The sequence below is a fragment of the Blautia argi genome (genome assembly GCF_003287895.1).
GTDB classification, from domain to species: domain Bacteria; phylum Bacillota; class Clostridia; order Lachnospirales; family Lachnospiraceae; genus Blautia; species Blautia argi.
This window is the reverse complement of the sequence record NZ_CP030280.1, coordinates 554,280-611,950: the sequence shown is the minus strand read 5'-3', so window position 1 is coordinate 611,950 and position 57,671 is coordinate 554,280. Positions and strand designations below refer to the sequence as shown.

46 protein-coding genes and 2 pseudogenes (2 of these 48 cut by a window edge) are annotated in these 57,671 nt (G+C 43.4%); 8 read left to right on the top strand and 40 right to left on the bottom strand.

Annotation, left to right across the window (positions count from 1 at the left end):
• The 3 genes from hprK to ftsH all read right to left on the bottom strand — a co-directional run.
• Nucleotides 1-191, bottom strand: partial view of an HPr(Ser) kinase/phosphatase gene (hprK, locus tag DQQ01_RS03130; protein ID WP_111918347.1) — the beginning only. 751 nt of this gene lie to the left of the window's left edge; the window shows 191 of its 942 coding nt (coding positions 1-191); its start codon is at nucleotides 189-191; its stop codon lies beyond the left edge, outside the window.
• 87 nt (nucleotides 192-278) lie between these two features.
• Nucleotides 279-2,144 (bottom strand): excinuclease ABC subunit UvrC, encoded by a 1,866-nt coding sequence (gene uvrC, locus DQQ01_RS03125; RefSeq protein WP_111920809.1) that lies wholly within the window; start codon nucleotides 2,142-2,144, stop codon nucleotides 279-281.
• A 136-nt stretch (nucleotides 2,145-2,280) separates the two neighbouring features.
• Nucleotides 2,281-4,296 carry an ATP-dependent zinc metalloprotease FtsH gene (ftsH, locus tag DQQ01_RS03120; protein ID WP_111918345.1) on the bottom strand — a complete coding sequence of 672 codons (2,016 nt, stop codon included), beginning with the start codon at nucleotides 4,294-4,296 and terminating at the stop codon, nucleotides 2,281-2,283.
• Between the two features lie 211 nt (nucleotides 4,297-4,507).
• Here ftsH and DQQ01_RS03115 point away from each other — a divergent pair, with 211 nt between their 5' ends.
• On the top strand, nucleotides 4,508-5,983 hold the full coding sequence (locus DQQ01_RS03115; protein WP_111918343.1) for a DUF1846 domain-containing protein: 1,476 nt from the start codon (nucleotides 4,508-4,510) through the stop codon (nucleotides 5,981-5,983).
• 174 nt (nucleotides 5,984-6,157) lie between these two features.
• Here the strand turns inward: DQQ01_RS03115 and galE are convergent, their stop codons facing one another.
• The 4 genes from galE to DQQ01_RS03095 all read right to left on the bottom strand — a co-directional run bounded on the left by galE (nucleotide 6,158) and on the right by DQQ01_RS03095 (nucleotide 10,506).
• A complete protein-coding gene (gene galE / locus DQQ01_RS03110) occupies nucleotides 6,158-7,174 on the bottom strand; it encodes a UDP-glucose 4-epimerase GalE (RefSeq protein WP_111918341.1) in 1,017 nt (338 codons plus the stop codon).
• 109 nt (nucleotides 7,175-7,283) lie between these two features.
• Nucleotides 7,284-8,381 (bottom strand): phosphotransferase enzyme family protein, encoded by a 1,098-nt coding sequence (locus DQQ01_RS03105; RefSeq protein WP_111918339.1) that lies wholly within the window; start codon nucleotides 8,379-8,381, stop codon nucleotides 7,284-7,286.
• Nucleotides 8,382-8,384: 3 nt separating this feature from the next.
• Nucleotides 8,385-9,311: a nucleotidyltransferase family protein gene (locus DQQ01_RS03100; protein WP_111918337.1), complete on the bottom strand. Its 927-nt coding sequence runs from the start codon at nucleotides 9,309-9,311 to the stop codon at nucleotides 8,385-8,387.
• Between the two features lie 100 nt (nucleotides 9,312-9,411).
• Nucleotides 9,412-10,506, bottom strand: a complete 1,095-nt coding sequence (locus tag DQQ01_RS03095; protein ID WP_111918335.1) for an anaerobic sulfatase maturase — start codon at nucleotides 10,504-10,506, stop codon at nucleotides 9,412-9,414.
• A gap of 149 nt (nucleotides 10,507-10,655) precedes the next feature.
• Here DQQ01_RS03095 and DQQ01_RS03090 point away from each other — a divergent pair, with 149 nt between their 5' ends.
• A complete protein-coding gene (locus DQQ01_RS03090; protein ID WP_111918333.1) occupies nucleotides 10,656-11,549 on the top strand; it encodes an AraC family transcriptional regulator in 894 nt (297 codons plus the stop codon).
• A gap of 121 nt (nucleotides 11,550-11,670) precedes the next feature.
• Entirely contained in the window at nucleotides 11,671-12,399 is a 729-nt protein-coding gene (nagB, locus tag DQQ01_RS03085; RefSeq protein ID WP_111918331.1) for a glucosamine-6-phosphate deaminase, read from the top strand.
• 164 nt (nucleotides 12,400-12,563) lie between these two features.
• Here the strand turns inward: nagB and DQQ01_RS03080 are convergent, their stop codons facing one another.
• The 8 genes from DQQ01_RS03080 to DQQ01_RS03045 form a co-directional block, all read right to left on the bottom strand.
• A complete protein-coding gene (locus tag DQQ01_RS03080) occupies nucleotides 12,564-13,004 on the bottom strand; it encodes a DUF3169 family protein (RefSeq protein WP_162624231.1) in 441 nt (146 codons plus the stop codon).
• A complete protein-coding gene (locus tag DQQ01_RS03075; RefSeq protein WP_111918327.1) occupies nucleotides 12,991-13,212 on the bottom strand; it encodes a helix-turn-helix transcriptional regulator in 222 nt (73 codons plus the stop codon). The genes DQQ01_RS03080 and DQQ01_RS03075 overlap by 14 nt, the downstream gene beginning before the upstream one ends.
• A 194-nt stretch (nucleotides 13,213-13,406) precedes the next feature.
• Nucleotides 13,407-14,288, bottom strand: coding sequence for a carbohydrate ABC transporter permease (locus DQQ01_RS03070; protein WP_111918325.1), 882 nt, complete (start codon nucleotides 14,286-14,288; stop codon nucleotides 13,407-13,409).
• Between the two features lie 17 nt (nucleotides 14,289-14,305).
• Nucleotides 14,306-15,211, bottom strand: a complete 906-nt coding sequence (locus tag DQQ01_RS03065) for a carbohydrate ABC transporter permease (protein ID WP_111918323.1) — start codon at nucleotides 15,209-15,211, stop codon at nucleotides 14,306-14,308.
• A gap of 106 nt (nucleotides 15,212-15,317) precedes the next feature.
• On the bottom strand, nucleotides 15,318-16,643 hold the full coding sequence (locus tag DQQ01_RS03060; protein ID WP_111918321.1) for an ABC transporter substrate-binding protein: 1,326 nt from the start codon (nucleotides 16,641-16,643) through the stop codon (nucleotides 15,318-15,320).
• A 155-nt stretch (nucleotides 16,644-16,798) separates the two neighbouring features.
• Nucleotides 16,799-17,569, bottom strand: coding sequence for a CPBP family intramembrane glutamic endopeptidase (locus tag DQQ01_RS03055; protein WP_111918319.1), 771 nt, complete (start codon nucleotides 17,567-17,569; stop codon nucleotides 16,799-16,801).
• Nucleotides 17,570-17,574: 5 nt separating this feature from the next.
• Nucleotides 17,575-18,861: a glutamate-5-semialdehyde dehydrogenase gene (locus DQQ01_RS03050; protein ID WP_111918317.1), complete on the bottom strand. Its 1,287-nt coding sequence runs from the start codon at nucleotides 18,859-18,861 to the stop codon at nucleotides 17,575-17,577.
• Nucleotides 18,862-18,945: 84 nt separating this feature from the next.
• Complete coding sequence (locus DQQ01_RS03045) at nucleotides 18,946-19,140, bottom strand: DUF6472 family protein (protein ID WP_111920808.1); 195 nt, start codon at nucleotides 19,138-19,140, stop codon at nucleotides 18,946-18,948.
• 201 nt (nucleotides 19,141-19,341) lie between these two features.
• On the opposite strand from DQQ01_RS03045, the gene trkA reads away from it, so the two are divergent.
• Both trkA and DQQ01_RS03035 read left to right on the top strand, forming a co-directional pair.
• Nucleotides 19,342-20,700: a Trk system potassium transporter TrkA gene (trkA, locus tag DQQ01_RS03040; RefSeq protein ID WP_111918315.1), complete on the top strand. Its 1,359-nt coding sequence runs from the start codon at nucleotides 19,342-19,344 to the stop codon at nucleotides 20,698-20,700.
• 13 nt (nucleotides 20,701-20,713) lie between these two features.
• Nucleotides 20,714-22,156, top strand: a complete 1,443-nt coding sequence (locus DQQ01_RS03035) for a TrkH family potassium uptake protein (protein ID WP_111918313.1) — start codon at nucleotides 20,714-20,716, stop codon at nucleotides 22,154-22,156.
• Between the two features lie 66 nt (nucleotides 22,157-22,222).
• Here DQQ01_RS03035 and DQQ01_RS03030 read toward each other — a convergent pair whose 3' ends face one another.
• From DQQ01_RS03030 to DQQ01_RS02985, 10 genes are all read right to left on the bottom strand, one after another.
• Nucleotides 22,223-23,554 carry a sensor histidine kinase gene (locus tag DQQ01_RS03030; protein ID WP_111918311.1) on the bottom strand — a complete coding sequence of 444 codons (1,332 nt, stop codon included), beginning with the start codon at nucleotides 23,552-23,554 and terminating at the stop codon, nucleotides 22,223-22,225.
• The gene (locus tag DQQ01_RS03025) at nucleotides 23,551-24,225 is read right to left on the bottom strand and encodes a response regulator transcription factor (protein WP_111918309.1); all 675 of its coding nucleotides are present in this window, start codon (nucleotides 24,223-24,225) and stop codon (nucleotides 23,551-23,553) included. Before DQQ01_RS03025 ends, DQQ01_RS03030 begins: the two co-directional genes overlap by 4 nt.
• Nucleotides 24,226-24,266: 41 nt before the next feature.
• The gene (locus DQQ01_RS03020; protein ID WP_111918307.1) at nucleotides 24,267-26,027 is read right to left on the bottom strand and encodes a Na/Pi cotransporter family protein; all 1,761 of its coding nucleotides are present in this window, start codon (nucleotides 26,025-26,027) and stop codon (nucleotides 24,267-24,269) included.
• Nucleotides 26,028-26,125: 98 nt separating this feature from the next.
• The gene (locus tag DQQ01_RS03015; protein ID WP_111918305.1) at nucleotides 26,126-26,629 is read right to left on the bottom strand and encodes a GreA/GreB family elongation factor; all 504 of its coding nucleotides are present in this window, start codon (nucleotides 26,627-26,629) and stop codon (nucleotides 26,126-26,128) included.
• A 166-nt stretch (nucleotides 26,630-26,795) separates the two neighbouring features.
• Nucleotides 26,796-27,146 (bottom strand): winged helix-turn-helix domain-containing protein, encoded by a 351-nt coding sequence (locus DQQ01_RS03010; protein ID WP_111918303.1) that lies wholly within the window; start codon nucleotides 27,144-27,146, stop codon nucleotides 26,796-26,798.
• A 168-nt stretch (nucleotides 27,147-27,314) separates the two neighbouring features.
• Entirely contained in the window at nucleotides 27,315-29,846 is a 2,532-nt protein-coding gene (locus DQQ01_RS03005) for an FAD-dependent oxidoreductase (protein ID WP_111918301.1), read from the bottom strand.
• A gap of 238 nt (nucleotides 29,847-30,084) precedes the next feature.
• Nucleotides 30,085-30,723 carry a hypothetical protein gene (locus DQQ01_RS03000; RefSeq protein ID WP_111918299.1) on the bottom strand — a complete coding sequence of 213 codons (639 nt, stop codon included), beginning with the start codon at nucleotides 30,721-30,723 and terminating at the stop codon, nucleotides 30,085-30,087.
• 145 nt (nucleotides 30,724-30,868) lie between these two features.
• Nucleotides 30,869-32,251, bottom strand: coding sequence for a 23S rRNA (uracil(1939)-C(5))-methyltransferase RlmD (gene rlmD / locus DQQ01_RS02995; protein ID WP_111918297.1), 1,383 nt, complete (start codon nucleotides 32,249-32,251; stop codon nucleotides 30,869-30,871).
• Nucleotides 32,241-33,212, bottom strand: a complete 972-nt coding sequence (locus DQQ01_RS02990; protein ID WP_111918295.1) for a 3'-5' exoribonuclease YhaM family protein — start codon at nucleotides 33,210-33,212, stop codon at nucleotides 32,241-32,243. The genes rlmD and DQQ01_RS02990 overlap by 11 nt, the downstream gene beginning before the upstream one ends.
• 15 nt (nucleotides 33,213-33,227) lie before the next feature.
• On the bottom strand, nucleotides 33,228-34,583 hold the full coding sequence (locus DQQ01_RS02985; RefSeq protein WP_111918293.1) for a S1C family serine protease: 1,356 nt from the start codon (nucleotides 34,581-34,583) through the stop codon (nucleotides 33,228-33,230).
• Between the two features lie 185 nt (nucleotides 34,584-34,768).
• On the opposite strand from DQQ01_RS02985, the gene DQQ01_RS02980 reads away from it, so the two are divergent.
• The 3 genes and pseudogenes from DQQ01_RS02980 (at nucleotide 34,769) to DQQ01_RS02970 (ending at nucleotide 39,287) form a co-directional block, all read left to right on the top strand.
• Nucleotides 34,769-37,147, top strand: coding sequence for an endonuclease MutS2 (locus DQQ01_RS02980; protein ID WP_111918291.1), 2,379 nt, complete (start codon nucleotides 34,769-34,771; stop codon nucleotides 37,145-37,147).
• Between the two features lie 16 nt (nucleotides 37,148-37,163).
• The gene (locus tag DQQ01_RS02975) at nucleotides 37,164-37,868 is read left to right on the top strand and encodes a response regulator (RefSeq protein WP_111918289.1); all 705 of its coding nucleotides are present in this window, start codon (nucleotides 37,164-37,166) and stop codon (nucleotides 37,866-37,868) included.
• Nucleotides 37,865-39,287: pseudogene (locus tag DQQ01_RS02970) on the top strand (sensor histidine kinase). The gene DQQ01_RS02975 and the pseudogene DQQ01_RS02970 overlap by 4 nt, the downstream one beginning before the upstream one ends.
• A 48-nt stretch (nucleotides 39,288-39,335) precedes the next feature.
• Here the strand turns inward: DQQ01_RS02970 and DQQ01_RS02965 are convergent.
• The 15 genes and pseudogenes from DQQ01_RS02965 to DQQ01_RS02895 form a co-directional block, all read right to left on the bottom strand.
• A pseudogene (locus tag DQQ01_RS02965) lies at nucleotides 39,336-39,837 on the bottom strand (tRNA (cytidine(34)-2'-O)-methyltransferase).
• A gap of 11 nt (nucleotides 39,838-39,848) precedes the next feature.
• Nucleotides 39,849-40,841: an AIR synthase family protein gene (locus tag DQQ01_RS02960; protein ID WP_111918287.1), complete on the bottom strand. Its 993-nt coding sequence runs from the start codon at nucleotides 40,839-40,841 to the stop codon at nucleotides 39,849-39,851.
• Nucleotides 40,842-40,970: 129 nt separating this feature from the next.
• Complete coding sequence (locus DQQ01_RS02955) at nucleotides 40,971-41,681, bottom strand: 3'-5' exonuclease (protein ID WP_111918285.1); 711 nt, start codon at nucleotides 41,679-41,681, stop codon at nucleotides 40,971-40,973.
• Nucleotides 41,678-42,331, bottom strand: coding sequence for an endonuclease III (gene nth / locus DQQ01_RS02950; protein ID WP_111918283.1), 654 nt, complete (start codon nucleotides 42,329-42,331; stop codon nucleotides 41,678-41,680). Before nth ends, DQQ01_RS02955 begins: the two co-directional genes overlap by 4 nt.
• Nucleotides 42,328-44,151: a B12-binding domain-containing radical SAM protein gene (locus DQQ01_RS02945; protein ID WP_199797978.1), complete on the bottom strand. Its 1,824-nt coding sequence runs from the start codon at nucleotides 44,149-44,151 to the stop codon at nucleotides 42,328-42,330. The genes nth and DQQ01_RS02945 overlap by 4 nt, the downstream gene beginning before the upstream one ends.
• Nucleotides 44,148-44,303 (bottom strand): FeoB-associated Cys-rich membrane protein, encoded by a 156-nt coding sequence (locus tag DQQ01_RS02940; RefSeq protein WP_111918279.1) that lies wholly within the window; start codon nucleotides 44,301-44,303, stop codon nucleotides 44,148-44,150. The genes DQQ01_RS02945 and DQQ01_RS02940 overlap by 4 nt, the downstream gene beginning before the upstream one ends.
• A 62-nt stretch (nucleotides 44,304-44,365) precedes the next feature.
• Nucleotides 44,366-45,655, bottom strand: a complete 1,290-nt coding sequence (locus DQQ01_RS02935) for a cation:proton antiporter (protein ID WP_111918277.1) — start codon at nucleotides 45,653-45,655, stop codon at nucleotides 44,366-44,368.
• 147 nt (nucleotides 45,656-45,802) lie between these two features.
• The gene (gene nrdD, locus DQQ01_RS02930) at nucleotides 45,803-47,938 is read right to left on the bottom strand and encodes an anaerobic ribonucleoside-triphosphate reductase (RefSeq protein WP_111918275.1); all 2,136 of its coding nucleotides are present in this window, start codon (nucleotides 47,936-47,938) and stop codon (nucleotides 45,803-45,805) included.
• Nucleotides 47,939-48,278: 340 nt separating this feature from the next.
• Nucleotides 48,279-49,643: an MATE family efflux transporter gene (locus DQQ01_RS02925; RefSeq protein WP_111918273.1), complete on the bottom strand. Its 1,365-nt coding sequence runs from the start codon at nucleotides 49,641-49,643 to the stop codon at nucleotides 48,279-48,281.
• 38 nt (nucleotides 49,644-49,681) lie between these two features.
• A complete protein-coding gene (gene dapF, locus DQQ01_RS02920) occupies nucleotides 49,682-50,515 on the bottom strand; it encodes a diaminopimelate epimerase (protein WP_111918271.1) in 834 nt (277 codons plus the stop codon).
• A gap of 21 nt (nucleotides 50,516-50,536) precedes the next feature.
• Nucleotides 50,537-51,421, bottom strand: coding sequence for an aldose 1-epimerase family protein (locus DQQ01_RS02915; RefSeq protein WP_111918269.1), 885 nt, complete (start codon nucleotides 51,419-51,421; stop codon nucleotides 50,537-50,539).
• A gap of 183 nt (nucleotides 51,422-51,604) precedes the next feature.
• A complete protein-coding gene (gene rd / locus DQQ01_RS02910) occupies nucleotides 51,605-51,766 on the bottom strand; it encodes a rubredoxin (RefSeq protein WP_111918267.1) in 162 nt (53 codons plus the stop codon).
• Nucleotides 51,767-52,011: 245 nt separating this feature from the next.
• Nucleotides 52,012-53,337, bottom strand: coding sequence for a Na+/H+ antiporter family protein (locus DQQ01_RS02905; protein ID WP_111918265.1), 1,326 nt, complete (start codon nucleotides 53,335-53,337; stop codon nucleotides 52,012-52,014).
• 87 nt (nucleotides 53,338-53,424) lie between these two features.
• The gene (gene hutH, locus DQQ01_RS02900) at nucleotides 53,425-54,960 is read right to left on the bottom strand and encodes a histidine ammonia-lyase (RefSeq protein WP_111918263.1); all 1,536 of its coding nucleotides are present in this window, start codon (nucleotides 54,958-54,960) and stop codon (nucleotides 53,425-53,427) included.
• 146 nt (nucleotides 54,961-55,106) lie between these two features.
• Nucleotides 55,107-57,671, bottom strand: partial view of an ATP-binding protein gene (locus tag DQQ01_RS02895; RefSeq protein WP_111918261.1) — the 3' portion only. Its footprint extends 306 nt past the window's final position; the window shows 2,565 of its 2,871 coding nt (coding positions 307-2,871); its start codon lies off the right edge, out of view; its stop codon occupies nucleotides 55,107-55,109.

Sequence of the window (57,671 nt, the reverse complement as noted above, 5' to 3'; positions counted from 1 at the left end):
AGATATGTGTATTCTACATAACCGATAATCTGCACACGCTCATTTTCAAAATGCTCCAGATATCCGGTAAGCTGCAGCGCCGGACGGTTGATTTCCGGTGTGTTAATGCGCTTTCCTGAGGTGTCAATTTCCGGTGTTTTATTATACAGGTTTAATTCCTGTATCATTTTATTTAGTTCTACACCCTTCATGTCTTATTCTCCTTCTGTGTCTGTCTTTTGATTCTTTCTTTATTCTATCATATGGGACATACAAGTTCAACACGGGACTGTGCTTTCTCACGGCTTCTTATGAAAAAACTCATAAACCTGGAGGGCTGCCCTTTCATTCATGGATTCTACTTGGCTCAATTCCTCCACAGTTGCCTCCCGCAGCCCTTCCAGCCCCTTAAAGTGCTTCATCAGAGCCTTTCTTCTGGCAGGGCCGATACCTGGAATATCGTCCAGAACAGAATGTACCTGTCCCTTGCTTCTCAGAGAACGGTGATACTCAATGGCAAACCTGTGCGCCTCGTCCTGAATACGGGTAATCAGTTTAAAGCCCTCACTGTCCCGACTTATAGGAATTTCCTCGTTGTTAAAATAAAGCCCCCTGGTACGGTGCTTATCGTCCTTTACCATACCGCAGACAGGAATGGCAAGCTGCAGCTTTTCCAGTACAGCCAGGGCAATGTTCACCTGCCCTCTTCCACCGTCCATCATAAGTAAATCCGGAAATCTTGTAAAACTGCCATAAGCATTATCCAAATCCTCACTTTTTCGCTCCTCCTGTTCATTCATGCCATGAACAAAGCGTCTGGTCAATACTTCCTCCATACTGGCATAATCGTTTGGTCCTTCCACAGATTTAATTCGGAATTTCCGGTAATCGCTGCGTTTGGGTTTTCCCTTTTCATACACTACCATGGAACCAACAGACTGAAATCCGCTGATATTGGAAATATCAAAGGCTTCAATCCGGTTAATCTCCTGCATGCCCAGAAGTTCTGCAATCTCCTTTACAGCCCCAATGGTTCTTCCTTCCTCCCGCTTAATCCGTTCCTTATCCTGACGAAGTACCATTTTCGCATTCTGATAAGCCATTTCCACCAGTTTTTCCTTGGTTCCTTTTTTGGGAATGGAAATATGAACTCGTCTGCCCTTGCGGCTCTCCAGCCACTGTTCCAGAAGCTCCCGGTCCTCGATTTCTTCCTGCAGCATAATTTCCCTCGGAATAAAGGGTGTCCCTGCATAAAACTGCTTTAAAAAGCTGGACAGCATTCCGCTGCGGTTCTCTCCGGGCGCCGTTTTCATATAAAAATGATCTCTGCCAATGAGTTTCCCGTCCCGGACAAAAAACACCTGCACTACTGCATCATCATTTTCCATAGCCGCTGCAATAATATCCTTATCTTCTCCGGGGTGGTCGGTAATCTTCTGCCTTTCCCCTGTTTTCTCCACGCTCTGCATCAAGTCCCGGTACTGGGCTGCTTCCTCAAATTTCAGTTCTGCTGACGCCTGCAGCATTTTCTCTTCCAGCTCTTTTAAAATCGCCTTGTGATTGCCTCCAAGAAAATCAAGAAGAGCATCTACCTGCTTTCTGTACGCTTCCTTTGAAATATACCCCTGACAGGGCGCCTGGCACTGCTTAATATGATAGTAAAGGCAGGGTCTTTCTTTCCCTGTATCTCTGGGCAGATTCCGGGTACAGGTACGCAGGTGATACAGCTTTCTGGTAAGCTCAATCACGTCCTTTACTGCGCCGGCGCTGGTATAGGGGCCAAAGTACTTTGCCTTATCTTTCTTCATGCTTCTGGCTGTCATAATTCTGGGAAAATCCTCCCCCACTGTCACCTTGATAAAGGGATAGTTTTTATCGTCCTTGAGCATGGTGTTATACTTCGGCTTATGCTCCTTAATCAGATTGGATTCCAATACCAACGCCTCCAGCTCGGAATCTGTAACAATATATTCAAAACGTTCAATCTGTTCTACCATCTGCTCCTTCTTAATTCCCAGATTGCGGCTCTTCTGGAAATACTGCCTGACTCTGTTTTTCAAACTAATGGCTTTCCCCACATAAATAATGGTATCATTCCGGTCATGCATAATATAGACGCCCGGCAGTGCGGGAAGTTTTTTCAGTTCTTCCTCTATGTGAAACATGTCTTCCTCCTTTAAAAAGAATTTCGCGAAATAAAAAGAGCCGCAAGCTGCGTTTCTGCATTCCGGAAATATCTGCAATACTCCTGTATGCTGTATGATGCCGCAGCTCCGGCTCTCCTATTCAAATTCTATCCCGTTAAAATGATTCCTGCACAGATGCTTCTGATTCTTCTGAAGTTTCCAAATCCGGCTTCTCTTCCTTCGGTATCTCCCCATGCTCCGAGTCTGCCTGCAAAACCGGAACACTTTCTTCCGCGGTCTGCACTGCCAGTTTTTCTTCTACCCGGCTTTTCTCCTCCGGTTCTTTGATTCCCTTTGCCTCATGGAAAATTTTCATAAACTCCTTGCCGGTAATGGTTTCCTTCTGAATCAGGAATTCTGCAATTTTGTCCATAACGTCCCTATTTTCACTGAGCAGTCGTTTTGCTTCATCATAAGACTTTTTCAGAAGTTTCATAACCTCATGGTCAATCTCTGTTGCTGTGGAATCTCCGCAGTTTAACACAGCTCTGCCGTCCAGATATTGATTCTGAGATTCTGCCAGTCCCATAAGTCCAAAGCGATCTGACATACCGTACTGGGTAATCATAGCTCTTGCCACTTTTGTCGCCTGCTCAATGTCATTGGCAGCTCCTGTAGTTACGGTGTCAAACACCAACTCCTCTGCAGCACGTCCCCCCAGATAGCCCACCAGCATGGCCTCCAGCTCTTTTCTGGTATTTAAAAACTTCTCTTCCTCCGGAACATGCATAACATAGCCCAGAGCACCCATGGTTCTGGGGACAATGGTAATTTTCTGTACCGGCTCAGAGTCTTTTTGAAGGGCGCTTACCAGAGCATGTCCAACCTCATGGTAAGAAACGATTCTCCGCTCTTCTGAACTTAAAATCCTGTCTTTCTTTTCCTTACCAACCAATACCACTTCCACTGCTTCCAGCAAATCTTTCTGCGAAACTGCATTTCTTCCATTTTTAACTGCCAGAATCGCTGCCTCGTTCATCATATTTGCCAGGTCAGAGCCAACGGCTCCTGAAGTCGCCAGAGCAATGGCATCTAAATCGACCGTTTCATCTAAAGACACATTCTTTGCATGTACCTTTAAAATACTCACACGTCCCTTTAGATCCGGGCGGTCCACAATAACACGGCGGTCAAAACGTCCCGGACGCAGAAGAGCCGGGTCCAGAACCTCCGGACGGTTGGTTGCCGCCAGAATCAGAAGGCCCTTTGATGTATCAAAGCCGTCCATCTCTGCCAGAAGCTGATTTAAAGTCTGTTCCCGCTCATCATTGCCTCCGTAACGGGAATCACGGCTTTTCCCAATGGCGTCTACCTCGTCAATAAAAATAATGCAGGGAGCGTTCTTTTTGGCCTCCTCGAACAAATCCCGGACACGGGACGCACCTACACCGACAAACATTTCCACAAAGTCCGAACCAGACAGAGAGAAAAACGGCACCTGTGCCTCTCCTGCCACTGCCTTTGCCAGAAGGGTCTTTCCTGTTCCCGGAGGACCTACCAAAAGCGCACCTTTTGGCAGCTTTGCACCAATAGCTGTATATTTGCCCGGATTGTGGAGGAAATCCACCACCTCCTGGAGAGATTCCTTTGCCTCGTCCTGACCAGCCACATCTTTAAAGGTAATGCCGGTTTCCTTCTGCACATAGGCTTTTGCCTTGCTTTTTCCCACACCCATCATACCGCCGCCGCCATTCATGCGCTTAAATACCAGCGGAAACAGCATAATCATCAGCAGTATGGGCAGCACCAGTCCCAAAATACTCAAAACCGCTTCCATAACCGGATTAGGCTCTTCTCTCCGGAACTCAATATCTGTTTTTTCCAGACGCTTTGTCAGCTCGTCCAGGCTTTCTGCCAGGGCGGTGTAAACCTTTGCAGGCTGCCCCATTATGTTCTGCTCCTTTAAGGTAATTTCCAGTGTATTGGACTTAATCACAACCTTCTTCACGTCATTGTCTTCTACCATTTCAATAAACTCACTGTATGGTATTTTATTGCTCTGATTTCTTGTCATAAAACTAAACAGATTTATGAACAGCAATCCAAACATCAGACATATGACCAGAACCAGCAATGACTGTTTATTCTTAGGTCCGTCATTCTTGGGACCTTTATTCTGATTTTGCTCCATTTCTTTCCTCCTCATATAATCTCTTCTATTATAAAGATTACAGGATTATAAATCAACAGCAAGATTATGAAAAACCATGTACTTTTATTAAACTTTTGTAAATTTACACAAAATAAAAGATTTTCGCGGTTTTCACTGGAATCCCCCCACAAGTTGTAGTATACTAACGCAGTACTTGATACAAAATTAAGAGAAAAGGGGCAATTAAAACATGAAAATAGGATTTGATAATGACAAATATTTATCCATGCAGTCCGAACATATTAAAGAACGTATCAGCCAGTTTGACAACAAACTGTACTTGGAATTCGGCGGCAAGCTTTTTGACGATTACCATGCTTCCAGAGTTTTGCCGGGATTTGCCCCGGACAGTAAGCTGAAAATGCTGGAACAGCTTTCTGACCATGCGGAAATCGTTATTGTTATCAGCGCTGGTGATATAGAAAAAAATAAGGTCCGCGGAGATTTAGGAATCACCTATGACATTGATGTTCTGCGCCTGATTGATGCCTTCAAGGAAAGAGGCTTCTTTGTAGGCAGTGTTGTCATCACACAATATTCCGGACAGGCAGGCGCTATGGCATTTAAAGGCAAGCTGGAAAATCTGGGAATCAAAGTGTACCTTCACTACCCTATTGCCGGATATCCAAGCAATATTCCCTTCATTGTCAGCGATGAAGGCTATGGAAAAAATGAATATATTGAAACCACACGCCCACTGGTTATTGTGACAGCTCCGGGTCCGGGAAGTGGAAAAATGGCAACCTGTCTTTCTCAGCTTTATCACGAGCACAAGCGGGGAATACATGCAGGCTATGCCAAGTTTGAAACCTTCCCAATCTGGAATATTCCGCTGAAGCACCCGGTCAATCTTGCATATGAGGCCGCTACTGCGGACTTAAACGATGTCAACATGATTGACCCTTTCCACCTGGAAGCTTATGGAGAAACCACGGTAAACTACAACCGCGACGTGGAAATTTTCCCGGTACTCAGCGCTATCTTTGAACGTATCTTTGGTAAATGCCCATATCAGTCCCCTACAGACATGGGTGTCAACATGGCTGGAAACTGCATCATTGATGACGAGGTCTGCAGGGAAGCTTCCAGACAGGAAATTATCCGCAGATACTATCAGGCTCTTGAAAACCGCCTGGAAGAATCCAGCACGGATGAAGAAGTCTTCAAACTGGAACTTCTGATGAAGCAGGCAGGTGTTTCCACTGAAAACCGCCGCGTCACCACAGCGGCTTTAGAACGCGCAGAGGCTACCGGCGCTCCGGCGGCTGCCATTGAACTGGAAGACGGAAGAATTCTCACAGGAAAAACTTCAGACCTTTTAGGCGCTTCCGCTGCCCTTTTGTTAAACACCTTAAAGGAACTGGCAGGACTACCTCACAAGCTTCATGTGCTTTCTCCTTCTGCCATTGAGCCGATTCAGAAATTAAAAACGGATTATCTGGGAAGCAAAAACCCCAGACTGCACACAGATGAAGTACTCATCGCTCTTTCCAGCACCGCTGCTGCCAGTGATGTGGCAAAACTGGCTCTGGAACAACTTCCAAAGCTGAAGGGCTGTCAGGTTCATTCCTCTGTCATGCTCTCCACTGTGGACAAAAAAGTCTTCAAAAAGCTGGGCATACAGCTTACCTCAGAACCTGTGTATGAGCATAAGAAAATTTATTAATTACACAACCTATGCCAAGGGGCTGCGAAAACCAGCCCCTGTTTTTGCCCCCTATCTTTCTTAATATAGTAAAAAAGACTGATACAGGAAGCGCCTGACGGGAATAGAAATCTCTTCTATCCCCCCAACAGTGCTTGCATGTACCAGCTCTTTTTATATATTTTCCCTTATTTCTCAGTCTTCATATCCGTTTGGATTGTTAGACTGCCATCTCCAGGAATCTTCGCACATTTCTTTAATTCCGTTTTCCGCTTTCCATCCTAATTCCTTATAGGCCTTATCTGCGCTGGAATAGCAGGTTGCAATATCTCCTGCACGGCGTGGCTTAATCACATACGGAATTTTTACACCTGTAGCTTCTTCAAAATTTTTTACAATGTCCAGAACGCTGTATCCGTTTCCTGTGCCCAGGTTGTAAACAGACAGTCCTGAATTGTCTTCGATTTTCTTTAAAGCTTTTACATGACCTTTTGCCAGGTCTACTACATGGATATAATCTCTTACGCCTGTTCCGTCATGGGTATCATAATCATTCCCAAATACACCCAGCTCTTTTAATTTTCCTACAGCTACCTGTGTGATGTATGGCATTAAATTGTTTGGAATACCGTTTGGATTTTCTCCGATGGTACCGCTCTTATGTGCGCCAATTGGATTAAAGTATCTTAAAATAACCACATTCCATTCCGGATCTGCCTTCTGAATGTCAGTCAGAACCTGCTCTAACATGGATTTTGTCCAGCCGTACGGATTTGTGCAGGTTCCCTTCGGGCATTCCTCTGTAATAGGAATAAACGCCGGATCGCCGTATACGGTTGCTGAGGAAGAAAAGATAATGTTCTTTACTCCGTGCTTTCTCATCACATCAACCAGAGTCAGTGTACCTGCAATGTTGTTTTCATAGTATTCCCACGGTCTTTCTACAGACTCGCCTACAGCCTTTAATCCTGCAAAGTGAATACAGGAATCAATAGACTCTTTTTCAAAAATTTCATTTAAAGCCGCTCTGTCTAAGATATCAGCTTTATAAAATTTTACAGGCTTTCCTGTAATTTTTTCTACTCTTTCCAGGGATTTTTCACTGGAGTTGGAAAGGTTATCCACAACGACTACATCATATCCTGCACTCTGAAGCTCCACTACTGTATGGCTGCCAATATATCCGGCACCGCCTGTTACTAAAATTGCCATTCTTTTATTCCTCCTTTGAGAAATTGAATATTTTTCATGTTCCAAAACATTTTCTATGTTTGTTTCTATGCTACCACTTTCTTATGGAAAATTCAAGCAAACTTACAAACTATCTGTATTTGTTTACAATTTCATTCATCTGTTCCCATTTTTCTTCCATATCCCTTACCAGCTTGAACTGTGTTCTGCAGCGATCCAGATTATGTCCTTCTCTGTGTATCTTAAAGTAATGATCGCCTTCCAGATAGTCTGTCAGAAAACGCATACCGCATTCATAGGTCATCGTCATGGCGCCTACTGGAAGCATATCCAGTTCTTCTTTTGTCAGACTTCCCTTGCAGCCTTCCACAAAGCCCTTTGTATACAGTTCAAACAGCTCCATGCTGCAGGAAACCTTGGATAAATCCGGTTCATCCTCTGCACCTGTGCTGGCTCCAAAGCGAATAGAATCCCCAAAATCATTAACTGCCAGCCCCGGCATAACGGTATCCAGGTCAATGACGCAGATAGCCTTTCCTGTAGCATTGTCAATCATAATATTGTTCAGCTTGGTGTCATTATGTGTCACACGCAAAGGCAGCTTTCCTTCTGCCTGCATATCGCAGAGCTTATGTGCCAGAGGTTCTCTGTCCAGTACAAACCGAATTTCCTCCTGTACATCTGCCGCTCTTTTGCACACATCTGCTTCCACAGCCTTTTTAAAAGTATCCAGACGTTTCACCGTGTTGTGGAAATCCTGAATGGTTTCATGAAGCGTTTCTGCAGGATAATCTGCCAGAAGTCCCTGGAAATTTCCAAATGCCACAGCGCTCTCATAAAAGTCCTCTTTTTTCTCTACCAAATCATAAGTCATGGCATCTTCAATAAAAAGATAGGCTCTCCAGTAATCCCCGTCTGTATCTGCATAAAAGAATTTTCCCTGCTTTGTAGGCACCAGATTTAAGGTTTCTCTATCGGGATTTCCCCCTCTTTCTTCAATTTTCTTTCTCAGCCAGGAAGTAACACCCTCCACATTCTCCATAAGCTCTTCCGGGTGAAGGAAAATTTGGGTGTTCATTCTCTGGAGAATATATCTTTTCGTTTTCCCTTCCTCCTGAAAAGTCACACGAAAAGTATCATTAATATGTCCACTTCCGTAAGGAATACCTTCTGTATAAGTTCCCTCAAACTGAAACTGTTCAATTACTTCTCTTTTAATTTCTGCCATTTCCTATTTTTCCTCCCACAGTTTTTCCGGATATAAGCCGCTGTCTTTTAATGCCTGAATGGCAGCCACTACTACTGGTTTGTCCTCTTTGTAGGTAACACCGTACCATTTGTCCAGAGATTTCAGCACCTCTACCGTTGCTTTTCCCTCTCCCAAAAGTTCATCTACTACAAACGGAAGGAAATATTCGCATTTTAACGGATTTGCTTCCAGATTTTCGTCCAGGAATTTTGCAAAGCGGTCTTTTAATTCTTTTAAGATACTTTCTGAAAATCCCCACATATTCATGGAAACCACGCTGCCTTCAGGAATCACGGTCCATGTTTTTCCTTCATCTTCTGTATAAGCAGTTTCTGCTCCTCTCTTTTCAATGTGGGTTCTCTCATTGATTTTCTGCAGATAGCTGTTTTCGTCTGTCACACATACGCCTCTGGCAACGTGTCCGTTTTCTGTCAGAGTATTTTCCAGAACATATCCTACCATAGTATAACGATATTTCTCATCGTCCTCATGGGTTGTGAGATAATCATAAATCATCTGGAAAGCATGACTTCCATAGTAGTCGTCTGCATTGATCACTGCAAAAGGCGCGTCCACGGTTCCAATACAACTTAAAATTGCATGTCCGGTTCCCCATGGTTTTACTCTGCCTTCCGGAACCCCATATCCTTCCGGAAGATTGTTTAAATCCTGGAATACATATTCTACATCAATTACCTTGCTCAGTCTGTCCCCAATAGCAGCCTTAAAATCTGCCTCATTTTCTTTTTTGATAATAAAAACAACTTTTTCAAAACCTGCATTTACTGCATCATAGATAGAGAAATCCATAATGATATGCCCCTGCTTATCCACTGGGTCAATCTGTTTCAAACCGCCATAACGGCTTCCCATACCTGCTGCCATAACTACTAAAACTGGTTTTTTCATACATACCTTCTCCTTTGCTTGAGTTCTTGCTTCGTTTTAAGTTATCTTTATTCTATCAAAAAAAAAGCACAAATCCTTTGCACAAACTCATTTGTTTTTGTCACAAATGTGATGCCAGCCATTCCAGCCGGGAAATGGCGTAGCTGAAAAACTCTTTGTAGGATTCACAAAAATAATTTACCTGCTCCTGGGTATAATTTCTTCTGCATCCGCCTCGGCACAGAGGAAACCACTTACACGCCCTGCAGTTTTCTCCTCTTTTCTGTCCCTGAACAAAAAATTCCATTTCCGGCAAAATCCCCTGGAAGAACTGAAAATTTTCGTCCTGCACATTTGCAACTCGACAGTGATCCAACACATAAAAATCACAGGGATACACGCCTCCGTCTGCTTCTATGATATTCTGCATGGAACATCTCCCTGTCTGGGAACAGGCTTCCGGAGGCATTCCCTTTAACATGGACAGCCAGTTATCAAATTCCCGAATAGATACCATTGTGCCTTTCTGAATATCTTCAAACCACAAATCAAACAATTCCTTTAATGCCTCTGCATACACCTTTGGAGTCAAAGACCAGGGGCGCTGTCCTTCTTTTTCGCCCAGGGGATCCAGACACGGAATGTACTGCTGATAATAGAATCCCTCTTTTTTTAAATATCGGTACACAGAAGACACCTTTCTGGCACTCTGTTTTGTAAGGACACAGAGAATATTTACGTCAACATGATTTTCCTGCAGCTTTTTTGCATTTTTCAAAATCATCTGAAATGTCCCCTTGCCTCTTGCGTCCTGGCGATTCCGGTCATGAATTTCTTTTGTACCGTCCAGGGAAATTCCAACCAGAAAATGGTGTTCCTTCAAAAATTCCATCCACCTGTCATCTAACAGAGTTCCGTTTGTCTGCAGACAAAAATACAGCCTTGTCTTTGGCTTTTTATACTTTTCTGTAAACTCTATAAATTTCTCAAAAAATTCCAGACCTGCCAGGGTAGGCTCTCCTCCCTGAAAGCCAAAGGTACAGCTTAACTCCGCTGCTTCCAGTGCCTTTTTTACCACGGTTTCCAAAACATCTTCTTTCATAACGCCATAGGACGCGGTTTCCCGATTTTTACACTCATCTTCATAAAAACAATAAGCGCACCTGAGATTGCAGTTGGAAGACGCTGGTTTCATCATTAATTGTATATGTTTCATTTCCTGCCCCGCCTTTTCTCATTTTTCTTCATTTTATCATATCTCTGTTGTAAATTCATTGATTTTCCCGTCATTTCATGACAGCATATGGATTTTTTCTTTACAATCCAGTATAATAATACTATATTTTCCTATTCTGGAGGTTCAATATGTCATTTACAAGTCTGGAATTAAAACAAGACATTGAGATTAATAAAATTATAACCATTCACTATTTTGAATATATGAGTGATTACAATTTTCCCGGAGAACGGCACGATTTCTGGGAATTTCTTTGCGTAGATAAAGGAGAAGTAGAAGTCTGCGCCGGAAATACCCACCATACCTTAAAAAAAGGAGAGATTATTTTTCACAAGCCAGACGAATTTCACACCGTAAAGGCAAACGGAACCATTGCCCCCAATCTGGTGGTTATCTCCTTTGAGTGTCACTCTCCCTGCATGAAATATTTTGAGAATCTGCTGACCAGCATCGGAGAACAGGAGAGAAAGCTTCTGGCCCAGATTATTTATGAAGCAAAGCACTGTATTGCCACGCCTTTGGATGATCCGGCAACCACAGAAATGATTCGCTGCGAAGAAACCCCTTTTGGTTCAGAACAGTTAATTAAATTATATCTGGAAACACTTTTGATTTTTATGATTCGGCAAATGGACGAGGGAACATTTTCCTCTCCTGCAATCAAATCCATTAAACAGAAAAATGATTCCCTGATTTATAACCGGATTACCACTTATCTGGAGGAACATATCTGCGAACGATTGACCATTGAAACCATATGTCAGGATAACCTCATTGGCCGTTCTCAGCTCCAGAAGCTTTTCCGGGAACAGGCGCACTGCGGTGTTATTGATTATTTCTCTCATTTAAAGATTGAACTTGCCAAGCAACTTATCCGGGAAAATCATCACAATTTCACCCAGATATCCGAATTTATCGGTTATACGTCCATTCATTATTTCTCAAGACAGTTTAAAAAACTGACAGGAATGACACCTTCCGAGTACGCTTCTTCCATTAAAGTTCTGTCTGACAGAAAGTAACCGTAATACCGATACATAAGAATCTGATTCTACTTTCCGTTTTTTTACATTGTGTTTCAATTACTTTCATATTATAATGAAGATATTACGGGAGCAATCCCAGATTAAAGGAGAAGGTATCATGAAAATTTACAAAACAAAAGACTACGAAGAAATGAGCAAAAAAGCAGCCCACATTATTGCATCTCAGGTTATTTTACACCCTGACTGCGTGTTAGGTCTGGCAACCGGCTCTACTCCTGTAGGTACTTACAAAAATCTGGTAAAATGGTATGAAGAGGGTGATTTAGATTTTTCTCAGATTACCTCCTGCAACCTGGACGAGTACAGAGGCTTAAGCGGTGACAATGACCAGAGCTATCGTTATTTCATGAATCATAACCTGTTTGACTCTGTAAATATCCGCAAAGAATGTACTTATGTACCGGATGGTTTAAATGAAGACAGCGATGCAGCATGCAGAGAATACGAAGAAATTATTGCCCGTGCAGGCGGCATCGATTTACAACTTTTAGGTCTTGGACACAATGGACACATTGGATTCAACGAACCAGCAGAAGATTTTCCAAAGACCACACACTGCGTAGACTTAACGGAAAGCACTATTCAGGCAAATAAACGCTTCTTTGAAAACGAAGCTGATGTTCCGCGTCAGGCATATACCATGGGTATTGGAACCATTATGAATGCGAAAAAAATTCTGGTAGTTGTAAGTGGAGAGGACAAGGCAGAAATCCTCAATCAGGTTATCAACGGACCGATTACACCAAAGGTTCCTGCATCTATCTTACAGTTACACCCAGACGTGACTATCGTAGCAGATGAAGCCGCTCTTTCTAAAGTAAAATAATACCTTTCTGAAGGAAAACAAAGGTGCTGCATAACACTACAGAACAAATTCTTCCTATGGAGCTGTATATCAGCAATGGAGAATTTCAGGTATGTATTTATGCAGCGCCCTTTTTATCCTTATAAATGGGATTCTTTATTTCATCTTCTTGATATCCTTCCACTTCACTGTACTTCCGTAATGCATAACAGAAACGCTGTAAATCCGGGCAGATACATGGCAAGATCTGCCAGAGCGATTCCGCAGATACACATGGTTACATTCATGAAAATTGCCAGAAACATCTGCACTCTTTCCATATACTGCTGCAGCTTTTCTGCCTCCTCTTCCTCCTCCTGATGCCAATTATCCAGTCTTTCCTTTATGTTTCTTACACACAGAGGTGCTGCCACCATCAGAAACAAGCTCAGGAACATCAATACCCAGGAAGCTGCTCCAGTAAGATATTTGGACATCTGGCTCAGCATATGTCCTACATCTTCTCCCCAAAAAACAAAAATAATCGAACCTGTCCCTCCTATCACTGCACCAATCAACGCCATAATCACCAGCTGCATCACCGCTGTCTTTTTATCAGTTTCTTTTCTTACCTTATTCTTCTTCATTTTCTTCGTCCTCCTCATACTGAAATATATCCTCCACAGTTACGCAGCATTCCCTGGCAATTCGCAGAGCAAGTGTCACAGACGGAGAATAATCTCCTCTTTCAATTAAACTGATAGTCTGTCTGGAAGCACCAACCCGTTTTCCCAACTCCTGTTGGTTGATACCCAATCTTGCCCTGTATTCTTTCAAGCGATTGTATAGCGGCATTTTCCTGTTCTCCCTTTCCTTTTTTATAAAAGCATTTTATGACTTGTTTCCTTGTCATAATGACAACTTTTCTTGTCATCATCTTAACATATGACAAAGAAAGTTGTCAATACATTTTAAAAAAACGCCCCTTTGGCAACTTCTTCAAAGAAATTTGCCAAAGGGGCGTTCTCATATGAAAAATAAATTTTAAATCAGCCTTTAATACCGCCGGTAACACCGCCGATAATTTTCTCAGACAGGAAAATATACAGAATAAAGGTTGGCAGGAATACAATAACAACTGCTGCAAACATACCTGCCCAGTTTCCTGTATACTGCATGGACTGCAACATACCATACAGACCTACCGCTACAGGACGAAGTTCGTCGCTGTTTGCAAAAATTAATGACAGGAAATACTCATTCCAGATATTAATAAAGTTAAAAATAGTAACTGTTACAATACCGGACTGTGCCATGGGGAACATAATCTTCCAGAAAGTTTTTACCGGAGGACAGCCGTCAATGGCTGCTGCTTCCTCATAAGTTCTGGACAGGTTTGCAAAAAAGGTCAGGAGGAAAATCGTTGTATAAGGAATATTAATTCCAATATACAGGAAAATCAAAGTCACCTTACTTGCCGCCACATTGTTCAGAATTCCCATATTTGCTACCAGACAGAACAGTGGAAGCACAATCATAGTAATGGGAACGCCCATAGCAGAAACAAAACTTGTCTGAATAATCTTGTTTCCTAAAAAGGTAAATCTTGCCAACACATATGCTGCCGGTGCACAAATCAGAATCAATAATGTACAGGCTACTACAGAGTAAAGCAATGAATTCATAAAGAAGGTTGCCACACCGCCTGAACCCCATGCCTTTGCATAGTTTTCAAAGTGAAGACCTGTTGGGAACTTCAAAGCTTTTCCCGCAAAAATATCCGGGGTTGTAGATAAACTTGCTGCAATAATCCAGCCCAGAAGCATTAATGTAAATGCTACCCATAAAATAATGATAATATATCCGGGAGCAAGTTTTAATTCTTTTTTCCAGTTGATTTTATCTTTAACGACTTTCTTTTCTTTTGCCATAAAACTGTTCCTCCCTTCTAAAATTCCAAATCATCATCTTTGATGAACGCATTACAAATCGTAAAGATTAATACTACGCAGATACAAAGAATAATACCAATCGCTGCACCATATCCTGCATTACGTTCTGTTACCGCATTTCCTGCACCGAAAATCTGAGAATACATATACTGTACAGGAACAATGGTTGCTTTATTTGCCGTAACAGAGGAGAACAACTGTGACCATACAAAGAAGCCGGCTGTACTTACAGACCACATAGTAATATTTGTTTTAAACACACCTTTTAACAAAGGTAATGTCATGTAACGGAACTGGTTAAATTTGTTTGCACCGTCCAGAGTTGCCGCTTCGTAAAAATCAGGGCTGATTCGTTCAATGCCGCTCATCCAGATAAGCATATGATAACCAATCATTCCAAAACAATATGCAAACAATAATGCCCAGAATACATGATCCGGCGCTGTCCACTGCGTTTTCGCCAGTTCATGCAGCCCCAGCGCATCTAATACATTTTTCAGAAGACCAAATTTCGGGCTGTATACATACTGAAGCCACATAGTTGCAAGCGCGACTGCACTTACAATATTCGGTAAATAGATAATGGCACGGAAAACTTTTTTTCCTCTGATTCCGCTGGTCAAAATAACTGCAAAAAGCAAAGAAACTGTCATAACAACAATTCCGCCCAAAAGCCAAATCTTTCCAATATTAACCATAGAGGTTCTGAAAATATCTGTTGCAAATAATTTCTGATAGTTTTCAATGCCCACAAATTTCCATAAATCCATACTGTCTGTAACAGAGTCTATTTTAAAGAAACTCATGACAACTGTTCTGACAATAGGATAGAAGAATACAGCCAGGAAAATTAAAACTGCCGGCGTAAGAAAACCAATTATCATTCCTTTATTTTTTTTCATGAGGGTATCTCCTTAAATCAAAATATGGTGGCAGCGCGCTATACGCTCATGCCACCATATCTGCTATACTTCATTAACGTATCTACTTAGCTGTCAAAAGAATTATTTATTCTCCTGCTGCTGATTTACAGGATTTTACAAAGTCATCAGCAGACATGTCGCCAGCCATGAGTTTTACTGTATTTTCGTTTAATACAGGTGTGAGGTCACCATTGTTTTCAGCGCCTACAGCCCAGTCATAGAAAGTACCTGTTGCTTCAAATCCAGGTTTTACAGCTGCCAGTTCTTCCGGCCAAGCATCTGCATTTGCTTTATCAGCAGGAATGGACAGAGATTGTTCTGTCATCTTCTTATCAAAGTCGCCTGTTGTGATATAAGTAATTAATTCCATAGCTTCTTCTGCCATTTTGGAATCTTTATTGATTGCAAATACCTGGTTTGCAATGTTATTTGCTGTGTTGTCATCTGTTCCGTCTTTGACAGATGGATAATTGAAGTAACCCCATGTAAGGTCTTCTGCTGCTGAAGCTTTAATTTCGTTTGGCAGCCAGGAACCACAAATAATAATTGCTGCTTCTCCTGGTGCAAATTCCTGATTCTGTCCTGCAGGATATACGTTAGATGCAATGTTTTCTGAGAAGTAGCCCTTCTTTGCAAAGTCTTCGATATCTTTTGCCGCCTGTAATACTCTTGGGTCGTCCCAATTTACATCTTCTACTTCACCTGCATCTATTTTTTCCTGAATTGCCGGATCGTTTACTAATGCTTTTACACCGTCCTGTCCAAGATAACGTCCTAAATGATATCCCATGAAGGAAGTCATATATGTAGTATCACCTGTGATTGGTGTGATGCCTGCATCTTTTAATTTTCCACAAGCCGCATCGAATTCTTCCCATGTAGTAGGTGCAGCCTCGATTCCTGCTTTGTCAAATAATGTCTGATTGTAGAAGAAGCCAAAGATAGAAGGCTGATACGGAATGGATTTCAGTGTTCCACCACCTGCATTGCGGGCAATCTTGAACAGTGTTTCACTTCCATGTTCTGTTTCATAGTCTTTTGCCAGTTCTTCCAAATCCATCAGGTATTTGCCCCAGGAACCATTGACACGGTTTACGTCCTCATCAAACAGGTCGATGGTCTGTTTTGCATCAAGAGCCGGCTGTAAGCCTTCACGCTGACCATTACGTCCTTTAAACTGAACGTCAACTTTAACGCCTGTATCTTCTGTGTATTTGTCAACTGCCTCTTTGATTACCTTTGCCTGTGGTTCTTCTTCACTCCACATGGACCAGTAAACCAGTTCTTTTCCGCCTTCTTCTTTCTTTGCGCTGTCTGAACCACCGGAAGCAGCATTATCTCCACCGCCGCAGGCTGCCAGAGATCCAGCCATCATAACACAAAGAACCGCACTTAAAATTTTCTTTTTCATGAGAAATTCCTCCTATCGTTCATCGTTCTTTCTTGTGACTCTATAATAGTACAATTTTGCACAAATGTATTTATACTATCTGCTTGTTTGTTTGCACTATCAATGTTTTACTTGAATTTTTGCTGTTTTTCTATAGTTTTTTCACAGCATTTTTCCTAATAACGCTCCCTGTTTTTCGTTTTTTTTCCATCTACTGTGACAAAACCATACAATATGCACAAACTCACTGCCAGTAAAATACACATTCCGCATATGTCCAGATTTCCCACCAGCAGCCCTGAAGCGTTTACCGCCATGTGACACCAGATACCAGCCCACAACGTTCTGTATTTCTTTACAAGGTATCCCAGAAGCAGCCCTATAACAAAGGCATAAGAGGACTGCACTGCATTGCCGTGCATGAATGCAAAAAGAACCGCCTGAAAAACATTGGCCAGGGCAAAAGAAAACTCTTTCTCTAAAATTCCAAGGGTCAGTCCACGAAAGACTGCTTCCTCAGCCAAAGGCGCCAGAAGGGCTGTATAGAGAACAGAAAAAAAAGAGGGAGCCAGCATACCCAGGTTTTCAAGCACCTTTCCGTACTCCTCCATGGCTTTTGGAAACAGCATATCTGCCCCTGAAAGAAGCAGACTGAAAAAAAGCTGCAGCGTCAGACCTAAAAACAGCAGAGCTGCCATGGAAAAAGGGGTTATTTTCCCTTTCTCCTGCTTTTCTCTTTTTTGCAGCCAGATATATCCTGCTGCAAAAGTCACGGCATTTGCAAGAATGGATATCACATAGGGAAGTTCTCCTGTCAGAATCCAGGAGCTGTCCTTCCCCAAAATTGTCATTCCCATCAAAAGAAACAGGCTGGTGACAGTACTCTGAAGCCCCAGCCAGAAAAACATGGGAAGCAGACTTTTTAAGATACACCCGGCTTTTCTCATCTGTTTCACTCCTCGCTCAATTCCTGAAAATGGAAAGTTTTTCTCCCCTCTGCATAGTCTGCCACAATCTGCCCCTGTCCATAGAGTTTATACTTATAAGTCACCAGACCTTCCAGACCCACAGGACCTCTGGCATGAATTTTCCCTGTACTGATCCCAACTTCCGCGCCAAATCCATAGCGAAAGCCATCGGCAAATCTGGTGGAGCAGTTTTGGTAAACCCCTGCGGAATCTACAAGCTGCATAAATCTTTCTGCATGTCGGCTGTTTTCCGTAAGAATGCAGTCTGTATGATGAGAGCCATAGGTATTAATATGCGTGATTGCCTCCTCCAGACTGTCTACCAGCTTTACGGACAGCATGAGATCCAGATACTCGGTGTGAAATTCTTCCTCTTCCATGACTTCGCAGTCTATGTACCGGCTTACCTCCTCTGTTCCCCGGAACTTCACTCCTGCCTCTGTAAGGGCTTTGGCTGCTTCCGGGAGAAATTCCTCTGCAATATTCCTGTGTACCAGCAATGTTTCCATGGTATTGCAGGCAGCGGTATACTGGGTTTTTGCGTCCACCACCACGGGCAGCGCTTTTTCCATGTCGTAATCCTCATCTACATAAATATGGCACACCCCGTCCGCATGTCCCATAACCGGAATTTTTGTATGGTTCATAATATACTGCACAAATGAATTGGATCCTCTTGGAATGAGCAAATCCACACAGTCATGGCAGGACAGCAGCTCATCAATCTCCTGGTGCTGTTCTGCCTGCAAAAGACAGCCCTTTGGCAGACCGCAGCCCACTACGGTCTGATAAATAATTTCAAACAGTACCTTATTAGTGGCAGCGGTTTCCTTTCCGCCTTTTAACACTGCACAGTTACCGCTTTTAATGCAAAGAGCGGAAATCTGCACCAGAGCATCAGGTCTTGCTTCAAAAATAATACCAATAACCCCAATAGGGCAGGATACCCGATACAGGTTGAGATTCTCGTCCAATTGTCTGGCAAGCTGTACCTGGGCTAATGGGTCTGAAAGCTTTTCCAGTTCCCGGATTCCCTTTACCACGTCCAGGAGCTTATGCTCGTCAAATTTCAGTCTTTTCTGCACAGAAGGAGGCAGATTTGCTTCTTCTGCCGCCTGTAAATCTCTTGCATTGGCGGCAAAAATCTCTTCTTTTCTGCTCTCCAGCTCACGGGCTGTTTCTTCAAGCGCCCGGTTTCTCATTTCCAAAGACAGCGCAGCCATTTGGGGACTGTCTGCTTTCATTCTTTTCACTTCTTCTCTGATATTCATATTCTACCGCCCTTTCTCCTGTTTTCACTCTGTTTCTTTAAAGTAGATGTTCCTATTATATAGGTATTTTCTCTGTTATGCAATCTACATCTGCTTTCTGACAATCTTATATTCATCATTCATCTGAAAATAGGGACAACGATAAAAGCTATCTGACAAAAAACGACTCATTTCATCTTCGTCCAGATTCACATCACAGATATAGTATCCGAAGTCTTCATCATAAATATAATTGCTGCAGTATTCACAGCTTGTTGTCTGTTTCTTTTTATTCTTCATTATTCCACGTCCTTTTCCTGATTCTGCATGTTTTAGATATACCAAAATCTCTTCTTCTTGTCAATTTTTAATGAAAAGAGGAAAAATAAAATTCTTTCATTGCAAATAAAACAGGGAGTGTTATAATTAGCCTTGAACTTTATATAATCTTTATCTTTTTCTTACTATTTTTTATATAATCTTAATATTATGGAGGTTCTTATGAAGATTATAATTGTGGGCTGCGGTAAAATCGGAAGTACCCTTGCAGCACAGCTCAGCTATGAACAGCATGAACTGGTGGTAATTGACACAAATCCGATAAAAATCCAGCAGCTTTCCGAAATGATTGACGTTATGGGCATCACGGGAAATGGCTCCAGTGTCAACGTCCTTTCAGAGGCCGGTATTGAAGAAGCGGATATGCTGATTGCCGTCACCGGCTCTGATGAATTAAATCTGCTTTGCTGCGTCATTGCCAAAAAAGTAAGCAAATGCCAGACCATTGCCCGCGTCCGTAATCCGATTTACAATAAAGAAAGGAACTTTATCCGGAAAAGTCTGGGAATTTCTATGATTATCAACCCGGAATATTCCGCTGCCATGGAAATTTCCCGTCTTTTGCGCTTTCCTTCTGCCATTAAACTGGATACCTTTGCAAAAGGAAGAGTGGAGCTTTTAAAATTTAAACTGCTTCCCGAATTTCATCTGAGCGGACTGTCCATTATGGAAATGGTAAACAAAACAAGATGCAGCATTCTGGTCTGTGGTGTAGAAAGAAATAACGAGGTATTCATTCCTTCCGGTAACTTTGTACTGCAAAACGGGGATCGCATTTCCATTGTGGCTTCACCTAAAAATTCCGCTGCATTTTTTAAAAAAATCGGTGTCCATACCCATCAGGTCAAAAATGCTCTGATTGTAGGAGGCGGCACTCTTGGTTATTATCTTGCCACTCTTTTGTCAGAACTGAAAATCGACGTAAGGATTGTGGAAGCAAAACGGTCACGCTGCGAAGAATTAAGCCAGCTTCTGCCGGAAACCACCATTATCTGCGGAGATGGCACAGACAAAAAGCTTCTTATGGAAGAAGGGCTTACCCAGACAGAGGCTTTTGTAACCCTCACGAACATGGACGAGGAAAATATCCTGCTCTCCCTGTTTGCCAAGAAAAACTCAAGCGCAAAGCTGATTACCAAGGTAACTCGAATCGCATTTGACGATATTGTGGAAGAACTGGATTTGGGAAGCGTGATTTACCCGAAAAATATTACGGCAGACTATATTCTCCGCTATGTCCGCGCCATGGAAAATTCCCTCAGCAGCAATGTGGAAACCCTGTACCATATTCTGGACGGGCATGCAGAGGCTCTGGAATTTGCAGTAAAGGAAAACTCCTGCATTACTGATGTGCCTCTAAGCCAGCTAAATCTGCGAGATAACCTCTTAATTGCCTGCATTAACCGAAACGGTAGCATTCTGATTCCTAACGGACAGGACAGAATCCAGGTAGGAGATACCGTAATCGTGGTAACAACCACGGAAGGCTTAAATGATTTGAAAGACATTTTGAAAAAGTAGAGGGCTATAGGAAATGAATTACGCAATCGTAAAATCTATTATTGGCAGGGTTCTGCACTTTGAAGCAGCTTTTATGATGCTTCCCTGTGTTACGGCTGTTATTTATAAAGAGGAAAGCGGCTGGTCCTTCTTCTTTACAGCCCTTGTATGTGTGCTGCTTGGTTCCTTACTTACCAGAAAAGCCCCAAAAAACTCTGTCTTTTATGTGAAAGAGGGATTTGTATCTGTGGCTTTAAGCTGGATTGTCCTGAGTATTATGGGCAGCATCCCCTTTCTTGTGGGTGGTGTTATCACCAATCCCATTGACGCACTTTTTGAAACCGTATCCGGCTTTACCACCACCGGAGCCAGCATTCTCACTGATGTAGAGATTCTGCCCAAATGTATGCTGATGTGGCGAAGCTTTACACACTGGATTGGCGGTATGGGTGTGCTTGTATTCCTGCTGTCCTTTATGCATGCCCACGGCAGCGGTTCTCACATGAACCTGATGAAAGCAGAAAGTCCGGGGCCATCTGTCAGTAAACTGAAACCTACCGTGCAGTCTACAGCAAAGGTTCTGTACATGATTTATATTTTTCTGACCTTTTTGGAAATAATACTGCTGCTTTTGGGCGGCATGCCTTTGTTTGACACACTAACCACCAGTTTCGGTACTGCAGGAACCGGTGGTTTTGGAATCAAAAACGACAGCCTCGGGGGATATTCCCCTTACATTCAGGTGGTTGTCACTGTTTTTATGATTCTTTTTGGTATTAATTTCAGTGCCTTTTTTCTAATTCTGTGCAAAAAGTTTACCCAGGCATTCCGCATGGAGGAGGTACGCTGCTACCTCGGAATCATTCTGGCAACCACAGTGTTTATTACCTTTAATATCCGAAACCTCTATGGCTCCTTTGGAGAGGCACTGCGTCATGCTGCCTTCCAGGTTGGTTCTATTATCACTACTACAGGATATGCCACTACAGACTTTAACACCTGGCCTGAAGTATCCAGAACCATTCTGGTACTACTCATGTTTGTGGGTGCCTGTGCCGGAAGTACCGGCGGCGGTATTAAAGTATCCCGTTTTGTAATTCTGATTAAAACTATAAAAAAAGAGCTTCACACTCTGCTTCACCCAAGAAGCGTGCGAAAGCTGAAAATGGACGGTCATACGCTGGAGCATGAAGTTGTCCGCGCAACTAACGTCTTTCTGATTGCCTATGTCCTTGTCTTTGCTTTTTCTGTATTTTTAATCGGATTTGACAACTTTGATATGATTACCAATTTTACAGCTGTGGCTTCCACCTTAAACAACATCGGTCCCGGTCTGGAACTGGTAGGTCCTACGCAGAACTTCAGCATTTTCTCAAACGGCGCCAAGCTGGTGCTGACCTTTGATATGCTGGCGGGACGACTGGAATTATTCCCCATGCTTCTGCTCTTTGTAAGAGATACCTGGAAACGGTATTGAAAAGTTCTGAACTACAAAAGCGCTGCTGCAGTTTTTCTCTGCGGCAGCGCTTTTTTTCAATTCTTATTAAAATCGTATCTGTATTTTTGTTCCTTTTTCCGGTTCACTGTTTAGAAGGATTTCTGCATGGTGTAGCACTGCCCCATGCTTCACAATGGCAAGTCCAAGCCCTGTGCCTCCTGTCTTCCGGGAATGGCTTTTATCCACACGGTAGAAGCGTTCAAAGATTCTCTCCTGCTCTTCTCTGGGAATCCCAATTCCATTATCCTCCACACTGAAAATCACATGCTCGCCTTCTTTTTCCAGACGAACCCGCACATATCCACCTTCCCGGTTGTATTTAATTGCGTTATCCACAAGGTTATACAACATTTCATACAAAATGTGGCGTACTCCGTATATCTCTGCGCTTTTTCCCTCTGTAAGAACCGTGACCTTTCTCTTCTTTGCAGGAAGGGTCAAATTCTGAGAAATATCCTGCACCACCTCATACAAATCCACGGTTTCAAAGGGCATTTCCCCACTCTTTTCGTCCAGCTTTGAGATTTCAATAATATCCTGTACCAGACTGGTCAGACGGCTTGCCTCATCATAAATCCTGCCTGCAAATTCCGGTACGTCCTGAGGTCGCACCATTTCGTTTTTCATCAGTTCTGCATAGCCGGAAATAGACATCAACGGCGTCTTCAGCTCATGGGACACGTTTGCGGAAAATTCCCGGCGCACGGTTTCTGCCTGCCGAAGTTCCTGAACCTGCTGGGCAATCTGTTTATTCTGCTGGTCCACCCGTTTTAAAAGGGGACGCAGTTCTTCATATTCCACATGCTCCAGGGGATGCTCCAAATCCAGCTGATTAATAGGCTCTATCAGCTTTTTGGTCTGTCTTTCCATCAAGAAGAAACCCACTGTCAGAATGGCAAGAAGCAGCACTCCCATTAGCGTGAAGCTGGAGAGCATGGTGTGAAAAACACTGTCTGTTGTCTTTGCCACCCGCAGAATATTTCCGCTGTCCAGCTTTACCGCATAGTAAAAGGTCTGCTCAGACAGGGTTTCCGAAAACCGCACCACGGCCCCGCTGCCCTTTTCCCTGGCAGACTCAAACTCTGGACGACTTTTGTGATTTTCCATGCTGTCCGGGTACTTTTCTGAATCATAAAGCACGGTTCCGTCCGGTCTGGTAAGGGTAATCCGGCTGGTAGTCAGATTCCCGGTTTCCTCTGTCAGATATTCTTCTCCGATATTTTCTATGGCATAACGGATATATTTTGCCTCATTTTTTACGTCCTGCTGCATATAGCTGTTGTACTTTTCATACATCACCACACTGGCTGCCGTAAAGGTAAGAAAAATGCTCAAAGCCACCAAAAGCCCCACATTATTCATAATCCTCTGCTTCATTGCCTATCTCCTATACGGTATCCCACACCGCGGACCGTTTCTATGAGAAAGCCGGATTCCCCCAGCTTTTGCCTTAAGGTTCTGATATGTACGTCCACAGTTCTGGTTTCTCCTGCAAATTCATACCCCCAGATACGCTCCAAAATCTGATCTCTGCTCACTACAATCCCTTTATTTTCCATAAGGTATCTGAGAAGTTCAAACTCTTTTAACGTTAATTCCACTTCTCTTTCATTGTCAAACACCTGATGGCGGTCCACATTGACCTTCAAACCTTTAAAGCGATATTCCTGCTTCGGGGAGTGTTTTCTGGTCCTTCGCAGCACTGCCTTTACTCTGGCGATAAATTCCATCATGCCAAAGGGCTTTGTAATATAATCGTCAGCGCCGCCCTCCAGACCTCTTACTTTGTCGTATTCCGCTTCTTTTGCAGTTACCATAATAATGGGAATCTCACTGGTTTCCGGATCCTGCTTTAATTTTTCCAGAATGCTGTATCCGTCCTCTCCGGGCAGCATAATATCCAGCAGAATCAATTCCGGAATTTCCTCTTTTAATGCTTTTTTCAGTTCCTTTCCATCACTGAGTCCCTTTGCCTCAAACCCAGTGGTTCCCAGCGTATATACCAGAAGCTCCCGGATATTGCGCTCGTCTTCCACACAATAAATCATTCCTGTTCTTTACTCCTTCTCGAACCCCCATTTTCAGCCTTTTACGGAAGAAGATACTGTTTTCTTGTTTCTTCCATTCTCCGCTGAAACGCTTCGTTTTCTTCTTTCTTCATGTCATGCAGATAACTGTGTGTATCAAAGCTGTCCTCAGATACCTGGGATACACATACTGCAATATTGGAACAGTGGTCTGCAATCCTCTCCAGACTGGTCAATACATCAGACAGTACAAATCCCTGCTCAATGGTACAGGTTCCTTTTCTCAGTCTGCGTACATGACGGCTTTTCAGTTCCATATTTAACTCATCAATAATTTCCTCCAGTGGCTCTACCTTTTTTGCCAGTTCCTGATTCTTATCCTCAAAAACAATATAAGAGGTATCTACAATATCTGTCACTGCCCGGATAATAACCTTTAATTCCTCTAAAGCCTTCTCAGAGAAGGTCATTCCCTTTTCATGAAGCTCTCTGGCTGATTCCATAATGTTTACCGCATGGTCTGAAATTCGTTCAAAGTCCCCGATACAATGAAGGATAATAGACAAATCTCTGCTGTCCTGCTGATTCAAGTCCTTTTGTCCCAGCTTTACCAGATAACTGCCCAGTGCATCCTCATAATCGTCCACACGGTTCTCTTCCTCTACCACAGTCTTTTCCTGTTCTGTGCTGTATTCTTTAAACAAAGACAGGGCAGTAAACAGTGCGTCCTTGGATGCATCAGCCATACGCTTTGCCACGTTGCGGCTCTGCTCCATGGCAAATGCCGGCTTTTCCAGAAAACGGATATCCAGAAGCTGTGCGCCCTCGGACAGTGTCGTTTCTTCTTTTTCGTCGCGAATAGTAAGGCATGCCAGCTTCTCCAGACCTTTGGAAAACGGCAGCAATACGGCTGTTGCAAAAATATTAAAAGCGCTGTGCGCTACTGCTATACCTGCTGCGTTGGCGGACTGTTCCAAAAATCCGAAGTGAACAACCATATTCAGTCCATAGAAGACAATCAGGAACACCGTTGTTCCGATAATGTTAAAGTACAGATGTACCATAGCTGCACGCTTTGCATTTTTCTTTGCCCCAATGGCTGATAACAAAGCAGTGACACAGGTTCCGATGTTCTGTCCCAGAATAATGGGAATAGCTGCGCCATAGCTTACCGCACCAGTGACACAAAGAGCCTGCAAAATACCTACAGATGCAGAAGAACTCTGAATCACAGCAGTCAGAAGCGCACCTGCCAGCATACCCAGAAGGGGATTGCTGAAGGCTGTGAGGATTCCTGTAAATTCCGGCACATCTGCCAGAGGTTTTACCGCTGCGCTCATACTGTCCATACCATACATCAGCACTGCAAAACCCAGGAAAATCGTTCCCACGTCTTTTTTTCGTTCACTTTTTGCAAACAATAAGAATGCCACGCCAATCATAGCCAAAATGGGGGAAAAAGAGGTTGGCTTAAACAACTGCACAAAAAAGCTGTCGCTTTCAATACCGGAAAGACTCAAAATCCAGGACGTTACCGTTGTTCCGATATTGGCCCCCATAATAATGCCAACTGCCTGAGAGAGCTTCATAATTCCGGAGTTTACAAATCCCACCACCATAACTGTGGTTGCTGAGGACGACTGTATCACTGCTGTTACCAGTGCTCCTAATCCTACTGCTTTTAAGGGACTGGAAGTCAGACTTTCCAGAATCTTTTCCATCTTTCCTCCAGAAACCTTTGCCAGACCGTCCCCCATGACATGCATTCCATATAAGAAAAGAGCCAGTCCTCCTATCATACTCAAAACGCTAAAAAAATCCATAATTTTCTCCTTTTGTACGGTATATTTCTTTAGTTTTCCCCATTATACCCAGTCTATGTAAAATCTTTCAGGGGTTTATGTTAAATCCATGTAAAATATCAGAAGCTCTTAATGGCATCTTCTGCATCATCAGTGGTTTTGCGGATATGACGAATCACAACATAATATCCAGCAGAATCACTGATTTTTACCCAGACTCTGTCGCCCTCCTTATGCCCCAGAATTGCCTTGCCCAGAGGGGACTCGATGCTGATTTTGTTTTCCAGGGAATTGCCCCTGATAGATGTCACCAGCTTATAGGTTTCTGTTTCGTCCTCCTCCTCAAAGTACACTTCCACCACATTATTCATGCCGGCTTCATCTGCTTTAGAATCTTCTGATACAATGGTTGCCTGCTTCAGCATTCGCTCCAGATAACGAATTCTGCTTTCGTTCTTATTTTTGTCCTTCTTCGCTGCATAATATTCAAAGTTCTCACTTAAATCACCCTGGGCTCTTGCCTCTTTCACTGCCTCTATGGCTTCTTTTCGCACCGTAAGCTTTCTGTACTCGATTTCCTTTTCAATTTTCTCCACATCGCTTCTGGTAAGACGTTCTCCCATGACTCCAACCTCTCTTTAACTTCTTTTTCGTTTCTTTCAGTCACCTTTATAGTATAACCTGCCTGTCTGTATTTGTCTATCCGAATAGAGTATCTCTCCAGTGAGATTCTCCGCCTGAGGCAGGTTCCATCAGGGAGTTCCGGAAAACAAAAAACAGGACATCGGCTCACACAAACCGATATCCCTGCTCTTTGACTGTTTTTATATGCGGACTTCCCGTATTATTTCTGTCCACTTTGTAACTGAGCCTGCACATACATTCCCTCACTTCTGCAATGGAGCTGTATACAAAGGGGCTTCCCCAGATATTTTCAAAAAGGTATTTCACAGAAAGGGTTTCATTGCAATGCTGTATCATCAGAAGCAGAAGCCGATATTCCAAATCCGGGAAAAAGACCTCCAGATTATCCACATAAATCTTATTGTACTTCTGACTGATTCGGATATTATCCACTGCAATCCAGTTCTCCGAACCTGTATCTCCCTGATTTGTCTGCACCATATTTTCTTTTTTCATGCATTCACCTCTGGCTATCAAACGCCCTTAAAACATTACTGCTCTGTTACTTTATTTGTTTAGCTAATTATAGTACACTTTCCTAAAAAAGAAAATAGGCAAACAAAGTATTTTATCTAAAATTTATCTTTCTTCCCTGTCTGCCTATTTCTCTATTTTACTTTTTCACTATTTTATCACTTCACTGTAAAGGGCATGTTTCTCCAATGCCTGGGTCATCTCTGCCATACGGCTGATATCTCCAATGAGAATCACACCGCAAAGACGGTTATTAAGGAAATAATATTTCTGGTAGTGCTTTTTGCTCAAATCCTTAAACTCTGCCGTCTTGTAAATCAGGTTTGGATTTTTACCATTATCTCCTGCTGCAAACAGCGCGGTCTTCATACCATGGAAACTCAGCGCTGCAGGAACTGTGTTATAGACTGCTTCATCTCCTGCTGCACACGCGCCTGCTGTCTTACCTTGTTCTACTGCCTGAGGCCAGATTGCATAATTGATGCCTTCAAACTGGGCACAATCTCCGCAGGCATAAATGTCAGGAATATTGGTCTGCATATTTTTGTCTACCACAACTGCTCTGTCTGTTTCTATACCAGCTGCCTTTGCAAGCTGTACATTGGCTCTCACACCACAGGATACGAGCACCAACTCTGCCGGAAGTACGGTTCCATCTCCCAGCTTCACACCTGTCACCTTTCCGTTTCCTTCCAGTTCTGTAATCTGCACGCCTGTATGAATGGAAATACCTCTGCTCTCGCTGATAAGCTTTAACATTTCTCCTGCTGTTTCATCTAACTGACGTCCCATAAGCTGCGGAGCAAGTTCCAGTACCGTTACCTGGCAGCCTGCCTTTTTCATCTCCCATGCTGCTTCCAGCCCCAGGACACCGCCGCCGATTACCACAACGTTTTTCACTTCCGGAAGCATGCTCTCGATTTTTCTGGTGTCTTCCAGACGGCGTACAGCCACAACACCTTCCTGCTCATGTCCGGGAATCGGTGGGATAAAGCATTCAGAGCCAAGGGCATAAACCAGCTTTGTATATGCCAACTTTGTACCATCCTCCAGTACAATTTCTTTTTCTTTTGTATCAATTTCCGTAACTTCTTTTCCCAGAACCAGATGAATTTTCTGTTCCTCGTACCAATCTTTTCCCTGAATGGCAATCTGCTCTTCTGTCAAATCTGCCATAAGGGATTTTGTCAGCATAGGACGGTTATAAGGCAAATAAGGCTCATTGGAAACCAGAACCACAGAACCGGTTTTATCTCTTTCCCGAATAGCTGCTGCTGCGGAATATCCTGCCGCACCGCCGCCTAAAATCACATAAAAATTCTGTGTATCTTTGCGGTAATCATTTTCTTCCACCTCTACCGGCACAAAATTTTCCTTGCCCACGCCGCATACCGGACAGATTTCCAGAGAAGAATCAAAGATTTCTCCGCATACCAGACATTTCACCAGAGTTCTGTTGCCCTTTGCTTTTTTCGTATTTTCTTTATTCTGAAGCGTACAGCCAAAATTGTAGCCGTATTCATAAGCGTCAATGAGATTTTCCTCACCTGGTTTAAATTTTACCCGGAATCCCTCATCAACCACTTTCATACGAAGCTGTTTCAATCGCTCAATCAGATGCGGAACAGCTTCTCCGCTCCAACCATAACTTCCGAAGGCGCTTGCCAGCTTGCCGCCGTGAGTTCCTGCAAAAATAGAGGTTGTTAAATCCCAGATAGGTTTTAACGCTTCGCCTACAATCGTAGGAGAACCAAAAAGGATTCCATCTGCAAAACCCAGCTCCTCTAACACCTTCTGCTGGTCCGCCTCTACCATATCATAGCAGCGCACCTCGATATCTCCGCTGGCCTCAATTCCCTTTGCAATGGTTTCTGCCAGTTGTTTGGTATATCCATAAGCGCTTACATAAGGAATCACTACGGTTTTCTTTGAGTTTGGATTGACGACCGTACACCAGTCTTCGTAAGTATCCAGCATAAAGTCAATATTTGCGTCCAGTACCGGTCCGTGTCCGGTACAAATCATGGAAATATCCAGCTCACGCACTCTGTCCAGAGCTTTTTTCATATATGGCTTAAAAGGCCCGATAATATTGTCAAAATAATATTTGGTTGCACGCATATAACCTTCTTTGTCTGTCACCTTGCTCACCAGAATGTCGTGGAAGCCATAGTGAGAACCAAAAGAGTCGCAGGTCACTAAAATCTGCTCTTCTTCTATATAAGTATACATAGTGTCCGGCCAGTGAAGGTTGGGAACCACCAGGAATTTCAGAGTCTTATCCCCAATTTTCATTTCCTGGTTGTCTTTCACAGGAATTGCTGTAAATTCCCCATTTACAATTTCCTTTAAAAAGCTGATTGCACAGCCTGTTGCTACAATTTTCAGACCCGGATTTAATTCCAGCAGTTTCTCTACACTTCCGGCATGGTCTGGCTCTGTGTGGTTTACTACCAGATAATCAATGGTAGAGATATCGGTAATCTCTTTTAACTTTTCCAGATATTCGTCGAAAAATTTTGCCTTGGCAGTTTCAAAGAGAATGGTCTTGTCCCCTGCCTTTAATACATAGGAATTGTAGGTTGTACCAAACTCTGTGTACATGATAATATCAAAAACACGCAGCTTGTCATCTACAATGCCTGTCCAGTAAAAGTTTTCTCTCAACTTCAATGATTCCATAAGTAAGCAACCTCCCATTTTTGTTTTCCTGTTTTCGAAATTTTATGTTCTTAATTTTATACAATTTGTGACGCTACTTACAGTATAATCCAATCTTGACAAAAATACTACTATTTTTTGAAGTTATTTTTTTGAATAGCTGCTGCCGCCCTGTCATATGGTAGATTCTTATTGCACGAAACCAAAAAATCGTCAAAATCTGCATATATCGTATCACCATAATATTTATGTTGACCATCTACATCAACCTTAGCCATAAAAGAATCTTGACCATTTGTAATCTGAGAATCAAATAATACAGGTGGTGTAACATCAAACATTTTACAATATTTGCTATAAGCGTTGCTTTCTGATATATCAAAAGCTGGTAAAGCCAATTTACACCTTGAGGATACTGAAATTCATCCTTTCCTTTCATAGATAAATAAGCAATACCATCAATATTCATTGTACTAATAACCTTCATCAATGCCTGAGATATAAGACATTCATATTTTAACGTTCTGCCCGTTTCCAAAACCCTATATGATGTCGCTATTACCAGTGGAAATAGCTTCAGCATTGATAACTGCAATCTATCTCCTTGTTCATTAGGAATGAAAGCAGCAGCAAACAAATCTTCTTTTTCAGGATTCCACTCACACTCCCGGCTACACACATAAGAAGTTGTTCCTAAATATAGGCAAGGCATACCAAGACAACTAAATCTCATATTTGATGCAAAGGACTTCTTTTCATAAGGCAGATGAAGGATATGTTGAATTTGAGAAATATCTGTAGTATCACTTTTCTCCCTTGTTCGAACACGAAAAAAACTAAGTTCTTGATGATTCATCTTTTGATACAAATCATTATATCCATCACTTTGCAAATCCACAAAAGGGGCAATCCCTCTGAAAGAGTGCGATTTATCCAGTTCGCTTACAATAAACTCATCATTTACAAATAAGTAAAACCACGTTGATTACATCGCATTGAAGGGATATGTAATACATTGCCCACTTGTAAAATAAATGTTTCCATCATATCCGTGTTAATCTTGATCTGTGCCGGCACAAAAGAACAACCGTCTCGACATGTACCCCCTGCGGAAACATATCGCACACCGCCACTTTCTCAATCCCATACTCCTCTGCGCACAGCCTCTTCAAATCCCTTGCCAGTGTAGCGGAATCACAGCTCACATACACAATCCTCTTCGGTTTCATTTTCAGCATGGTGGAAAGCAGCGCCTCGTCGCAGCCCTTTCTCGGCGGGTCTACCACAATTACATCTGCGCTGACGCCCTCTTCCTCATATTTGCGAGGCAGCACGTCCTCTGCTTTTCCCACATAAAATTCCGCATTTTTGATTCCGTTTCTCTCAGCGTTCTGCTTTGCATCTTCAATGGCAGCAGGCACAATCTCCACACCATAGACCTGCTTTGCCTTCTGTGCCAGAAAAAGAGAAATAGTTCCGATTCCGCAGTAGAGATCCCACACGGTTTCCTGCCCGGTAAGACCTGCATACTCCAGAGCCTTGCCGTATAGTTTTTCTGTCTGCACAGGATTCACCTGGTAAAAGGACAGAGGAGAAATCCGATACTCTACTTCCCCGATAAAATCCGAAATATAATTCTGTCCCCAAAGTCCTACCACTTTGTCGCCCAAAATTACATTATTTTTCTTCTTATTAATATTAAAGGTAACACTGGTCATTCCGGGAATATCTTTCAGTCTGTCCACCAGTCTGTCTGCCTTTGGCAGCGCATCTCCGTTTATCACCAGACACACCATAAGTTCTCCTGTCTTAAAGCCGCAGCGAATCAGGATATGGCGTACCAGTCCCGTGCCGGAAGTTTCCTCATAAGGCTCTACCTGATTTTCCTTCATATAGGTAAGAACTGCTTCCAGAATCTTCTGATTGACCTCTGCTCCCAGAAGGCAATCTGTGTTTGGAATAATGGAATGGGTTCTGCCTGCATAAAAGCCGGTAATAATTTCCCCGTCTTTATTTTTCCCTACAGGAAACTGTGCCTTGTTTCTGTAACGCCATGGAGTTTCCATGCCAATGACTTGCTCAATGCAGATATTTTCAAAACCCCCGATTCTTTCCAGATTGCCCTTTACCTTATTTTTCTTAAATTCCAACTGCTTTTCATAGGACAGGAACTGAAGCTGACAGCCTCCACAGGCTCTGGCATCAGGACAGCGGGGTTCTACCCGGTCTTTAGACGGTTCCAGAACCTTCATCAGGCGGGCATATCCATAGTTCTTCTTGGTTTTCATGATTTTTGCCTCTACCTTATCCCCGATTACCGTGTCCTTCACAAAGAGCGTATAGCCCTCTGCCTTGCCAATGCCCTCTCCGTCATGCCCCATATCTTCTATGTAAAGAGTAACCATATCATTTTTCTTAAATTCCATGAACGCTTCCTTCCTGCTCACAACTTGCTTTTCTGAAATTGGATTCAAACAGACGATTGTAGCCAATCCATTCCTTCTGCTGTCCCGCTGATGCAAACATTTCTGTGAGAGTTTCCATTTTGGCGTCTGTATTGTCTGCCAGATTCAGCGCCAGAGCCTCCGGCAGCGCCGGTTTTTTCGGAGAACCATACTCCAGCTCTCCGTGATGTGCCAAAATGCAGTGCTTTAACTCACTTTCCAGCTTTTTCGGAAAGCCAGGAATCTCCCGGGCTTTGTCATGGATTCGCTCCGCTCCTATCATAATGTGTCCCAAAAGCTGTCCGTCGTCTGTATAATCATTCATGGGGAATGGGCTTAATTCCTCAGTTTTTCCGATATCGTGCAGCATAGCTGCCGTAAGAAGTAAATCCCTGTTTAAAATAGGGTATGTTTTACAGTAATAATCACACAGGTTCACCACGCTTAAGGTATGCTCCAAAAGACCGCCGATAAAACCATGATGTACACTCTTTGCTGCTGAATTTCCCTGAAAGCGCTTTGCAAAATCCTCGTCCTCCTCAAAGAAAGACACCAGAAGCCTGTGCAGATAAGGATTTTTTATACCTGCCACATAGCTTAACAGACTCTTGTACATCACCTCAGGATTCTGACTGCTCACAGGAAGATAATTGCCCGGCTCATACTCTCCCTCAGAGGCCTTGCGGACTCTTTTAATGCTGACCTGCAGACTTCCCTGAAAAGAATTTACATCTCCCACCACATCAATATAGTCCAGGCTGTCAAACTCATCAATGCCCAGGGAATTGGGATCCCAGATTTTTGCGTCAATGGTTCCTGTTTTATCCTGTAAAATTACATTCTCATAAGGCTTTCCGTTTTTTGTCACTGCTGCCTGCTTGTGCTTGCATAAATAAATCCCGGAAAGCTTTTCTCCTTCGTGAAGTTCATTAATAAATTTCATTTTCATATCCTCTCTCTACCTTGTTTTCAATGTAACGTCAAAAGATACCTCCACATATCCCTCAACTCCCTGGCGCATGGCCTTTACTTTGACGGTTTCTCCCGGTCTGCAGGACTTTAACTGCTGTCCATAGCCTTTAACAGTTTCTACTGTTTCACCGTTTAATTCTGTAATGACATCTCCGTTTTGAATGCCCACCTGCATGGCCGGAGAATCCACTTCTACCTGCTCTACAAAAACACCCACGGGAATTCCCTTTTTCTCTGAAATTTCCGCAGTAATATCCGCTCCTGTAATGCCCAGATAGACCATTTCCTTTGTTTCATCAGAAAGTGTCTGAATCAAATCCTTTATCTGAGAAATCTGCAGCCCTGTAATGAGGCTCTTATTCTCTTCTTCGGCAAAATTCTGGGCTATGATTCCCACAATTTCCCCTTCCAGATCCAAAATCACGCCGCTTCCCTTGCTGCTGCCTGTGATATCTGTGGTGAGAAGCCCGTACTGTACGTCTACCCTGGATACCTTATCCGAGATAGAGGTCACGATTCCATAGCCAACAGAATCACTATACCCCATAGGACTTCCGATTGCAAGAACCGGTTCGCCAGGCTGCACGTTATAGGACTCTCCAAGGGGTGCAACGGCAATTTTTTCCTTTGTCTGAATGTCCAGACTGGATTTGGAAATTTTCAGCACAGCACAGCCTGTATTCTTATCTGATTTCTGAAAAATAGCATCTGTCACCGTGCCGTCGCAGAAGACTACCTGAATCCGGTCTACGTCTTCTACAATTCTGTACTCTGTCAGTACATAATAATTCTGACCGCTCTCTGCCACAAGAACACCGGAAAGCCGTTCTTCATAGGGTGTGAGAAACCAATTTTCATCATTTTTGTTCCCAATCACTGTAACCATAGCTTTTTCGGCTTGAGCCGCTGTATCAAAAATATCTGCATATAGCTTTTTATAGTCTTCCGGCGTCATTTCCTGTACCACAGTTGTCGTGGCAGCAGCCTCTTTTTCCTGCTCTTCTTTGTTCGTAGATTCTCCTTCTGCGCCCCCGGAATCTGCCTCTTTTGTCTGCCCTTTCTCTTCTCCGTCCTTTTCCTGAGGAAAACGCACCATTTCCTCATTTCTCTTCTCTATCATTTTGCTTGTCATAGGCGGCGCTGCCAAGGCAAATACGACCGCTGCCGTAAGTCCCAGCACAGCCCCGGAAAGAAGCAGCTTTCCCACATATTGTGCCAGTTTCTTTGTATCCACAGGCTTTGCTTTAATGGTTTCTTTTAAAAATTCATAGGAGTTTTCTTCCTGATTCTCCTGATTTATGTTTTCCTGGTTTGTCTTTTCCTCGTTCTTTTTTTCGTCCATGTTACCTACTCCGCATAAGGCTGTATTTTTTACCATTATACCGAAGGTTTATGAACTTTTTATGAAGATTACACAAAATTTTCTCACCTCCTGCGTAAAATTCCCTTTGCAGAACCTTCCCTTTCTTCCTGTTTTCATGTTAGAATAGGAATATAAATTTCAAAAAACTGGATAAGGTGAATATTATGAATCAGAAAGCATTAAAAACTTTAGAATATAACAAAATCATTGAGCTTTTGGAGAGCTTTGCCTCTTCTGCGCCCGGAAAGGAGCTTTGTCACAGACTGACGCCCCTTGATGACCTGACGGAAATTCAGGCAATGCAGCAGGAAACCGCGGACGCATTATCACGAATCTATCAGAAAGGCTCTCTTTCCTTTGCCGGTGTCCGAAATATCCGTGCCTCCTTAAAAAGACTGGAAATCGGCAGCACCCTTGGCACAGGCGAGCTTCTGGAAATCTGCAGTCTTCTGGAAAATGCCAACCGGGCCAAGGCCTATTCCCGAAGAGAAACCGAAAACAATACAGAAGATTCCCTGGACAGTCTTTTTGAGCTTCTGCAGCCCTTAACTCCTCTGTCCCTGGAAATCCGCCGCTGTATTCTCTCAGAAGAAGAAATCGCAGATGACGCAAGCCCCGGATTAAAACAGATTCGCAGGTCCATGAAAAATACCAATGAAAAAATCCATACCCAGCTTTCCTCCTATGTAAGCGGAGGTGCCAGAACCTATCTCCAGGACGCAGTTGTCACCATGCGAAACGGCAGATACTGCATTCCCGTAAAAGCTGAACACAAGGGACAGGTTCCCGGCATGATTCATGACCAGTCTTCCACAGGTTCCACGGTTTTTGTAGAACCCATGGCCATTGTAAAGCTGAATAACGAGCTGCGTGAGTTGGAAATCAAAGAACAGACAGAAATCGAAAAAATCCTCTCTGTTTTAAGTGAAACGGCTGCTGAAAGTCTGGAAGTGCTTCAGGACAACTTAAAGATTCTGACACAACTGGATTTCATTTTTGCAAGAGCCCTTCTGGCAAAATCCCAGAATGCCACAGAACCTTTATTTAACACAGAGGGAATCATTGACATTAAAAAGGGACGGCACCCCCTGATTGACAAGCATAAGGTAGTGCCTATTGACATTCGCCTTGGGGAAAGCTTTGACCTTCTGGTGGTAACAGGTCCCAATACAGGCGGTAAAACCGTGTCCTTAAAAACCGTGGGACTTTTAACCCTGATGGGGCAGTCCGGGCTTCATATTCCAGCGTTTGACCATTCCCGCCTCAGTGTATTTAAAGAGGTTTATGCAGATATCGGAGATGAACAGAGCATTGAACAGTCCCTCAGTACCTTTTCCTCCCACATGACCAATGTGGTACGTTTTCTGAAAAAGGCTGACCGGGATTCCCTGGTCCTTTTCGATGAATTGGGCGCAGGAACAGACCCTACGGAGGGAGCTGCTCTTGCCATTGCCATTCTCTCCCACCTTCATGCACAGGGCGTCCGCACCATGGCGACCACCCATTACAGTGAATTAAAGGTCTATGCTCTTTCTACTCCGGGTGTGGAAAACGCTTCCTGCGAATTTGATGTAGAAACCCTGCGTCCTACCTACCGCCTGCTTATTGGCGTACCGGGAAAGAGCAATGCCTTTGCCATTTCCGGAAAACTTGGACTGCCGGACTTTATTATCGAAAAAGCCAAAGAACAAATCAGCCAGGAGGACGAATCTTTTGAAGACGTACTGACCTCTTTGGAAGAAAGCCGCCGCACCATTGAAAACGAACAGGCAGAAATCGCCCGTTATAAAGAGGAAATCCAGACCTTAAAGGAACAGCTTGAAACCAAGCAGGATAAGCTGGAGCAGCGAAAAGAGCGGATTTTACAGGACGCCAATGAGGAAGCCCACCGGATTTTGCGGGAGGCAAAAGAATATGCAGACCAGACCATGAAGATTTTCAATAAAGCAGGTAAGGAGTCCATGTCTGCAAAAGAACTGGAGCAAAAGCGCTCAGAGCTTAGAAAGAAAATGGACAAAACTGCAAAGAAAATGGCGTTAAAGACCCCGGAAAGGAAAAAATCCACCCTTACGGCAAAAGACGTTTCCCTTGGGGACGCAGTAAAGGTCTTAAGCTTAAACGTAAAGGGAACCATAAGCTCCAGACCGGATGCAAAGGGCATGGTCTTTGTACAGATGGGAATCCTTCGTTCCAAAGTAGCCCTGTCAGATTTACAGCTCATTGACGAACCTGTCATTACCGGTCCGACTCTGCAGCGCACAGGCGCAGGCAAAATCAAAATGAACAAATCCGCTTCTGTCCGCACGGAAATCAACCTGCTGGGAAAAACTGTGGACGAAGCCATTGCTGAGCTGGACAAGTATTTAGATGACGCTTATCTCGCCCATTTAAGCAGCGTCCGGGTGGTCCACGGAAAAGGCACCGGGGCTTTGCGAAAAGGAGTGCACAATTACCTGAAACGCCTGAAATATGTACAAGATTTTCACCTTGCGGAATTTGGTGAAGGCGATGCAGGTGTTACTATTGTAGAATTCAAAAAATAGAGGGGAGCTGCAAAATATGGCAGTAAAACAGAAAATTCTGATTGTAGATGATGACAACAACATTGCCGAACTTATTTCTCTGTATCTTACAAAAGAATGCTTTGATACCAAAATCGTAAACGACGGGGAAGAGGCCTTATCCGCCTTTTCCTCCTTTGCGCCCAATCTGATTCTCTTGGATCTGATGCTACCCGGTATCGACGGGTATCAGGTATGCCGGGAAATCCGCCAGAAATCCAATGTTCCCATTATCATGCTTTCTGCCAAGGGAGAAATCTTTGACAAGGTACTGGGACTGGAACTGGGCGCTGACGATTATATAATTAAACCCTTTGATTCAAAAGAACTGGTTGCAAGAGTAAAGGCTGTGCTGCGGCGCTATCAGCCAAACGTGGCGCCTGCCACACAGCCCTCCGGCAAATATGTGGAATACCCGGATCTGGCAATCAATCTGACCAACTACTCCGTCATTTACTGCGGAAGCCAGTTGGACATGCCGCCCAAGGAGCTGGAGCTTTTATACTTTCTGGCTTCCTCCCCAAATCAGGTTTTTACAAGAGAACAGCTTTTAGACCACATCTGGGGATACGAATACATCGGGGATACCCGTACCGTGGACGTACACATCAAGCGCCTCCGGGAGAAAATCAAAGACCACCCGGACTGGTCCATTGCCACAGTCTGGGGTATCGGATATAAATTCGAGGTCAAAAACAAATGAAAAAATACCTTTATGTAAAATATGTGCTTGCTATTCTGGTTCTGGTACTTCTGGGATTCTGCACCATTTATCTTGCCGGAAACCGCCAGGTACAGAAATATCTGGAATCCCTGTACGGTCAGGATTTGTATCAGGAAGCCACCGCCATTGCCAGAAGCCAGGAGGTGCTGGAATACTATGGAAAGCAGGAAGACATCACGCCTTTGTACGACAATCTGTGTACCCTGTCCTCCTACCGCCGCTGCAATATCTGGCTTATCAGCCCAAAGGGAAATCTTCTCTTAAACACAGACTCTGAGTTGAAAACAGAAAATTTCCCGGTGATTGAAGACTTTAATCCCGGTACTACCAGCGGTTCTTATTATCAGACCGGAAATTTTTTCGGACAGTTTAAGCAGCCTCAGCTCAGCGTCATGGTTCCCGTCACAAAAAATATGTCTGTACACGGCTATGTTGCCATACATCTGCCCATGAGTATTCTTCAGCAGGAGCATGATTCCCTGATGAATCTGATTTATGTGCTGTTTCTTTTGTTCCTTTTAATTATGCTGGCAATTATTCCCGTCTTTTCTCTGATGATTTATCACCCTTTAAGGAAAATCATACAGGGTGCTGACGCCTTTGCCTCCGGGAATCTAAAGTACAACATTCCTCTGGAAAAGGAGGACGAAATGGGCTATCTGGCAGCTACGCTGAACTATATGTCAGACGAACTGGATATGACCGGAAACTATCAGCGAAGTTTTATTGCCAACGTATCCCATGACTTCCGCTCGCCCCTGACTTCTATTAAGGGCTATACAGAGGCGATTTTAGATGGCACCATTCCCCCGGAACTGCAGGAGAAATACCTGAAAATCGTGGTTCATGAAACAGACCGGCTCTATAAGCTAACCCAGAGTCTTCTGACACTGAACAATCTGGATGAAAAGGGACGGCAGTTGGAATACACAGATTTTGATATTAACAGCATTATTAAAAGTACCGCTGAATCCTTTGAGGGAACCTGCCGGAAAAAACGGATTTCCCTGGAACTGCTGCTCCACAGGGCAAACCCTGTTTGTGCGGGCAGATATGGGGCAGATTCAGCAGGTGCTTTACAATCTCCTGGACAATGCCATTAAATTCAGCCCGGAGGATTCTGCCATCAAAATAGAATCCACCTTAAAGCATGATACGGTTTTCATTTCCATAAAAGACAAGGGCTGCGGCATCCCAAAGGCCAGCCTTGGAAAAATCTGGGACCGCTTCTACAAAATTGACAGCTCCAGAGGCAAGGACCGCAAGGGTACCGGACTTGGTCTTGCCATTGTAAAGGAAATCATCAATTCCCATAAGCAAAACATCAATGTTATCAGCACCGAAGGCGTGGGAACAGAATTTATTTTTACACTGCAAAAAAGCACAGAAGAGCGTTAAATCTGCTCTTCTGTGCTTTTCTTTCTGTCCGAAGCTGCCAAATCACATCTATTTCCACTCATATTTTGTCAAATGTCCTTCCAGGCGCATGTGATCAAAATGGTTCTGACGCAAAGCCTCATAAAGCACAATGGCAACGGAATTACTGAGATTTAAGGAACGGATATCTCCTATCATGGGAATACGAATAGCAGTATCCTGATTTTCCAGCAGAATCTCCTCCGGAATCCCTGCGCTTTCCTTCCCAAACATAATGTAGCAGTCCTCTTCATACTGAACGTCCACATAAGTCTTAGGCGCTTTTGTGGTTGCCATGTAAATCTTTGCCCCTGGATTTCTATCCAGAAAATCCTGATAATTTACATACGTTGTCACGTCCAGATCCTTCCAGTAATCCATGCCTGCCCGCTTAATGGCCTTTTCATTCAGCTTGAAGCCCAAAGGTTCAATCAAAGTGCAGACGGGTGCCTGTTGCTACACAGGTTCTCCCGATATTCCCCGTATTTGCAGGGATTTCCGGCTCAAATAACACAATGTTCAGCTTTGCCATAGTTTTTCTCCTCAATCCTTCTGATAGATTTTATATAATTCATCACTCTGGGGTTTATCCAGATACCTGGTTTCCTCCCCGTTTCTTAAAATCCGGTCATTTCCTGCTGTGGCCTTTCCCACCACTGCGGCATGGATTCCCGCCTGATTCAGCTTTCGTACCAGTCCGTATCCGTCCGGGACAGCAATCATCATAGAACCGCTGGACATGAGAATATACGGATTTAATCCCAATGCTTCACAGACCTCCACAGTTTCCTGACGAATAGGAATTTTCTTTAAGTCAATATCCAACCCTACTTTTGAACCTGCCGCCATTTCCCAGAGAGCTCCAAATACACCGCCCTCTGTAATATCATGCATAGCGGAAACTCCCCATTCGGAAGCAATTTTTGCCTCAGGAATCACAGAAAGATACCGGTCAAACTCTTTGGCTGTATTTACAAACATTGGAGCAAACCGTTGTAAAAGTTCCTCTTCTTTTTCCTTTGCCGCAATGGACGTGCCTTCTAAACCTATCCATTTGGTAACTACAAGATCCTCTCCCGGTTTGATTCCTCCCGGCTGCATCATGTCTTCCTTTTTCATCTTTCCCACACCGGTAAGAGAAATCAAAGGCTGACGCACCACGTCAGTTACCTCTGTATGACCACCCATAACCTCTATATCCAGCTCTCTGCAGGTAGCCTCCACTCCACGCATAATTTCCTTTAACTCCTGCTCCCGGGTTTCAGGAGGCAGGAGAATCGTCAACATAATTCCTACAGGCTCAGCACCTGCTGCCGCCAAATCATTGGCCGTAATATAAACACTGTGTCTGCCCATATCCTTTGTGGTACCTGTAATGGGGTCAGAGGAAAACACATAAACCTCACCTTCCTTTGCCTCCATGACTGCACAGTCACGCCCTACAGCCGGTCCTGCCAGAATCTCCTCTCTTCTGTGTCCAACCTCTTTTAACACGGAGCGAATCAGCATCGGCTCCGGTAATTTTCCTATTTTCATGGCCTGTTCCTCCGCCTTTTCCTATAAAACATACGCTATCATGGGAAGAATCATGGCAAGAACCATTATCACCGCCAAAACTGCTGCAACTACCTGTCTTTTTCCGGAATTTTTTTTTCTCATTTTTCTCTACCTCTCTATTTTTCCATAAGTTCCCAGAATCGTATCAATCAGTCTGGAGGCTTCATTCTTTGTCAGACTGTCGCTCTCCACATTCAGGTCTATTCTATGATATTTTACTAAATCCTGCAAGTATCGTTTTTGTGCCGGGGTAATGGGACCCTGTTTTTTTACCTTATACAAAAGCGGGGCGGGATTAAAAAGCTCTCTGTGCTGTTCCCCGTATTCCTGGCGCAACCTTTCATACAGCCTGTAGGTTGTCCGTGCGTCCTCCAAAGCCCTGTGCGCGTCGTCCTGGGGAATCTCATAGTACAGACGCAGGCTCTGCAGGCTTTTACTCGGCAGATCCGGCAATAAAATCCGCGCCAGCTTTAAAGTATCCATACCTTCCTTTTCAAAGCTCATATCCAGATTTACAGCATTGTGCTTAACAAATCGGTAGTCAAACATCAGATTGTGCCCCAGAAGGGGCAGCTCCTTACAAAAATCCAGAAGCTCGGTAAGGGCTTGCCCAATACAGGGCTTTCCCTGTACCATTTCATCTGAAATGCCGGTCAGTTCTGTAATTCTCTCCGGTATCTTTCTCTGAGGATTTACCAGTGTAGCATACTCCTCTGTCACAGTCCCGTCCATTACCTTCACAGCGCCGATTTCAATAATCCGATCCTTTGCCGGCTCAAGCCCTGTGGTTTCCAAATCCAGCGTCACATATTCTCTCATGCTTTTTTCCTGCTTTTCTTCTGTTTTTCCTTATATTCCTTACAATATTCTGTAAGGAAGCACTCCTCACATTTCGGAGAGCGGGCAAAGCATATCTGCCGCCCAAAGGTGATAATCTGAATATTATATAAAATCCAATGGTCTTTTGGCAAAACCTTCATAAGCTCCATTTCTACCTTTTCCGGATCGTTCTCCTTTGTCAGACCCAGACGCCTGGAAATCCGCTTTACATGGGTATCTACTACCACGCTTGGCTCATGAAAAATATTTCCCCGAATCACATTTGCAGTCTTTCGCCCCACACCGGGAAGGCTTGTTAAATCTTCCAGACTTCTGGGTACCTCACCGCCATAGACCTGACAGATACGCCGGGCGCAGCCAATGATATTCTTTGCCTTGTTATGATAAAAGCCTGTAGGCTTTATGTCCTGCTCCAGTTCCTTTAAATCCGCCTCTGCAAAAGCCTGCATATTTGGATATTTAACAAACAAATCTTTTGTCACAACATTCACTCTGGCATCTGTACACTGGGCGCTTAACATAGTGGCAATCAAAAGCTGCCCCGGATTGTCATGATTCAGATAGCACTTATATTCCCTGGTATACACCTGATCCAGCTTATCCAGAATTTCCTTTGTTCTCTTTGTCATAGGTTTTCCTCCTGCACAAGTTCCACCTGGCTGCATCTGGCATCATAGGTAAGGGGGCTGCGCTCCTTATAATCAAAAAGCACAGGATAGTTCTCCCTCTGTCTTCCTGTCTTTAAAAGATCAAAGGTGAAAATCTCCAGATGGGTCATTTTCTCCAGCTGCCTTGCCTGGTATCCTGCATAATTTTTAAGCAATCGTGGATTCTCCGCTTCCTGCCTGTAAAAATTCTGTATCTGTTTTTTATATGCTTTCTGCTCTTCGGCAAAACCTGGTCTGGTCTTCAGATTTTCTCTGGCATACAAATCAAAAACCATACATTCCCTGAAATACTCCTGGTTTTCTATTCCCCGCTTCTGGAGAAACTCCAGAAGAATCTCATACCGACGGATTCTGGCATGGGAAATGCCAAAGTATCCCTTTTCCTCATAAAAATCCGCCAATGCCTCATACATGGAAAAAGCGTCTTCAAACTCCTGTTCCAGAGCTTCCATGGTACGGGAAAACTGTCCGCTGTTGTAATAAACCTCTACCATATCCTCAATGCCCTTTAAGCGGCAGATTTCTCCATAGGACAGCCAGTTGGTGGCAAGTACCTCATAAGGTTCCCGATGTTTATACCTGCAGCCGTAATCTTCTTTTTTCTCATACATATAAGAACCCTTCAACACCTTTAAAAATCCAAGCTGAAGCTGTTGGGGACGCAGCCCGTATACATCATTAAAGGAAGATTTAAAGCTGTCATAGCCCTCAAAGGGAAGCCCTGCAATCAAATCCAGGTGCTGATGCACATTGTTTCCCTCCTGCACCCGCTTCACTTTTTCTGAAATTTTCTCAAAACTGGTCTTTCTGCGGATTTCCTTTATAGTTTTTTCATTGGTAGACTGTACACCGATTTCCAGTTGAATCAACCCCGGACGCATGGTGCGTATCAGCTCCAGCTCCTTCTCGGTGAGCAAATCTGCTGCAATTTCAAAGTGAAAATTTGTCACCCCATTGTCATGCTCCTTAATATATTTCCAGATTTCCAGAGCATGCTCCTTTTTGCAGTTAAAGGTTCTGTCCACAAATTTAACCTGAGGCACTTTTTTATCCAGGAAAAACTGCAGCTCGTTTTTTACCAGAGAAAGACTCCGAAAGCGCAGCTTCTTATCTATAGAAGAAAGACAGTAGCTGCAGGAGAAAGGACAGCCCCTGCTGCTTTCATAATAGATAATCCGGTGCTGAAAAAACTCCATATCCTCATATGGAAAAACCAGGGTATCCATATCCATAATTTCTCTGGCTGCAGTCCTGACATACTTCCCCTGTACGCCCTGCTCTGATGACTGCTCTGCACACACCTCTGCAGAATCAAACTCCCGGTCTGCCGCCCCTTTCTCTCGAAAAACAATTCCCCGGACAGCCTTAATCTCTGCTTTTTCCTGTTTCTCTATATTTACATAATATCGCATCAATTCCCGGAGAGTTTCTTCTCCTTCTCCGCACATGACACCGAAAATCTCCGGCAGTTCTGCAAGAACCTGCTCTGCATCATAGGACACCTCCGGACCTCCCACCCAAATCACGGTATCTGGCAGGATTTTCTTAATATCCCGAATCAATTCCTTTACAAAAGAAATATTCCAGATATAACAGGAAAAACATAGAACATCTGGTTTTCTCCTGTACAAATCCTTTAAAATCTCGTCCTCCTGCTGATTAATGGTATATTCTGCCAGTTCTATCTGCTCTGCATACTCCCTGCAGTATGCCTTCATGCTGTACACAGCAAGATTGGAATGAATGTATTTTGCATTTACTGCTGCCAACAAAAGCTTCATAATTTCTCTCCGCCTTTCTTTCCACAGAAGCCCTGACAGCCCTCACAATTCCCGCCGCAGAATTTTCCGTTTTTTATATCTTTTATTTTCTTCCGCACCACCCAAAAGCTGTAGGCTGCCAAAAGAATCACAATCACAATGGTTGCTGCCATATTTCCTCCTTTATCCGAAAGAGCCGACACAGTTTTCTCTGTAGCGGCTCTTTTCCTGTTTCCTATTTATTTTTTATAAATCTGGATTTTTCCTGTCTTTCTTCATCTTCAAAGCTCTGTACCTGTTTGATTAATTCTGTTTCCACATAATCATGCTCCTGTACAGCCCCTTTCTTCTCTCTGAAAGTCAGTTTCAGCAAAATCGGTGAAATAATCGTAGTAATAACCACAACAATTACAACAGGTCCCAAAAGTTCCGGCGCCATAAGACCAAGGGCATTTCCCTTTGCTGCCACAATCAGAGCAACCTCACCTCTGGAAATCATACCCATACCAATACGGACACAGTCCTGATTGCTGTAATGGCACATCTTGGCGCCCAGACCACAGCCTACAATCTTTGTCAGCACAGCCACAATCACCAACGCTACAGCAAATACCACAATCATGGTACTCATCTTGGGTAGTTCTACCTGCAGACCAATATTTGCAAAAAATACCGGAGATAAGAAAATATAAGATAAAATTCCAAATCGTCTTGCAATATAATTTGTATGTGTAGTCTTTGTAATAATCAAACCAGCAAAGAACGCACCTGTAATATCCGCAACTCCGAAAAACTCTTCTGCACAGTAAGAAAACAGAAGACAGATAACAAAGGCAAGAATAACAAATCGTCTTAAATCTCTTTCATATCCCTTCACCCATTTCTGGAACAGAATATGAATCAGATATCCGCCCACACCAATGAACACAAAAAATCCCAAAATCTTTCCGAATACCAGCCATACATTCACAGAAGAATCTGCCAGACTGGTAATCACAGTCAGAGCAATAATACCCAGAATATCATCAATAATGGCTGCTCCTAAAATGGCATTTCCGGCTCTGGTATTGAGCTTGCCCATTTCCTTTAAGGTTTCCACGGAAATACTTACAGACGTGGCAGTCAGAATAACACCGATAAACACATTCTGCAGAATCAGGCTGCTATTTGCTGTAGTTTCCAGCATACCCGGTTGGTTAAAATACGCTGCCACACCAAGCCCGCCAAGAAGCGGTATCAAAACGCCTAAAAGTGCAATAATAAAAGAAGCTTTTCCGCTCTTTTTCAGCTCATCGATATCTGTTTCCAGTCCTGCACAGAACATCAGAACAATTACGCCGATTTCTGACACCTGATAAATAAACTCTGTCTGGTGCAGAACCCCAAGACACGCCGGTCCCAAAAGCAGACCTGCCAGCAATGCACCCACTACCTGGGGCAGACTGATGCGCCTGGTCAGAAGCCCAAACACCTTTGTAGTCAGCAATATCAGCGCCAAGTCCAATAAATACCTGTAAGATTCCATGTCGTTCCTCCTCAAGTCCTTCTAAATTTGTATTTATGTTTTTATTCTCAAAACTCTTTTATGTTACCACAATTTGTAAGGAAATCCAATACCAAACCTTTACACTGCTTCATATATTTCTTGCACAAAAGGAACGTTTTTTTGCTGCTACATGGATTTACGCTCTGCAATTTCTGCCATTTTTGCAGAATTCAAACGGGTATCTCCATGCACACGGCTATAGGAAAGATAGCCGTTCATGCGGTCGATTTTTGTCAGGTTTCTGGAACCGCACACCGGACACACGTCCATTTCCAGTTCTTCGTGTCCGCAGTCGTCGCAATAAGCCAGGGACAGATTTACCCCTTCATAATAGCCAAGCTCCATAGCTCTGCGTACCAGCGCCCGGATTGCATCTACATTGTAGCCAATAGGATAGCGCACATACTGAATTTTGCCGCCGTTGCACAGTTCCCAGAAACGCCCCTCACAGTCCTGCTTTTCAATGGGGGTCATATCCTCAGTTACATGACAATGAAAGCTGTTACTTACATAAGGACGGTCTGAAACCCCTTCCACAATGCCGTACATTTTGCGGAACTGCTCAACCTGCAGACCACAGAGGCTTTCTGCCGGAGTACCATAAATTGCATACAGATTGCCATCCTCAATCTTGTACTGCTCTACCTTTTTATTGATATACTGCAAAACCTCAAGGGCAAATTTGCCGTCCTCACGGATAGATTTGCCGTTATACAGCTCCTGCAGTTCATTTAAAGCCGTAATGCCAAAGGACGCAGTCATTGGCTTTAAAAGCGGTTTAATCTTATCAGATGGTTTTAAATTTCCGCCGTAAAAGCCGCCTTCACAATAAGCCAGAGGATTGGTGGAGGCCTTCATCTCTCCCAGGTAATCATAGGTACGGATATGCAAATTCCGAATCATTTCCAGATAAAAGTCCAGCACTTCGTAAAAATCCTTGTCCTCTGCCCTTGCCTTTGCCAGAATCATAGGCAGATGCAGGCTGACTGCGCCTACATTAAATCTTCCCACAAACACAGGAACATCCTTGTCGTCAGCAGGAGTCATGCCGCCTCTTTCATACCAGGGGCTTAAAAATGCCCTGCAGCCCATAGGGCTGATAACCTTTCCGTATCTCTTATACATACTGGAAATATAACCCTTGCCACTTAAAGACAACCAGTCCGGATACATGGTCTTTGCAGAGCAGGAAATACCTGCCTCAAATACATCTTCCCCTTCTTTGCCTTCTCCGTGAATATTCTCATCATAAAGGAATACGATTTTCGGAAACAGCACCGGTTTTTTATGTCCTTCTCTTCCCTGACCGCCCTTGTGAACCTCCAGAAGAGAAATGCTGCACATTTTCTCAAATTTCTTCATACCCAGACCCAGAGTTACGGTTACAAAAGGATAATCTCCTCTGGAAGAGCCTACGGTGTTTAACTTATATTCAATGCCCTGCCATCCCTGATCAAAATCTCTCTTTACCTTATCCACAGCATACTGCTCTGCTCTCTCCTCAGCCAGAGCCCAGTCTGGATCCACGTAGGAAAGAAATTCTTCTTTGTATTTTACATAACTTTTCTCCGCATAGGGTGCCAGAATCTTGTCCACCTCAGGCACAGTAAAGCCGCCGTACTGCTGGGCAGCAGTACTTAAAATGATATCGCCCATAACGTCAAAAGCCGTATCCAGGGTTTTTGGCTCATTGTACCACACATTTCCCATTTCAAATCCGCCCTTTAACACATTTGCCACATCAAAAAGACAGCAGTTCATGGTATCCAGTCTTGCAGACTGGTCATGGATATAAATATAGCCGTCCTTACATGCCTGCAGCTCATTACGTGTCATAAAGAACTTCCGATACAGCTCTTTATTCAGCTCATTAAAAATCAGGCTGCGTTTTGTGGCAACCAGGGCGCTATCTGTATTGGCATTGCTCTTATCCCCGATATAACGGATAGACTGACTTTTTGTATACACCTCATCCATCATATGAATAAAATCATGCTTATAGTTCCGATAATCTCTGTAGCTCTTGGCAACAGACGGATTGACTCTTTCCAAAGCTCCCTCCACAATATTGTGCATATCCTGAATGGAGATTTCCTCTTTCTCAAGAGAACCTGCCTTCTCCTGGGCATAGCTGCAGATAAACTCCACCTCGTCCTCTTTAAACTTATACATAATTCTGGAGGCGGACTTATTCACTGCCCTGACGATTTTCTGAACGTCAAAATCCTCTTTCGTACCGTCTTTCTTAACTACATACATCATCACTTTCACCTCATACATTTTAAAACACTATATCTGGTATAGCATAATATTTTTCACTTTTCTGCTTCACAACATTTTGTATTCCACAGTATATCACTTTTCACACAGGAAAGAAAGTGGGAATATTGCACAATTCTGTACTAATATCCTCCACTTTCTTCATTTAAGCCTGTATTCAACATACTTCGACAAGTTTCTTTCCCGGAAAAAATTTTTTCCGCTGCCGGTTTTTTCCCGGTTTTCCTTTTATGGAAACCGATTTTGAAAAGAGCATTATTGAAGTTGCACAATTTTATTTTTGTCAAGTGTTTCTTTCCATTTATCCGTCTTTTCTCCCCTGCTATCTGGTGACATTTTTCAGCCACTTATACGTTCTGTAGCGATATACAGAAAATGGAATCTTAATAATTTCATCACTGCACAGCAGAATATAAATCCAAGGCATGGGGATTCCAATGACAAATGCTCCAATGGCTGCTCCTGCAATGGAACACAGCCACATAACACTCACATCTAAAATAAGCCCAAACCTGGTATCTCCCCCTGCACGGAAAATTCCCACAATCATAGTTGTATTGACTGACTGTCCCACAACGTAATAGGACATAATCAGCATCATTGCAGTGAGATAGCTCTTTGCCAGAGGGGTCAGATTCAACAGGCTTCTTACCAGAGGAGAGATGCACAGTATCAGAAGTCCGCCTCCGATTCCGCAAATAACGGCAATCTTTACAAAACGCTTTCCATACTGTCTTGCCAGCTCCTCTTTCTTTTCTCCGATAGCTTTTCCAATCATAATAGCCGCTGCATTGGAAATTCCGAATCCGATGACCATAGAGAGCTGTCTGCATACCTGAGCGACTGAATGTGCCGCTACCACAGAACTTCCCAGATGTCCCACAATAGCAGAAATCGCCGCCATACCTGCACCCCAAGCAAGCTCATTCAAAAGCACGGGAAAGGCATAGGTAAAAAAGTCCTTTCCCAAAGCTTTGTCTTTTACAAACAAATCCTTTATGTGAATTTTTACCACATCATTCATCTTCACTGCATAGAAGACCACAATCAGTACCTCGATAACCCTTGCAAGCAAAGTTCCAAGGGCTGCTCCTGCTGCTCCCATGGCAGGCACACCCAAAAGGCCGAAGATGAAAATGGCATTAAAAATCACATTGGCAACAAGGGAAGTCCCGTATACCACAGTAGCAATCACTACCTTCTCCACACTGCGGATAATATTCAGATACACATTGGTAAAAGCAGACAGCATATAAGAAAATGCCACAATTCTCAGATAGCTGATTCCTGCCTCAATGACTGCCTTGTCTGCAGTAAAAATCCGCATCAGAAGCCCCGGAAAGGCCAGCGCCGCCACAGTAAACACCGCCGCTCCTAAAAGAGAAATCCGAAAAGACATTCCCATAACTTTTTCAATGGTTCTGGTATCCTTTTTTCCCCAGTACTGTGCAGTCAGCACACAGGCTCCAGAGGTCAGTCCGAAAAATAAAAGGGACAGGATAAAATACACCTGATTTGCCAGAGAAACCCCGGAAAGGGCTGTTTCTCCTACTTTTCCCAGCATAATAACGTCCGTAGAGGTAACGCCTACGTTAATCAGGTTCTGGATTGCCATGGGCATCACCAGACGCACAACATTGGAATAAAACCCCTTATCCTCAAGGCTCATATTTCTTTTTAAAATCATTTTTTTAACCTTTCTCTTCTGTTCCTTTCTCCAATCTCCTAAATCTGAATTTCTCCGTCAAATACCACTTCAGCCGGGCCTGTCATATACACCAGATTATCTCTTCTGTCCCAGAAAATCTTCAAATCACCGCCCAGCAGTTTTACTGTTACCTGCTCCTGGGTATATCCGTTTAACACACAGGCAACTGCCACTGCACAGGCTCCGGTGCCACATGCCAGAGTTTCGCCGCTGCCTCTCTCCCACACCCGCATTTCTACGGTATTGCGGTCAAGGACATGGACAAATTCTGTATTGACGCTCTCCGGAAAGGCCATGTGCTTTTCAAAGCCGGGTCCCACTTTTTCAAGATCCAGATTTTGAATATCCTCCATAAATACCACGGCATGAGGATTTCCCATGGATACGGCTGTCACCTCATAAATGTTTTCCTCCACATTCAGGGGTTTTGAAATTACCGGGGACTGGGGGTATTTCATGGGAATTTTCTCAGTTTCCAGGACAGGACTTCCCATATTCACCTTAATCTCCACAGCTTTTCCGTCCCTGACAGTCAAATCCAGATACTTAATTCCGCTCTTTGTATCCACACTGACCTGGGTTTTATCTGTAAGCCCATAGTCATATACGTATTTTGCCACGCACCGGATACCATTTCCGCACATAGCCCCCTGGCTTCCGTCTGCATTGTACATTTCCATTTCAAAGTCTGCCTTTTCAGATGGCTTGATTAAAATCAGTCCATCTGAACCAATGCCAAAATGGCGGTCACTGACCTTTTTTGCAACCTCAGAAGGATTTTTCACCTCTTCCTCCAGACAATTGACATAAACATAGTCATTCCCGATTCCCTGCATTTTCGTAAATTTCATTTTCGCATCCTCCTGTCTGTGTTATACCGCTTCCTTTAACTTCAGTGTAAAGAATCCAGAGTAATATCCCTTTGCTTTCAGCGCCTGCAGATTTTCCTGTGTTTCCAAATCTTCTACTACTCCTTTTCTGGAGGGAAGGGAACTCCACGGCTCTATGCAAACATAAGGTGCGTCTGTATGAGGCATATGCCAGATTCCAAGATAAGGCAGCCCCTTTGTTTCCATTTCCAGACCTGCTTTTCCCTTTTCGCTTTCCAGACGCATACGGGTAGGCACATTTCTCAGAATAATCGCATCATCATCAAATAAATCGTGGCGCAGGTGCAGACGGTTCCGAGCATCAAGGGCAAAGAGGTTGTCCTCTCCTGTAACAAAGCAATCCTCAGACATTCCCACACGCATCATGTTGTCCGTATTTACAAATTCAATATAATAGTCTTCAAAATTCAGCCCATCCTCCAGAGGCAGTCCAAAGCCCGGGTGTCCCCCAATGCCGAAATACATGGTCTTTTTATCCTTATTCTGTACACTGTAAGTCACCTTTAATTCCCTGCCCTTTAACTCATATTTCAGCTTTAACTCAAAGTGAAAAGGATACTGGCGGTAGGTTTCCTCACTGTCCTGTAAAGAAAATACAATCTTGCTCTCTGTCTTATCCTTTACCTTTAAAACAGAATCCTTTAAAAATCCGTGGATATCCATTTCATAGGTTTTCCCTTTATAAGTATATTTTCCCTCTGTCAGACGGGCAATATAAGGAAACAGATTAATGGCGCTGTCCCCCCAGTATTTTTTATCTCTCTGCCATAAATACTCTCTGCCTTCTGCGTCCTTTACAGAACACATCTGCCCTCCAAGAGATTGGATAGAAACCTCCATTTTCTCATTTTTGATTGTGTAAACCATACGTTTTCTCCTCCTGCAAAAAATTTCATATGACTATATTAATGCAATTCTCTGTTTTTCGCAAATTTATTTTACCTTTTCTTCCATTTTTCAAGAAAGAAAAAGCCAGAAACTGTGCTTTATGCGACAGCCTCCGGCTCTTTTCCTATCTGAAATAAATTTTATCCTGTATGGAAATATGAATTACGCTTCTTCTACAAATTCTTCTTTGCCTAATCCGCAAACCGGGCATACCCAATCTTCCGGAAGATCTTCAAAAGCAGTTCCTGGTTCGATTCCGTTATCCGGATCTCCTAATTCTGGATCATATACATATCCGCATGGTTCACATACATATTTTTTCATTATAAATACCTCCTGTTAAACTTTATTTTTTCATTTTTTTAGAAATCTATTCTTTATTTCGCTCTTAGTTTACCACACTTCCTCAAAAGTTTCCAGAGTAAAATTGTAAAGTTTTCAAAAAAAGAATCTGCTCCGCAGGCGACGAAGCAGATTCTTCTTGCATGATAAGACAATAGACGATTGCAATCTATTGTATATATAAGGGTAACGGGTGCCGAATAAAATCTCGAACCCACGTCCTACTCTTATAAGAACTGAGCTGCAACGATTGCAGCAATCATCAACGGGATATTGAAATGTAAGAATGTTGGTACACAGGTATCCCAGATATGGTCATGCTGACCATCGGCATTCAAACCGGAGGTTGGACCAAGCGTTGTGTCTGATGCAGGTGAACCAGCATCTCCAAGAGCTGCTGCTGCTGACATCAGAACGATGGTTGCTGCCGGTGAGAAGCCCATTTCGTGACATAACGGAACGTATAATACTGCCAGTACAGGAACGGTACCAAAGGAAGTACCAATACCCATAGTTACCAGAAGACCGATTAATGTGATAATGGTTGCTGCAACCCATTTGTTTCCGTTCATCAAAGAAATTGCACTCTTAACCAGCTCATCTACTGCACCTGTATTCTGCAGAACAGTTGCAAAACCGCCTGCTACTAACATAACAAATGCGATGAATCCCATTAATTTAATACCGCCCTGGAACTGTTCATCAATATCTTTCGGTTTTACTGCCTGGAAGATAAACATAACCAGAAGTCCGCCAAGAGCTGCAACCGGAAGAGAACCATAAATAATCTGCAGAGCAACTACAACTACGATGGCTGCAAGTGTTACCCAGTGCTGGTATTTCAGTGTCAAATCTTCTGATTCATGTACGCCCTCAAGCTGAATATCTTTGTATTCACGAGGTTTTCTGTATGTAATGAATACTGCAATAGCAAGACCAATAAGCATAGCCACTGCAAGAATCCAGTTAACTGCTGTAATGTCATTGACGGTAACTTTCCAGCCAAAGTCTTTTGCATTATCATTGATGTTATCTCTGATAATGCCCATGAAAATCAGACCGAATCCCATAGGAACTGCAATGTAAGGCGCCTTATGACCAAATGCGATGGTACAGGCAACTCCACGTCTGTCCAGTTTCATCTTGTTCATCATAGCCAGTAATGGCGGAACCAGAATCGGGATATATGCAATATGAATCGGAATAATATTCTGAGATGCACATGCAATTACCAATAAGATAGTCAACAGAATCCATTTATTTCCGCCTACTGCTTTCGCAATTTTCTTAGAAAGGATTTCTGTGATACCGGTATACGCCATAGCTGAAGCAAAAGTACCAAGCAGTACATATGCCAGTGCGGTTTCTGCATTACCGCTGAATCCGGCAATTACAGAACTCATAATACTGTCATCACCAACAAGCGGCAACCCGCCAATAATTCCTGCTACAAACAGTGAAACCAACATGGACAGTAATACATTTACTTTCAACAGGCAGAGTACGCATAAAAGCAACACTGCCACAATTACAGGATTAAGTAAATTTTCCATAAATAAACCTCCCTCTTTTTTACATTAATGCCGCCGCTAAAGGGGTCCCTCTCCAAACACGGCGGCATTGCACCCGTGATAAAATTTTTATCTTGTTTCGATTGCTCCACCAATGGCCTCTTCTACTGCTTTGATTAGGGAACCATTTTCAATGATTTCTTCGCAATAGTTGATATCGCCGTATAATTCGCGGTCATCGTCTAAGGTTGCTACCTGTTTACGAACTAAATCGTAAGCAGCCTGTGTACCTTTACCAAGACCCTTATTACCTCTCATATCAATACCCTGGCAGGCAACCATCAATTCCATAGCAAGAACACGTCTTACGTTCTTAGCAATCTCTCCAGCCTTTCTTGCTGCAATAGTACCCATGGATACGTGGTCTTCCTGTCCTGCTGATGACGGAATACTGTCAACAGATGCAGGGTGAGCAAGCACCTTGTTTTCAGATACTAATGCTGCTGCTGAGTACTGAACAATCATGAAACCTGAGCAAACTCCACCATGCGGTGTAAGGAATGCCGGCAAATCACTGTAAGCCGGGTTTACCAGACGTTCAATACGTCTTTCAGAAACGTTCGCCAGTTCGGCTACACCGATACCAAGGAAGTCAAAGCTTAATGCCATTGGCTGACCGTGGAAGTTACCGCCTGAAATACCTGCACGGTCTTCCTTGAAGATAATCGGGTTATCTGTTACAGAATTGATTTCAATATTTACTTTATCTAATACATAGTTGATTGCATCTTTGCTTGCGCCGTGAATCTGCGGTGAACATCTTAAGGAGTAAGCGTCCTGTACGCGGATTTCTCCCTGGCGTGTAGTATTTTTGCTGCCTTCCAGCAATCTTAACAGATTTCTTGCTGTTGCAAGCTGTCCGGAATGCGGACGAACATCATGTACTCTGTGGTCCAGGGCATCTACAACACCATTCTGTGCTTCAAAGCAGAGTGCATCTGCAATATCAGCTACTTTCAGTAAGTTCAGTGCATCATAAAGAGCAAGAGAACCTGCTGATGTCATAGCCTGTGTACCATTGTTTAATGCAAGACCTTCTTTTGCAGATAATTCAATTGTAGGAATACCTGCGCGTTTCATAGCTTCTGCACCTGGGAGAAGTTCACCTTCATAATAAGCCATACCAAGTCCCAGCATCGGTAATACCATGTGAGATAATGGAGCAAGGTCACCGGAAGCACCCAGAGAACCTTTCTCTGGGATAAAGGAAGTAACTCCCTTATTCAGCATATCTACCATTGTCTGTACAGTTTCCAGACGGATACCGGAAAATCCTTTTACCAGATTGTTGATACGAAGAAGCATGATTCCTCTCGCAATATCCTCTGAAAATGGATTTCCTGCACCTACTGCGTGTGTGATAATCAGGTTTTTCTGAAGCGCCTTGCACTGATCCTGAGAAATTACCACATCACTGAATTTACCAAATCCGGTTGTAATTCCGTATACAACCTTTTCTTCCGCAACTAATTCATCTACAACCTTTCTGGATTCGATGATGTTCTGTTTTGCTTCCTCTGCTAATTCAATTTTCGCATGACCGCGGCAGATAGCTGCTATCTGCTCTAAAGTCAGGTCCTTTCCCGTGATTACAATATTGTTCATATCGCACCCTCTTTTCCTATATATATTATATGTGGAATTATACAGATTTAGGTGTCAAAAAAGCGTCAATAAATGTCATTTTGCATAATATCTTTTTAGACGTTTTGACTTTACATAAGCAACTTTACTATATTACCACAATAAATTCACTCTGTAATATAAGCGTGAATCTCTTTTAAAAGCCCCATGGTTGTGGGGTTTTTAATTTTTTCCGACAGCTTTAGGCTATCCTGATAAAAGGCTTTTGCCTCCTCTTTTCTACCCTCATTCCACAAAAGCATTGCCATATATGCCTCTGCCCTCTCCAGTCCCCAGTAATATCCATGACGCTTTAAGCAGGACACTGCCTTCTCCAGATACTCCTCTGCCTGTGCTTCCTTTCCCTGCAGGTAATAAATCTGTCCGAGTCCGGAATAAAACTGTCCCATACCATTGGTGATAACCTTTCCGCTTCCCAATTCCACTGCCTTTTGATAACAGGCAAGAGCAGCCTCCAAATCTCCCTGTATTCTCTTCATATCTCCCAGATATCCATGGCAGGCAGCAATCCCCATACGAAAGTGCTCCTTTTCTTCTGCACTGGCACGGAACAGCTCCATAGCTTTATGAAGGGTTTGCTCTGCCTCCTCATAAGAACCTCTGTACAGCAGATACCAGCCCTTTAACCTGGTAAAGACGCCCTTTTCCTCAGCCGGCTGCTGCTCCTTTTCTAAAAGCTCCAGTCCCCGATTCACATAGGCTTCCACCAGCTTTAAGTCCTCCACCTGGATTCCATAGAAAATCATCTGCTTGAAATTATTCAGCAACATTTTTTCTTCACCCAAAAGCTCTGCCAGCTCCATGCTCTTCTGAATACAGAAAATCCCTGCTTCGTATTCTCCCACTGCAATTTTATAACGTCCCTTGACGTAATACATTTCCATTTTCATTTCCTGCGCCTGATGAGAATTTTCCTCCAGACGAATCACTTCTTCAGCCAAAGCCAGCATTTCTGCCGCTCCTTTTGTAATGCAAAATTCGTCGCTGCCATATTCTATCTCCCAATGAAGCACAGGAAAGTTCTCATTTACAATGGTATAGTATTCTTTCAGATATTTTATCTTATACTCATATGTTTTCACCTGATTATGGCTTCTCTCATAGTGGTGAATAATCATTGGAAGACTCTCGAAATTTTTTTTCGCCTCTGCCTGTTTCTCATAATACTCTGCCAGTATCTCATGATACATGCGCTTTTTACCAATACTCTGCCGCTCATACAGATACTCCCGAAAAACCCGATGGACAAATTTATAATAGATATTCCATCCCACCAGCATTTCTTTAATCAAATGCCGCTCCTGCAGCCGCTCCAGTATCTGAAGGAGTGTCAGACGGTCTATTTTGGGAAGCAAAAGCTCCAGCTCCTCTATGCTGATTTTCTCCGGGGAAAGGGACATGCACTCCAGCACCTCATTCTCACTCTCCGGAATTTCTGCCAGACGTGCTTTAATCACATTGGTTGTCTTGGGGGAAATTTCCAGGGTGTATCCCTTCTCTTTAATGAGATTCATAAGTTCCATAAGGAAAAACGCATTTCCATCTGTCATCTGGTAAATATTCTCCCGCTTTTCCTCCTCCTTATCAAGCTGTGGAAGATACCGGTGCAGCAGCTCATCTGCCTCTTTTCTTGTAAAGGAGTTCAGTGCAATGACCTGCAGACAGTCTTTTTTCATCAGCTTTTCCAGGGCTTCCATAACCTTTGTGTCACTGTCCTGGCTATAGGTACACACAAGAAGCAGCCGATCCGTCCCAATGGTGAGCAGCACACGGTTTAAAAGCTGGAAGCTCATCTGATCCATGTACTGGATATCATCAAAGAACAGAACCACCTTATGCTGCTGTGCAATCCTGCGAAACATTTCCAGTACAGACTGCTCCATAATCTGATAAGTCAGCCGCCCCATCTTTTCACTACCCTCTGACAAAAGCCCCTTTAACACTTTTTTCAGCTTGCCTCTTTCATCATCGGTAATATCTCTTTCCAAAAGGCCATTTTCCATACACTGCTCAATTTCCCAGAAAATGTCGTTCCAAGGGCGGAGGAAAAACTCTGTTTCATCTTTATAACATGCTGCATGCAGGGAAATCATCTGATAGCCTTTTACCATCTGTCTTGTCTTTTCCAGCAGCGCGGATTTTCCCACACCCTCCTCTCCGCCTATGGCAACACATTGAGGACACTGCCATCTTCCTGAACCGGTAAGGCATTCGCTGATACGGTAAATCTCCTCTGTTCTTCCGGTAAACGGAAGATTCCAGTTTCCACTGTCTGATGCAACGTTTCCTTTCACATTAAAAATCCGGTGAAAAAGCTCCGTAATCTCCGGAGAAGGCTCTACCCCCAGCTCCTCATCCAGTATTTTCTCCAAATCATAATACAGCTTAATAGCCATATTATAATTGCCACCGGAAGCATAAATATCCATAATCTCCTGATAAAGCTTCTCATTATAAGGGTCATGTTTTAACAGAATGTTGCTGTATTTCTGAATCTGAGCCATATCCTTCACAGCATCTGCCTCATAAAGCCTCTGACGCACAGACTTGAGAAAGAATCGGTTGTACTGTTCCTGCATAGAATCTACCCATTCCTCAAATTCATAGCTGTTCTTAATATGGAAGTGTGAAAGAAAACCCTCCTCTTCCTGTTCCAGAATATTGTCTTCGTT

Coding starts and splice junctions, on each gene's coding strand:
- uvrC (WP_111920809.1), bottom strand. CDS start 2,144: ATGTTTCACATAGAGGAAGAACTGAAAAAACTTCCCGCACTGCCGGGC.
- ftsH (WP_111918345.1), bottom strand. CDS start 4,296: ATGGAGCAAAATCAGAATAAAGGTCCCAAGAATGACGGACCTAAGAAT.
- DQQ01_RS03115 (WP_111918343.1), top strand. CDS start 4,508: ATGAAAATAGGATTTGATAATGACAAATATTTATCCATGCAGTCCGAA.
- galE (WP_111918341.1), bottom strand. CDS start 7,174: ATGGCAATTTTAGTAACAGGCGGTGCCGGATATATTGGCAGCCATACA.
- DQQ01_RS03105 (WP_111918339.1), bottom strand. CDS start 8,381: ATGGCAGAAATTAAAAGAGAAGTAATTGAACAGTTTCAGTTTGAGGGA.
- DQQ01_RS03100 (WP_111918337.1), bottom strand. CDS start 9,311: ATGAAAAAACCAGTTTTAGTAGTTATGGCAGCAGGTATGGGAAGCCGT.
- DQQ01_RS03095 (WP_111918335.1), bottom strand. CDS start 10,506: ATGAAACATATACAATTAATGATGAAACCAGCGTCTTCCAACTGCAAT.
- DQQ01_RS03090 (WP_111918333.1), top strand. CDS start 10,656: ATGTCATTTACAAGTCTGGAATTAAAACAAGACATTGAGATTAATAAA.
- nagB (WP_111918331.1), top strand. CDS start 11,671: ATGAAAATTTACAAAACAAAAGACTACGAAGAAATGAGCAAAAAAGCA.
- DQQ01_RS03080 (WP_162624231.1), bottom strand. CDS start 13,004: ATGAAGAAGAATAAGGTAAGAAAAGAAACTGATAAAAAGACAGCGGTG.
- DQQ01_RS03075 (WP_111918327.1), bottom strand. CDS start 13,212: ATGCCGCTATACAATCGCTTGAAAGAATACAGGGCAAGATTGGGTATC.
- DQQ01_RS03070 (WP_111918325.1), bottom strand. CDS start 14,288: ATGGCAAAAGAAAAGAAAGTCGTTAAAGATAAAATCAACTGGAAAAAA.
- DQQ01_RS03065 (WP_111918323.1), bottom strand. CDS start 15,211: ATGAAAAAAAATAAAGGAATGATAATTGGTTTTCTTACGCCGGCAGTT.
- DQQ01_RS03060 (WP_111918321.1), bottom strand. CDS start 16,643: ATGAAAAAGAAAATTTTAAGTGCGGTTCTTTGTGTTATGATGGCTGGA.
- DQQ01_RS03055 (WP_111918319.1), bottom strand. CDS start 17,569: ATGAGAAAAGCCGGGTGTATCTTAAAAAGTCTGCTTCCCATGTTTTTC.
- DQQ01_RS03050 (WP_111918317.1), bottom strand. CDS start 18,861: ATGAATATCAGAGAAGAAGTGAAAAGAATGAAAGCAGACAGTCCCCAA.
- DQQ01_RS03045 (WP_111920808.1), bottom strand. CDS start 19,140: ATGAAGAATAAAAAGAAACAGACAACAAGCTGTGAATACTGCAGCAAT.
- trkA (WP_111918315.1), top strand. CDS start 19,342: ATGAAGATTATAATTGTGGGCTGCGGTAAAATCGGAAGTACCCTTGCA.
- DQQ01_RS03035 (WP_111918313.1), top strand. CDS start 20,714: ATGAATTACGCAATCGTAAAATCTATTATTGGCAGGGTTCTGCACTTT.
- DQQ01_RS03030 (WP_111918311.1), bottom strand. CDS start 23,554: ATGAAGCAGAGGATTATGAATAATGTGGGGCTTTTGGTGGCTTTGAGC.
- DQQ01_RS03025 (WP_111918309.1), bottom strand. CDS start 24,225: ATGATTTATTGTGTGGAAGACGAGCGCAATATCCGGGAGCTTCTGGTA.
- DQQ01_RS03020 (WP_111918307.1), bottom strand. CDS start 26,027: ATGGATTTTTTTAGCGTTTTGAGTATGATAGGAGGACTGGCTCTTTTC.
- DQQ01_RS03015 (WP_111918305.1), bottom strand. CDS start 26,629: ATGGGAGAACGTCTTACCAGAAGCGATGTGGAGAAAATTGAAAAGGAA.
- DQQ01_RS03010 (WP_111918303.1), bottom strand. CDS start 27,146: ATGAAAAAAGAAAATATGGTGCAGACAAATCAGGGAGATACAGGTTCG.
- DQQ01_RS03005 (WP_111918301.1), bottom strand. CDS start 29,846: ATGGAATCATTGAAGTTGAGAGAAAACTTTTACTGGACAGGCATTGTA.
- rlmD (WP_111918297.1), bottom strand. CDS start 32,251: ATGGAATTTAAGAAAAATGATATGGTTACTCTTTACATAGAAGATATG.
- DQQ01_RS02990 (WP_111918295.1), bottom strand. CDS start 33,212: ATGAAATTTATTAATGAACTTCACGAAGGAGAAAAGCTTTCCGGGATT.
- DQQ01_RS02985 (WP_111918293.1), bottom strand. CDS start 34,583: ATGGACGAAAAAAAGAACGAGGAAAAGACAAACCAGGAAAACATAAAT.
- DQQ01_RS02980 (WP_111918291.1), top strand. CDS start 34,769: ATGAATCAGAAAGCATTAAAAACTTTAGAATATAACAAAATCATTGAG.
- DQQ01_RS02975 (WP_111918289.1), top strand. CDS start 37,164: ATGGCAGTAAAACAGAAAATTCTGATTGTAGATGATGACAACAACATT.
- DQQ01_RS02960 (WP_111918287.1), bottom strand. CDS start 40,841: ATGAAAATAGGAAAATTACCGGAGCCGATGCTGATTCGCTCCGTGTTA.
- DQQ01_RS02955 (WP_111918285.1), bottom strand. CDS start 41,681: ATGAGAGAATATGTGACGCTGGATTTGGAAACCACAGGGCTTGAGCCG.
- nth (WP_111918283.1), bottom strand. CDS start 42,331: ATGACAAAGAGAACAAAGGAAATTCTGGATAAGCTGGATCAGGTGTAT.
- DQQ01_RS02945 (WP_199797978.1), bottom strand. CDS start 44,151: ATGAAGCTTTTGTTGGCAGCAGTAAATGCAAAATACATTCATTCCAAT.
- DQQ01_RS02940 (WP_111918279.1), bottom strand. CDS start 44,303: ATGGCAGCAACCATTGTGATTGTGATTCTTTTGGCAGCCTACAGCTTT.
- DQQ01_RS02935 (WP_111918277.1), bottom strand. CDS start 45,655: ATGGAATCTTACAGGTATTTATTGGACTTGGCGCTGATATTGCTGACT.
- nrdD (WP_111918275.1), bottom strand. CDS start 47,938: ATGATGTATGTAGTTAAGAAAGACGGTACGAAAGAGGATTTTGACGTT.
- DQQ01_RS02925 (WP_111918273.1), bottom strand. CDS start 49,643: ATGATTTTAAAAAGAAATATGAGCCTTGAGGATAAGGGGTTTTATTCC.
- dapF (WP_111918271.1), bottom strand. CDS start 50,515: ATGAAATTTACGAAAATGCAGGGAATCGGGAATGACTATGTTTATGTC.
- DQQ01_RS02915 (WP_111918269.1), bottom strand. CDS start 51,421: ATGGTTTACACAATCAAAAATGAGAAAATGGAGGTTTCTATCCAATCT.
- rd (WP_111918267.1), bottom strand. CDS start 51,766: ATGAAAAAATATGTATGTGAACCATGCGGATATGTATATGATCCAGAA.
- DQQ01_RS02905 (WP_111918265.1), bottom strand. CDS start 53,337: ATGGAAAATTTACTTAATCCTGTAATTGTGGCAGTGTTGCTTTTATGC.
- hutH (WP_111918263.1), bottom strand. CDS start 54,960: ATGAACAATATTGTAATCACGGGAAAGGACCTGACTTTAGAGCAGATA.